Raw genomic sequence first — 57671 nt, 5'->3', positions numbered from 1 at the left:
GACAATCTGCGCTCGATGCGCACGGTGGAACGCGCCAAGGCCATCCTGATGGCGACGCGGCAGATGCCGGAAACCGAAGCCTATGGCTTCATCAGACGACAGGCGATGGATCGTCGCGTGTCGGCAAGCGCGGTCGCCGCGGCGATTGTTGACTCGTTCGAACTGCTTGGCTACGATCATCAATAGTAAGCCCCAATAGCGGGGCCGGCGGCGACAGCGCCGCCTTCGACACAACCGGCAACAAAGCCCTCCCAATGCTCGCGTAAGCGCGCATCGGGAGGGCTTTTTGTTTTTTCAGTCCTGAAGGGAGCTTAAGGATGAGCATTTCACGGCGGACTTTGCTGAGGAATACCGCGGCGCTTGGTGCATTTGCCGGCGCCGGACTGCCGCATATCTGGATCAAGAACGCCGACCTCGCGTACGCCGCGGGCGGCGAGATCAAGGTCGGCGTGCTGTTCTCGCTGACGGGAACGACCGCGATCATCGAGGAATCGCTCAACAAGGCGACGCTGCTTGCGATCGAGGAGATCAACGCCGCCGGCGGCATCAAGGGCAGCAAGATCGTGCCGATCGTCGAGGATCCCGCGTCGGATCCGGCGACATTCTCGGAGAAGGCCCGCAAGCTCGTCGTCGGCGACAAATGCGTCAGCGTGTTCGGTTCCTACACGTCGGCGAGCCGCAAGGCGGTGCTCCCGGTCTTCGAGCGGCAGAACAACCTCTATTGGTATCCGACGCTCTATGAGGGCCGCGAGTGCTCGAAGAACGTCATCTACACCGGCGCGGTGCCGAACCAGCAGCAGGACGAGTTCGTGCCCTGGCTGGTCAAGAAGTTCGGCAAGAAGTTCTATCTGATCGGCTCCAACTACATCTATCCGAAGGAAGAGAACAACTATTGCAAGAAGCTGCTCGAGAAGCTCGGCGGCGAGGTCGTGGCGGAAGAATATGTGCCGCTTGGCCATTCCGAATTCTCTTCCGTCATCAACAAGATCCGCTCGACGCAGCCGAACGTGATCTTCTCCACCGTGGTCGGCGATTCCGTGGTCGCACTGCATCGTCAGTACAAGGCGGCCGGCCTCGATCCCGAGAAGATGCCGATGGCGAGCCTGACGACCTCCGAAAACGAGGTCGCGGCGATGGGCGGAGAAGCTGCCGCCGGTCACTTCACCTCGGCGCCGTACTTCATGGTGCACAAGTCGCCTGAGAACGAAAAATTCGTCGAGGCCTACAAGAAGCGCTGGGGCGCCGACAAGGTGACGCATTTCGTCTCCGAGGCCTGCTACTTCCAGACCTATCTGTTCAAGCAGGCGGTCGAGAAGCTCGCGACCAGCGACCTCACGCCGCCGAACATCCGCGACGCGGTCAAGGGCCAGGAAGTGATCGCGCCGCAGGGCAAGGTCCGGATCGAGCCGGAGAACCTGCACACCTGGCTGTGGCCCAAGATCGCGCAGGCGAAATCGAACGGCCAGTTCGAGATTCTCGTCGAGGCCAAGGATTGGCTGAAGCCGGTGCCCTACGCGGCCTATCCCGGGCAGTCCTGCACCGAAAAGGGCCTGGTCGAGAAGAGCTGACGGGGGCTGACGACGGCCGTCGGCGTGCGGCGCCGGCGGTCGGCTTCCGGCAACGAAAGCGGCCTCTCGCACACATGCGAGGGCCGCGCAGGTCGCCCAAACCAACATCGAAAGCGGATCCCGACGTGGACCAACTCATCGAACAAATTGTCACAGGCCTCAGCATCGGGTCGATTCTGCTGCTGGTCGCGCTGGGCCTGTCGATCATCTACGGCTCGATGGGCATCATCAATCTCGCCCACGGCGAGTTCGTGATGCTCGGCGCTTACGCCGCCTGGGTGTTCCACACCTATCTCGGGCTCGGCCTGCTCGCGAGCCTCGTTCCGATCTTCCTGGTGGTTGCTGCGTTCGGCTGGGTCATCGAACGCTACGTCCTGAGCCTGCTCAACAACCGGCCGCTCGACACGATCCTCGCCACCTGGGGTGTCGGCATCATGCTGCAACAGGCCGTGCGGCTGATGGTCGGCAGCGAACTCCGCTATGTGCAGCTGCCGCCGGCGCTGGCCGACAGCATGGACGTGTTCGGCATCCCGATATCGTCGTATCGGGTGTTCCTGTTCGTCGTGTCGATCGCGCTGTTCGGGGCGACCTGGTTGCTCATGAACCGCACCCCGGTCGGGATGAAGCTGCGGGCCATCATCCAGGACCGCTCGGTCGCCGCCTCGTTCGGCATCAACGCCAAGCGGGTCTATGCGCTGACCTTCGCCTACGGCGCGGGGCTTGCCGGACTTGCCGGCGCGCTGGTGTCGCCGCTCAAGAGCGTGTCGCCCGATATGGGCACCGGCTACGTGGTCGACGCCTTCATGGTGGTGGTGCTCGGCGGCGTGCAGAGCCTCGCAGGCACCGTGGCGAGTGCCTTCATCCTCGGCGAGCTCTCCGGCGGCATCGCCTTCCTGCAGAACGACACGGTGGCCAAGGCGATCGTGCTGCTCGCCATCGTCGTGCTCATCCGTTTCCGCCCCGAGGGGCTTTTCACCGCACGCGTGCGGGCCTGAGACAGATCGCTCATCTATGCCGTCGAATATTTCCAACTCCAGCGGATTGCAGCGCCTGATCGCGCAACTTGCCCCGTTGCTCATCGTTTCGGCGCTGGTGTTCGCGCTCCCGGTGCTGCTCAACAATGATTTCCTGCTCAACAAGGTCGCGCGTTATCTCGTGCTGGGCATCCTCACGATATCGCTTGGGCTGTCCTGGGGCTTCGGCGGCATCCTGAATCTCGGCCAGGCGATGAGCTTCGGGCTCGGCTCCTACGCCATGGCGATGGCGTTGAAGCTCAAGACCGTGCCGGTGCATACGGGGGCCAGCGGGCTGCCGGACTTCATGGTCTGGAACAACGTCCAGCATTTGCCATGGTTCTGGGAGCCGTTCCGGTCGCTCGGCTTCGCCATCGCCGCGGGCCTGCTCGTGCCGGCGCTGGTTGCGGCGGCGCTCGGCTGGTTCATGTTCCGGGGACGGGTCACCGGCGTCTACGTTTCGATCATCACGCTTGCCACCATGGTGGTGATCAATCTCGTGATCATCGACCAGCAGAGCTTCACCGGCGGCTTCAACGGCATCACCGATCTCGCCCAGCTCGAGCTGTTCGGCGTCGCGTTCGATGCCTATGGCCGCGCGACCTACTACCTCGTCGCCGGATGCGTGCTGCTCAGCCTGCTGGTTGCCTTTGCCTTCACCAAGTCCAGGGCCGGCCTGATCGTGCAGGCGATCCGCGACCACGAGAGCCGGGTCCGCTACTTTGGCTACGACGTCGCGCTCTACCAGATCTTCGTGTTCGCGCTGTCGGCTGCGATCGCAGGCCTTGCCGGCATGCTCTACACGGTCGTGATGGAGTTTGCCTCGCCGACCTTCCTCGGCGTGCAGCTCTCGCTCTCGGTGGTGGTGTGGTGCGCCGTCGGCGGCAGGCAAAGCCTGGTCGGCGCGTTCCTCGGCGCAGTGCTGGTCGCAGGCATGCAGGGCGCGCTGTCGGAATCCGCGGCGTTCCTGGAAACCTGGACGCTGGTGATGGGCGCGCTGTTCGTGCTCGTGGTGCTGTTCCTGCCCAAGGGGCTCGCCGGCCTCGCGCAGGCCATTTGGCGCTGGGTTGCCCAGCGCAGACAGGCCGCCAGCGGCGCCGTCGCACGCGGCGTCAGCCAGACGGAGGGCAGCACATGAGCTCGCATCTCGATCTCCGCGACGTCTCGGTCAGCTTCAACGGCTTCAAGGCGCTCAATTCGCTCAACATGAGCGTCGGCAAGGGCGAGCTGCGCTGCCTGATCGGGCCGAACGGCGCCGGCAAGACCACGGCGCTGGACATCATCTGCGGCAAGGTGAAGCCCAGCGCCGGCACCGTCAGCTTTGACGGCACCGCGCTGCAGGATCTCGAGGAATACGAGATCGCCCGCGCCGGTGTCGGTCGCAAGTTCCAGGTGCCGAGCGTCTTCCGCGAGCTCTCGGTCAGCGACAATCTCGAAGTCGCGCGGGCGCGCCGCACCTCCGTGTTCGGCAATCTGCGCTGGAATATCGGCAATGCCGGCCGCGACGACATCGAACGTCTTGCCGAACTGGTCGGGCTCACCGAACAGCTCGACCGGCCGGCCGCCTATCTGTCGCACGGCCAGACCCAGTGGCTGGAGATCGGCATGCTGGTCGCCCAGGACGCCGAGCTGATCCTGATGGACGAGCCGACCGCGGGCATGACGGCGCAGGAAACCCGCAAGACCGCCGAACTGTTCGCCCGGCTGAAGGGCAAGCACACGCTGATTGTGGTCGAGCACGACATGGGCTTCGTCAAGGCGATCGGCGACATCATCTCGGTGATGCATATGGGCCAGATGCTGGCCGAGGGCACCGCAGCGGAGGTGGAGGCGCATCCCGAAGTTCGGCGCGCCTATCTCGGATCGGGAGGCATCAGCCATGCTTGAGCTGACCGACGTCGACGCCTTCTATGGCAACAGCCGCGCCCTGCAGGGTATCAACCTGATGGTGGGCAACGGTGAATTCCTGTCGGTGCTCGGCCGCAACGGCGTCGGCAAGACCACGCTGATGCGCAGCATCCTCGGCCTGATGGACCGGTGCACCGGGCGCCTGACGCTCGACGGCGCCGACATCTCGCCGTTGCGGACCCATCAGCGCGCCAAGGCGGGCATCGCCTATGTGCCGCAGGGCCGCGGCATCCTGCCGCGCTTCACCGTGCGGGAGAACCTGACGCTCGGAACCTTCGCGGCGAAATCGGCCAACGGCATCGAGGAATGGGTGCTCGAGCTGTTTCCGGTGCTCAAGGATTTTCTCTATCGCTACGGCGGCAATCTGTCCGGCGGTCAGCAGCAGCAACTTGCGATCGCACGCGCGCTGCTTGCCCAGCCCAAGGTCATCCTGCTGGACGAGCCGACCGAGGGCATTCAGCCGAACATCGTCGAGCAGATCGAGGACGTGATCGTCAAGCTCAATCGCGAGCGCGGCATCACGGTGGTGCTGGTCGAACAGAATGTCGCGTTCGCGCGGCGCGCGTCCCACCGCTTCGCGTTGCTCGAAAAGGGACGCGTCGTCGCCAAGGGCGCGATCGGTGAGCTCACCGATGATCTCATCCAGCTCCACATGGCCGTGTAGCGGGAATTATCGTTCAGAAAGGGAGTCGAGACATGTTGCATGGAGATATATCGAGCAGCAAGGACACGGTCGGCGTTGCCGTGGTCAATTACAAGATGCCGCGTCTGCACACCAAGGCCGAGGTGCTGGATAACGCGCGCAACATCGCCAAGATGGTCGAGGGCATGAAGCTCGGTCTGCCGGGCATGGATCTCGTGATCTTTCCGGAATACTCGACCCACGGCATCATGTACGACTCCAAGGAGATGTACGAGACGGCTTCGTCAGTGCCCGGCGAGGAAACCCGCATATTCGCCGACGCCTGCCGCAAGGCGAAGGTCTGGGGCGTGTTCTCGCTGACCGGCGAACGCCATGAGGAGCATCCCAACAAGGCGCCGTACAACACGCTGATCCTGATGAACGACAAGGGCGAGATCGTCCAGAAGTATCGCAAGATCATGCCGTGGGTGCCGATCGAAGGCTGGTATCCCGGCGATTGCACCTACGTCTCGGAAGGGCCGAAGGGCCTGAAGATCAGCCTGATCATTTGCGACGACGGCAACTATCCGGAGATCTGGCGGGACTGCGCGATGCGCGGCGCCGAGCTGATCGTGCGCTGCCAGGGCTACATGTATCCGGCCAAGGAGCAGCAGATCCAGATTTCGAAATCGATGGCCTGGGCCAACAACTGCTACGTCGCGGTCGCCAACGCCTCCGGATTCGACGGCGTGTATTCCTACTTCGGCCATTCCGCGATCATCGGCTTCGACGGCCGGACGCTCGGCGAGTGCGGCACCGAGGAGAACGGCATCCAGTACGCCCAGCTCTCGGTGTCGCTGATCCGCGACGCCCGCCGCAACATGCAGTCGCAGAACCATCTCTTCAAGCTGATGCACCGCGGCTATACCGGCCTGATCAACTCCGGAGAGGGCGACCGCGGCCACGCGGTCTGTCCGTACACCTTCTACAAGAACTGGATCACGGACCCCGAAGGTACGCGGGAAATGGTTGAAGCCATGACGCGTCCGACCGTCGGGACCGACGAGTGTCCGATCGAGGGCATTCCGAACCAGAAGGTCGCACATCGCTAGGCGATAGCGACGACCGGCGCCGGCGCGAGCTTTCGCGCCGGCCGTGCCATCGATCGGGCCGAGCGGCTGCGAGCCGGCATATCAGGAACATGCCAAGGGAATATCAATGAGCGTCGACTATCAGATCCATGATCTCGGCAATCTGGCCTTGCAGCGCGGCGCGACCATCCGCGACTGCAAGCTCGCCTACAAGACGTTTGGCCAGCTCAACGCGGCCAAGGACAACGTGATCGTCTACCCGACCTGGTACTCCGGCCAGCACACCGACAATGAATGGCTGATCGGGCCGGGCATGGCGCTCGATCCGGCGAAGTACTTCATCATCATTCCCAATATGCTGGGCAACGGCCTGTCGTCGTCGCCGAGCAACACGCCGGAGCCGTATAACGGGCCGCGTTTTCCGCAGGTGACGGCCTATGACAATGTCCGCGCCCAGCACCGGCTGGTGACCGAGAAATTCGGCATCAAGCACATCCGTCTGGTCGTCGGCTGGTCGATGGGTGCGTTGCAGACGTTCCATTGGGGTGCGCTCTATCCCGATATGATGGATCTGCTGGCGCCATTCTGCGGCTCGGCCAAATGCTCGCGCCACAATTATGTGTTCTTGGAAGGTGTGAAGGCCGCACTCACGGCGGATGCGGCGTGGAAGGAGGGCTGGTACACCGACAAGCCGGCCCGCGGTCTGCGCGCCGCCGCGCGGGTCTATGCCGGTTGGGGCTTCTCGCAGGCGTTCTATCGCGAGCAGCTCGACATCGAGACGATGGGCTATTCGTCGCTGGAGGATTTCCTGGTGGCATTCTGGGAGGGTTTCTTCCTGCCGAAGGAACCCAACAACCTGCTCGCCATGCTGTGGACCTGGCAGAATGGCGACATCAGCGCCAACGAGATCTACAACGGCGACTTCAAGGCTGCGCTGAAGGCGATCAAGGCCAAGGCCTACGTCATGCCGGGGCAGACCGATCTCTACTTCCCGCCTGAGGACAGCGAGAACGAGGTCGCGAACATGCCGAACGCCAGGTTCGTGCCGGTGCCGTCGATCTGGGGCCACTTCGCGGGCGGGCCGGGGACCAATCCGGTCGATGTCGCCTTCATCGACACCAAGCTCAAGGAATTGCTCGCATCGTGAGTTCAATCGGCTGCGAACGGCTGCCTGCGCGATCATGGGAGGCGTGAGCTTGTCCAATCCCGCTTTGCTGCTCGACCAGTACCGCATCCGCCAGGAGCCGTATTACCGGCCGCTCAAGGATGAGGTCGAACTGTTCGGCGCAGCCTATGCGAACCGCATGCCGGTGATGCTGAAAGGCCCCACCGGTTGCGGCAAGACCCGCTTCATCGAATACATGGCCTGGCGGCTCGGCCGTCCGCTGATCACGGTCGCCTGTCACGAGGACATGACGGCGGCGGATCTGGTGGGACGCTGGCTGCTCGATGCGGAGGGTACCGTGTGGAGCGACGGACCGCTGACGACGGCCGTGCGTCTTGGCGCGATCTGCTATCTCGACGAGATCGTCGAGGCGCGTCAGGACACGACGGTCGTGATCCATCCCCTGACCGACGATCGGCGTGTGCTGCCGCTGGAAAAGCGTGGCGAGCTGATCCACGCCCATTCCGATTTCCAGCTCGTGATCTCCTACAATCCGGGCTACCAGAGCGCGATCAAGGACCTCAAAGAGTCCACCAAGCAGCGTTTCGCGGCGCTGGATTTCGGTTACCCCGACCGGTCGGCGGAAACCGAGGTGGTGTCGCGCGAGGCCGGCATCGAGCCCAATCTCGCCGATCTCCTGGTGAAGATCGCCCAGCACAGCCGCAATCTGAAGGGCCAGGGGCTCAACGAAGGCGCCTCGACCCGGATGCTGGTCAATGCCGGCCGCTTGATCGGATGCGGCATCAGCCTCGAAAAGGCCTGCGAGACCACGATCGTCGTTCCATTGACCGATGACGCGGACACCAGGAATACGTTGCGTGACGTGATTTCGGCCTCTGCGTAAACGGAAACTCGGCAGTGGCGGTCGCGCAAATCAGTTCGCTCGAAGGCTTCCGGGCCGGGCGCCGGCTCGCGGCGCTCCTGCGCGGCCACGATGACATTGCCGTGGCGGTGCAGGCGGCGCGAACCACCTTGCACCGGATGGGATCGTTCGATCGTATGGCGGCCTGGGACGAGGCGGTGCACGACCTGTTCGAGGCCAACCTCGGCCAGGCCGTGGTTCTGGGCTTTCTAAAGCTATCGGAGCAATGGCCGGCGCTGCGGTCGACCGATGACCTGATCGCGATCGGGCGCGCCGCAGGGGATATCGGCCGCAGTGCCGGAAGCCGCACGGCCCATGGGTTGCTGACCGAATTGTCCAAGGTGCTGCCGCGGCTTGCGGGTGCTGGAGAACTCACCGCGGTTCTTGCGGCGCTAGGCCAACTCGCAGATGCAGGCCCGGAATCGGTCGGCCTTGCGATCGGCCGGCTGGAGCCGCTGCTCGCGCATGCCGGATCTGACGACTTTTCCGCCTGGGTTTCCGCCGGCTTGCGCGCAAGCGGCGGCCGCGCATCGCGCCGGCGCGCCTATTTCGCGCTCGACGATCCGCTCTCGCTGCGGCTGTTCGCGGTCGGCCGGACCGGCGATGATTTTGCACGCCTGGAAGAGCGCCTCGCCGCAACCACGATCGCGCTGTGGAACAGGAAGCCGCGTTTCCGCAAGCTGGCCGTGGCACCGACGCCGGTGCCGCGGCGTGCCTCGCTTGCTGCCGGCCTGATCGGGCTCCCGGAGACCTTTCCCGGCTTCGCGGGCGAGACGGCAGACACCATCTATCTCGCCGCGGTCGCGCATGCCGGAGCGCATTTCGTGCACTCCACCGTCCGCTTTCCCGTGGGGCGACTGAAGGCACTTCAGATCGCGCTGGTTTCGCTGATCGAGGATGCCAGGGTCGAGACGCTGGCGCTTCGCGAGATGCCCGGGCTGCGCCGGCTCTGGTTGCCGTTTCACAGTGCGACGCCAACCGGCCACGCAACTGCCGCCGGACTGATGATGCGGCTCGCGCGGGCGCTGATCGATCCGGACTATCAGGATCCGGATGCGTGGGTGACCAAGGGGCGGACGCTGTTTGCCGAAGCCGCCGACCGCTGGATTGATCCTGCCATCAGCCGCGAGATCGGCGGGCTGCTCGGCAACGACATCGGGCAGATGCGGCTGCAGTTCAACGCCAGGAGCTACGTCGTCGAGCCGGCCTATCGCGATGACAATCTGGCGCTGTGGGATTTTGGCGATCAGCCGGACAGCCCGGCCGAGACGATCGAACTTGCGGTCGATTCCGTACGAATGGAGCGTCGCGACGACGTCGACGCACGATCCACCGACGACAACGCAAAGCCCGACGAGACGCAGCGCGCGAAGGCCGCAGCGGTCACCCTGGCAGACGGATTTCCGGTCGCGACCTACCCGGAATGGGACTATGCCACGCGCACCGAGCGCGCGGACTGGACCACGATCCTGGAGGCTGACGCAGCGGTCTCCGCGCAGCCGTTCGCCCCTTCGACGGATGCGGAGGCGTTGCGCTGGATCACCGAGTTGACCCGCGACGCCTCGATCGGCCGCCGCATCAGACACAAGGGCCAGCGCGACGGCGACGCGCTCGACATCGACGCAGCGATCGCACTGACGATCGAGCGCCGTGCCGGCAGCATCAGCGAGCCCAGGATCTATCAGCGTGACGCGCCGGGACCGCGTGATCTTGCCGTCCTGCTGCTGCTCGACCTGTCGCAATCGACCGCCGACCGTGATCGTCGCGGCCGGACGGTTCTCGACGTCGAGCGCAAGGCCGCCGCGATCATGGCGACGGCGGTCGAGGCCGCCAATGACGCGATCGCGGTGCACGGCTTCAGCTCCGACGGCCGCGAGCGCGTGCGCTATCTCCGCATCAAGGGCTTCGAGGAGCCGATGGACGCCGTCGTGCGTTCGCGTCTCGCGGGCCTTGGCAGCAGCCATTCCACTCGGCTCGGTGCCGCGTTGCGCCACGCCGGGGGCTACCTCGCGGGACGACGCGCATTCCGCAAGGTGTTGCTGGTTCTGACCGACGGCGAACCATCCGACGTCGATGTGCCAGATCCGCAATATCTGGTGGAGGACGCGCGCCGTGCCGCTCAGCAGCTGCGGCGGCGCGGCACCGATATTTTTGCCTTCGGCATCGGTGAGGACAGATTTCCCCAGCTCGATCGCATTTTCGGCGAGCGCCATGCGCTCCGGGTGCCCCGTATCGAGGTTTTGCCGCAACGGGTGATGCAGCTTTATGCGGAGCTGAAGAAGTAGTCGGTGGAGCTAGAGTCTAGCCGGTCGCCCGAGGTAGGGAGCCGTTTGCGGTGATCTCCGCAGAAATTTCCTCGATGGTCTTGCGCTGCTCCATGGCGGCGCGCCGGATCAGCGCAAAGGCGGCCGGCTCAGCCAGTGCATGCGTGTGCATGACCTGAAGGACGGCGGCGAGCACGACGCGGCGGGATCGAAGGCGCTGTTCGAGCTTCAGCACCTGCTGCTTGAGCTCGTTGGTGCGCTCGCTTCGTTCGAAGGCGAGGACGAGGGCGGCATAGATGCCGGCCGAGCGCAGCGGCTTGACCAGGAACGAGGCCGGATCGAGGTCGAGCACCAGCTTGAGGCGGCTCGGCGTCTCGGTGCCGAGCAGGGCGATGACCGGGCTTCGCCCCAGCGACGCGCGCTGCGCCGGTGAGGTGAGCGGCAGGAACTCGTCGTCGATCAACGTCACGTCCGGCCGGCAGTCGATATTGGCGCCGCCGTCCCATGTGACGATGTCGATCCCGAGACGCTCGAACTGGCGCCTGACGATCGTGGCGTCGCGCTCATCCTTGATGGCAATGAGCGCCTTGCGTCCGCGCAGCGAAAATGACGACGCTTTGCTCATTTCACAACCCGCAAATGAGGCGCATTCGGCAACGTTCCATCCCTTGCGGGGCTGGCGGCGATGTCGAGCTGCGTCAGATAGGGATCCGGCTTAACCGGAGCTTCAGCTTCCCAGAAGATGTCAAACTGTCCTTCGGCATTGGACACGGCGAGCCGCGGCGTCAGGACGCAGTGGTTGTTGCTGCCGTCGATCCAGACCGGGCCTTGCGGCGAATTGTAGCGATGGCCGGCCGCGGCGCGTCGTACCTCGCCGATATCGGACGTGCCGGCGCGCTGCAGCGCACGGGCCAGCAGATAGACCGCGACATAGGCGGATTGCCCGTCCACCGACGGGCTGCTGTGCTCGCCGTGACGCGCCTTCCAGCGCGCGACGAAGGCCTGGTTCTCGGGCAGCCGGATGCTTTCGAAATAGGCCGACGACGTGATGCAGCCGGCCGATGCGGGACCTGCGATCTTGAGCTCGGGCTCGCACAGGCTGCAGCTCAGCATCGGGATATCGAGACCCGCCGCGGTGGTCGCGGCATGAAACGCGCGGATGAAATCATAGCTTGAACTGCCGACCAGCGTGTTGAAGACAGCCGGCGGCCGGCGCCGCACGATTTCGTCGACGATATGCGTGACCGCGCTTTCACCGAGCTCGAGCAGGCGTTCCGCGAGAATCCGTCCTCGCGCCGCCGTCACCAGCTCGCGAGTGACGCGGTTGGTTTCCCAGGTCCAGACATAGTTGGAGCCGACGCAGAAAATCTCGCGCGACAGATTGTCGAGCACGTAGCGCACCAGCGGCAGCACGTTGTGATTGGGCGAGGCACCGACATAGATGACGTTGTCGGAGCATTCGAATCCCTCGTAGCGCGCCGGATACCACAGCAGGCGGTCGGTGCGCTCGACGATCGGGAGCACCTGCTTGCGCGAAGCCGAGGTGTAGCAGCCGATGATGTGCTCGACGCCGACATTGCGGATGAGGTCGTCGCAGACCGTATGGTATTCCGCAACGATGCCGCGGGGATCGCGGACATGCGCCGATATCGCGAAGTCGAACTCGTCCTGCTCGTTGATCTCGTCGACCGCCATCATGGCGCTCTTCAGGATCTCGCGCCCCATGGCCTGATAGGGCCCGTGCTGCGAGCAGATAATGCCAACGGGAATGGACGGCTTTGTCATCGACGGCTTTCAGTGCAACGCATGCAGGGAACCATCTTCGCAGAGGCCGGCGCAAGTGGTCATGCCGATTTGCTGCGCAGCACCTCGCGAAATTTGTGCAGCCAGCCTCGTTGACAACGCGCTGCACACCTCCTTAGAATTTTCTCCTACAGGGCTTCCTGTCGAACCTTGCGTGCGTCGATTTGGCCGATGACGTCCCGATCGCCGCGCAGAGTGCTCCGTTCGATCCCGGACCCACGCGATAGTTCATAGCCGCGGCACTTGGGCCATTCGTCACCTTCGTTTGGAGGGGCGGGTGGCTTTTTGCTTTTGCCGCCAAACAAATTGGCGACACATCCGTGTCGCCAAGCCGGAAGCGCATGCGCGGTGATGGGCAGTGCCTGCGCTTGCGTCGTGCCAAATGCAGGCCAAGTGCGGGGATGAGAAACGATGCCGACGACGGATCTTCACTATCTCGGGCTCATTGAGGTCGGGCAGCAAATCCAGGCCAAAAAGCTCTCGCCGGTCGAGGTGACGAGGGCGATGCTCGGGCGGATCGAGCAGCTCGACGGCAAGCTGAAGAGCTACGCTTATGTGATGGCCGACGCAGCGCTCACCGAAGCCGCGGCAGCCGAAGAGGAGATCGCGTCCGGCAAGATCAAGGGGCCGCTGCACGGCGTGCCGATCGCCGTCAAGGATTTGTGCTGGGTCAAGGGTGCGCCGGCCGCGCACGGCATGACCATTCATCGCGACTTCCGCCCGAGCGAGGATGCCACCGTGGTCGCGCGGCTGAAGGATGCCGGCGCTGTTATCCTCGGCAAGCTGCAGCAGACCGAGGGTGCTTATGCCGATCATCACCCGAAGATCGATCCGCCGAAGAACCCGTGGAACGCCGATCTGTGGTCCGGCGCATCGTCGAGCGGGTCCGGCGTCGCCACCGCCGCGGGGCTTTGCTTCGGTTCGCTGGGAACCGATACCGGCGGGTCGATCCGCTTTCCCTCGGCCGCCAATGGCATCACCGGGTTGAAGCCGACCTGGGGACGCGTCAGCCGTTACGGCGCTTTCGAACTCGCCGCAACGCTGGATCACATCGGTCCGATGGCGCGCAGCGCGGCCGATTGCGGCGCGATCTTGGCCGTGATCGCGGGCCAGGATCCCAAGGACACCACGTCCGTGCCGCTATCCGTGCCGGACTATCTCGCTGGTTTGTTCGGAGACTTGCGCGGCGTGACGATCGGGGTCGATCGGCGCTGGACCAGCGAGGGCACCGATGAGGCTGCCGGCAAGGTGCTCAGCGAAGGTCTGCGGGTTGCCGCCGATCTGGGCGCGAAGATCAAGGAGATCATCTTCCCCGATCCGAAGGCGGTCATCGAGGACTGGTTCCCGCTGTGCGGCATCGAAGTGGCGGTCGCGCATGAGGAGACTTATCCGGCACGCAAGGACGAATATGGTCCGGCGCTCGCCGGCCTGCTCGATCTCGGCCGCGCGCAATCCGGCATGGATTATCAGAAGATCGTGCTGCGGCGCGAGGCGTTTCGCGGCGCCGTGCGGCTGCTGTTCGAGACGGTCGATCTCATCGCGGTCCCCGCCCAGGCGTTCGCTGCGCCGACATTGGCCAAGATGGCGGCACTCGGCGAGGACCCGTCGCTGATTACCGGGCTGCTGCGCTTCACCTGTCCGTTCGACATGACCGGCAGCCCGACCGTGACGCTTCCCGGCGGCTTCGCGCCGAACGGCGGTCCGGTCGCCTTCCAGTTTGTCGGCCGTCATTTCGACGAGGCAAGTCTCGTCCGCGCAGGCGATGCCTTCCAGCGCGTCACCGACTGGCACAAGCGCCATCCCGCGATCTGAGTTGAGGAGCCGTTCGCATGACCGAAGACTGGTTGAAGAGTTCCATCATGGCCAAGCGGGCCGTCGCCAAGGGCGCGACGGGCACGACCCATAGTTTGACGATCGAACAGCAAGGCAGCTTCCATTACGTCTATGGACCTTATGCCAAGCCGACGCTGTCGATCGATCCGGGCGGGGTCGTCATCGTCGAGACTGAGGATGCCTTCGGCGGCGTGCTCACCAGCGAAAGCGACAGCCCGACGGCGAAGCTGAACTTCCCCTATCTCAACCCGCAATGCGGGCCGATCGCGGTGAAGGGCGCCAGGAAGGGCGATTGCCTCGCCGTCTATATCCGCGACGTCGAGACCCGCGGCGCGCAGCCGGCAGGCACCACCTGCATCATCCCGGAGTTCGGCGGCCTGGTCGGGACCGCATCCACGGCGCTGCTCAATCCGCCGCTGCCGGAGCGCGTCAAGAAGCTGCATGTCGATCGCAACGGCGTGCGCTGGAACGACAGGATCACGCTGCCCTATGAGCCGTTCATCGGAACGATCGGCGTGTCGCCCGAAATCGAGGCGATCTCCTCGCTGCAGCCCGACTATCACGGCGGCAACATGGATTTGCCCGACGTCGCACCTGGCTCGATCATCTATTTTCCGGTGCATACCGAAGGCGGCCTGCTCTATGTCGGCGACTGCCACGCCACGCAAGGCGATGGCGAACTCTCGGGCGTCGCGCTCGAGCAGCGCGCCACCGTCACACTGCAGATCGATCTGATCAAGAACTGGAGCTTCGCCTGGCCGCGGCTCGAGACGCGCGACTTCATCATGACGATCGGCAGTGCGCGGCCGCTCGAAGACGCCGCGCGGATCGCCTATCGCGAGCTCGTGCGGTGGATGAGCGCGGACTACGGCTTCGATGAGATCGACGCCTACATGCTGCTCAGCCAGGCCGGCCGCATGCGGCTCGGCAACATGGTCGACCCCAAATACACGATGGGGGCGTCGATCCTGAAGAATTACCTCAAGGCGTGACTTCCACATCATTCAACGACAAGGAACATCGCGATGAATTCGGGGCGTATAGTCGGAATGGCTTTGCTTGGCGCCGTGCTCGGGACGGCAGTCATTGGTGCTGCTCAGGCGGCCGACCCGCCATTGAAGGTCGGCTTGCTGGAGGACGTTTCCGGCGATCTGGCCTTCATGGGCATGCCGAAGCTGCACGGTTCGCAGCTCGCGGTCGAGGAGATCAACAAGAGCGGCGGCATTCTCGGCCGCCAGATCGAGCTGATTCACCTCGATCCCCAAGGTGACAATGCCCGCTATCAGGAGTTCGGCCGAAGGCTGCTCAACCGCGACAAGGTCGACGTGCTGATCGGCGGCATCACCTCGGCGTCGCGCGAGGCGTTGCGTCCGATCGTCGATCGCACCACCACGCCGTACTTCTATACGAACCAGTATGAGGGCGGCGTGTGCGATGCCTCCATGGTCAGCATGGGCGCGGTGCCGGAGCAGCAATTCTCGACCCTGATCCCCTGGATGGTCCAGAAGTTCGGCAAGAAGGTCTACGTCATCGCGGCAGACTATAATTTCGGCCAGATCTCGGCGGAGTGGAACCGCAAGATCATGAAGGACCTCGGCGGCGAGGTCGTGGGCGAGGAGTTCATCCCGCTCGGCGTCTCGCAATTCGCGCAGACCATCCAGAACATCCAGAAGGCGAAGCCGGACTGGCTGCTGACGATCAATGTCGGCGCCGCGCAGGACTCCTTCTTCGAGCAGGCCGCGGCTGCCAACCTCAACTTGCCGATGGGGTCTTCGATCAAGATCATGCTCGGCTTCGAGCACAAGCGGTTCAAGCCGCCCGCGCTCAACAATATGCATGCGACCGCGAACTGGTTCGAGGAGATCGATACGCCCGAAGCCAACGACTTCAAGAAGCGCTGGCACGCCAAGTTCCCTGACGAGCTCTACATCAACGACATGGGCTACAATGCCTACAACGCGCTCTACATGTACAAGACGCTGGTCGAGAAGGCGAAGTCGACCAAGCTCGAGGACATGCGCAAGGTGATCGCGACCGGTGATGCCTGCATCGACGCACCCGAGGGCAAGGTCTGCATCGATCCGAAGAGCCAGCATACGTCGCACCGCATGCGCCTGATCTCGGTCGGACCCAAGCATGAGGTGACCGTTGAGAAGGACTACGGGACGATCCAGCCATACTGGCTCGGCGAGATCGGCTGCGACCTCACCAAGAAGAATGACAAGGATCAGTACACGCCGAGTCATCTTCCCAGCAAATCGTGATGCAAGCGGGCACGAATCTTGCTCGTGCTTTGCATCGCGACTTTGAAGCGAGCCGGCGCCGCAATGATGCGGCGCCGTGATCACGGAGAGCGGAATGTCGGCTGAACTCTTCTCGGTATTCTATCAGTTCGCCGACGTCTTCGCGTTCCTGATCCTGTCGGCCGCGGGCCTTGCCATCGTGTTCGGCATGATGGGCGTCATCAACATGGCGCATGGCGAGTTCATCATGTGCGGAGCCTATGTGACGGTCGGGCTCGTGAATCTCGGCGTGCCGCTCCCGATCGCGCAGATCCTGGCCGCGCTGACCGCGGGGATCGTCGGCATGATCGGCGAGTATCTCGTCGTGCGGCGCTTCTACAAGCGTCCGCTCGACTCGCTGCTCGCCACCTGGGGCCTCAGCCTGATCGTGACGCAGTCGATGCTGCTGATCGTAGGCTCGGCGGTGCGGGGCATCGGCACGCCGGAAGGAAGCTTTGCGATCGGCGGCTACACGTTCTCGACCTATCGCCTCGTGCTGTTCGGCTGTGCGGTGGCGGTGCTGGCCGGGCTCTACATCGTCTTCATGAAGACGCGCTTTGGCGTGATCGCGCGCGCAACGATGCAGAATGCGGCCATGGCGAAGGCGCTCGGCGCGCGCACGGGGCGCATCTATTCCATCAGCTTCGGGATCGGCACGGCGCTCGCAGGGCTCTGCGGCGCGCTCTACGCGCCGACCATGACGCTGATCCCGACCATGGGCGCGACCTTCGTGGTCGAGAGCTTTGTCACCGTGGTGATCGGCGGCGCCAATGTCCTGCTCGGAACCGCGCCGGCCGCAGTGTTCCTGGCGATGATCCGGATGGCGCTCAATGCGAGCTACGGCCAGATCATCGGGCAGATCGGCATGCTGTTTGCTGTGATCCTGATCATACGGGTGCTGCCTGAAGGGCTATCCAGCGTGCTGGTTCGTCGTGGGCGCTAGACGGGAATTTCTGATGTTGAAGCTGCTCGACGGTCCGCAGACGCTCGGACGCGGAAAGATCTTCTGGTCCTGCTTTGTTGCCGTGCTGGCGGGCGCGTTGATCTATCCGTTGTTCGCCGACTCTTATGATGTCGGCAACTTTGCCTACTTCTTGATCTGGATCTTCATGGCGCTCGGGCTCTGCCTGATGTGGGGCTACGGCGGCATGCTGTCGTTCGGCCAGACCTTCTTCTTCGGCATCGCCGGCTACGGCTATGGCGTGCTCGCCATCAACATGGGCGGGGGAACGGCCACCATCGCCGCACTCGTGCTCTCGGTTGTCATCGCGATGATGGCGGCGGGGGTCCTCGGCTATTTTATGATCTGGGGTGGGATTAGCGGGATCTTCTTCGGCATCGTGACGCTGTCGGCAACGCTTGTGCTGGCCTTCTTCCTCGGGCAGACGGCCGGGCCGGAATGGCATATCGGTCCGGCCCGGCTGAACGGCTTCAACGGCATGAAGGGAATGGACCCGCTCACCGTCGGCAGCTTCGATATCGAGGGATCGGCGCTCTATTACCTCATGATCGCGCTGATCGTGATCGTCTACATCGCGCTGCGCATGCTGGTGAACTCGAGCATCGGCAACGTGATCGTGGCGACGCGCGAAAATCCGCAGCGTGCCGAGATGCTCGGCTACGACGTCCGCAAGTATCAGCTCCTGACCTTCGTGATCGGCAGCGGCCTCGCGGGCCTCAGCGGCGCGCTGTACACGTCCTGGGGCCAGTTCATCACGCCGTCCAGCATCGGCCTGCCGGCGGCGGCGATGCCGATCGTGTGGGTGGCGTTCTCCGGACGCAACGATCTCACCGCAACCCTGGTCGGGTCGTTCCTGCTGCTGTTCGGCTTCCAGACCATCACCGTCTATAGCCAGCAGGCGGCGCTGGTGCTGATGGGCGTGCTTCTGCTCGCCACCGTGATGCTGGCGCCCCAGGGCTTTGTGCTCGGTATCGGCAAGCTCGTCGTCGATTGGTGGACCAGGCGCCGGCGGCGCGACGAGGCTCCCGCGCTGGCGGACGCCAGCCGTCTGCAATCGGATGAGACCTGATCCATGGCGCTGGTCGATGTAAAGGCTGTCTCCAAGCGCTTCGGCGGATTGACCGCCGTCTCCGACGTCGACCTGACGGTCAATGCCGGCGAAGTCCACTGCCTGATCGGGCCCAACGGGGCCGGGAAGAGCACGCTGTTCAAGCTGATCGTCGGCCTCTATCCGCCGACCACCGGCAGCATCTTCTTCGACTCCGTCGATATCACCGCGGAGCGTCCCTACGCGCGGGTGCAGCGCGGCATGAGCATCAAGATGCAGGCGCCGAGCGTCTTCAAGGAATTGCCGGTGCGGCAGAACATCCAGATCGCGCTGCAGGAGCGGCTTTTGGGCGCGGAATGCCGGGTTGAGGAGGAACGGCTGCTGGCGCTGCTCAATCTGGCTGATGACCGCGACAAGCTCGCCGGTGCGCTGTCGCATGGCCAGCAGCAATGGCTGGAGATCGGGATGGCGCTGGCATTGCAGCCGCAGCTCTTGCTGCTGGACGAGCCGACCGCCGGGATGTCGCCGGAAGAGACCTACAAGACGGGCGAACTGATCAAGTCGTTCAATGCCGAGGGCATGACGGTTCTTGTCGTCGAGCACGACATGGCGTTCGTGCGTCAGGTCGCCCAGCGCGTCACCGTTCTTCATCTTGGCAAGATCTTCGCGCGCGGCAGCTTGGAGGCGATCCTGGAAGACGAGAAGGTCGCGGAAATCTATTTGGGTAAGACCCATGCCCACTGATCGCATCCTGGACGTGTCGGGGCTTTGGGCGGGCTACGGCGCGACGCCGATCCTGCAGGGCGTCAGCATGCAGGTTGCGCGTGGCGAGATCGTCGGCGTGATCGGCCGCAATGGCGTCGGCAAGTCGACCCTGATGCGGTGCCTGATCGGGCTGCTGCAGTCCTGGCGCGGTACCATCACCTTCATGGATCAGGATGTCACGCAGCTCGAGGCCGATGCGCGCGCGCGTGCCGGCTTCGGCTACATCCCGCAGGGCCGCGATGTCTTTCCGCAGATGAGCGTCGAGGAGAACCTGCAGGTCGGCGAGCTGATCGGCGGCCCCGACGGAAAGAAGCTGCCGGAGCTCGTCTATGAATATTTCCCGCGGCTGAAGGAGCGCCGGCGGCAGATCGCCGGCACCATGTCGGGCGGCGAGCAGCAGCAGCTTGCGATCGGCCGCGCGCTGATCGGTAATCCCTCGTTGATGATCCTCGACGAGCCGTCCGAAGGCATCCAGCCCTCGATCGTGCAACACATCTGCGAGGCGTTGCAATCGTTCCGCACCGAGCTCGGGACCACGATCATCTTCGTCGAGCAGAACCTCGACACCATCCTGGCGATCGCCCAGCGCTGCTACATCATGGAAAAGGGCAAGATCACGCGATCGCTGGCTGGCGAGGAGGTCAAAGCGGACAATGTTCGCGCGCAGCTGCTGCTTTGATCGGCCGCGCCATGTGATGAGGAAATGCGCGTTTCATAATCGATTACAACGGAGGGAATGGAGATGGATCTGGGACTCAAGGGCGCAAAGGTTCTCGTGACCGGCAGCACCAAGGGAATCGGCAGGGCGATCGCCGACACATTCGCGGCCGAAGGTGCCAATATCGGCATCTGCGCGCGCAATCAGGCGGATGTCGACACCGCGGTCGCCGCGATCAAGGCCAAGGGCGTTGCCGCGTTCGGCGGTGCCGTCGACGTCTCGAACGGACCGGCGCTGAAGGCCTGGGTCGCCGACATGGCCGGAAAGCTCGGCGGCATCGATGTCGTGGTCGCCAATGTCAGCGCGCTGTCGATCGGGCAGGACGAGGAGAGCTGGGAGAAGGAATTCTCCACCGACATGATGGGGACGGTGCGCCTCGTCAACGCGGCGATGCCCTATCTCGAGAAAAGCGCGGCGGCCGCGATCGTCACCATCTCCAGCGTGTCGGGGCGCGAGGTCGATTTTGCCAGCGGTCCTTACGGGACGTTCAAGGCCGCGATCATCCACTATACGCAGGGGCTGGCCTACCAGCTCGCGGCCAAGGGCATCCGGGCCAATTCGGTGTCGCCGGGCAACACCTATTTCGAGGGCGGTGTCTGGAACATGATCAAGGACGGCAATCCCGAACTCTACAAGACCGCGCTGGCGCTCAACCCGACCGGCCGGATGGGCACGCCGCAGGAGATGGCGAATGCCGCCGTGTTCCTGGCGAGCAAGGCGGCAAGCTTCATCACGGGAACCAACCTCGTGGTGGACGGCGCGTTGACGCGCGGCGTCCAGTTCTAGCTGGGGCGACAACGACATGTCAGCGGATCCATTGCACTACAAGTCCATCACCGAGATCTCCGGGCTCATTCGCCGTGGCGAGGCGCAGGCCTCGGAGATCACGGAGGCGCTGCTCGGCCGGATCGCGAAGCTCGATGGGCAGTTTCACGGCTACGCGCTCGTCCTGGCGGAGCGGGCCATGGCGCAGGCGAAGCAGCGCGACGCGGAGATTGCCAAGGGCATCTGGCGCGGCCCGCTGCATGGCGTTCCGATCGGGCTGAAGGACCTCTGCTACACGACGTTTGCACCGACCGCCGGCGGCACGACAATCCATACGAAGTTCGTGCCGTCCTTCAATGCCACTATCGTGGATCGGCTCGAAGTCGCCGGTGCGGTGACGCTCGGCAAGCTCAAGATGACGGAGGGCGCTTATACCAGCCATCATCCGGCGGACCAGGCCCCGCTCAATCCGTGGAACGTGAACTACTGGGTCGGCTCATCGTCGACCGGGTCGGGCGTCGCGACGTCGGCGGGGCTCTGCTACGGCTCGATCGGCAGCGACACCGGCGGCTCGATCAGGTTTCCGTCGGCGACCTGCGGCTTGACCGGCATCAAGCCGACCTGGGGCCGTGTCAGCCGCCACGGCATCTTCCCGCTGGCGGACTCGCTCGATCACGTCGGACCGATGTGCCGCAGCGCTGCCGACGCCGGAGCAATGCTCGGCGTCATCGCCGGCGCGGATGCCAACGATCCGACCGCCTTGCGCGCCCCGGTGCCGAACTATCTGGCCGGCACAGGCGAGAGCATCCGGGGCTTGAGGATCGGCGTCGATCGCAGGTATTCCCAGGAGGGAATCGATCGGCAGGTCGTCGCCGCTTTGGCACAAGCCGAACGCACGCTGGCCGATCTCGGCGCCGACATCCGCGAGGTGCATTTTCCGCCCTATCAGAAGCTCGCCAGCCAGTGGATTGCGATGTGCTCGGTGGAGACGGCGGAGGCGCATCTGGACACCTATCCGTCGCGGAAGTCGGAATATGGTCCGGACCTCGCCCAGCTGATCGAGCAGGGCAGGGCGATGAGCGGTGTCGACATCGCGGCGATCCATCACGAGCGCCTGAAGTTCGGCGGCAGCCTCGCTGCGATGTTCGAGGATATCGATCTCTTGCTGATCCCGACGATGCCGGTGCCGATCCCGACGCTCACCAAGATGAGCGAATACGGCGCCGACCCCAGCGTCCTCCTGAACATTCTGCGCTTCACGGCGGTGTTCGACTTCTCGGGCAGCCCGACCATCACGCTGCCGATGGGCATGGCGTCGGACCAGATGCCGCTCAGCATGCAACTGGTCGGCCCGCATCTGTCCGAGGACGTGCTGGTCCGCGCCGGCACCGCATTCCAGTCGGTGACGGACTGGCATACGCGGCGGCCGCCGATCGAATAGCGCGTCGTCGTTGACTCCCCGCGTCGCGCCCCGTCAGGCCTTGCCGGCAAGCCGGGCCGCGATCGCGCGATAGCCGCGCATCCACATGTGATCGAGATCGAGGTCCATCGGCAGCGGCTGCGAGGAGACGCGGGCGATCACGGTCTCGTTGGCTGGATCGATGTAGATCCACTGGCCATGGATGCCGACCGCGGCGAACGGGGTTTCGTTGCGATCGATCGTGTACCACTTGTTGCGGTAGTTGCCGTTCGGAAACACCTTGGTCAGGTCGCCGCGCGACCAGGCCTCGGCATTGCCGTTTTGCCTGATGTCGTCGACCCACCAGCCCGGGACCACCTGCCGTCCGTTGCTGATGCCGTGGTTGCGCATCATCTCGCCGAAGCGGGCGAGATCGCGCAGTGTCGCGCAGATGCCGCCGGCGACGCGGGCCGCGCCGCGCGAGTCGACGGCGATGTAGGCGTCGTGCTCGGCGCCCATCGGCTGCCACAGATACTGCGCGAGGATCTTCGCGTAGGACATGCCGCAGGCGCGCTCATAGACCCAGCCGAGCACGTCGGTGTTGGTCGAGACGTAGTGGAAGGTTTGCCCATGCGGTGTACCGTTCGGCCGCAGGGTGCGCAGATAGTCGCGTAGGTTGGTCGGCGGCACGGTCGGGTCCGGCGGCTCCCAGCCGGTGGAGCGCCGGTAGTTCATGACGTCGCCGTCGCGCGCCATGTAGTCCTCGTCGAAGCGGATGCCGACGCTCATGTCGAGCAGGTGGCGCACCGTACAGCTGCCGCCATAGACCGATCCCTCCATCTCCGGGATGTAGCGCGTCACCGGCGTGTCGGGATCGAGCTTGCCGTGATCGGCCAGGATGCCGCCGAGCGTTCCGGCGACCGACTTGCTGACCGAAAAAATCAGATGCGGGGTGTCCGGAGCCAGGCCGTGGGCATACCATTCGAATGCGACCTGTCCGCGGTGCGACACGACGATGCCGTCGGTGTGGCTTGCGCGCAGGGCCTGGCCGACGCCGACCGTCTCGCCGCGCGGGTTAGCGAAGCTGACGTCGTCGAGATAGCGCGGCGCAAAGGACAGCGGGGCCGGCGTCGAGGCGCGGGCGATGTTGGCGGTGGGCAGCAGCTCGCGGACATTGCGGAATGCCCACTCGCTGAAGGGATGCTGGCGCCAGTTGGCGAGCGTGACTTGTTCGTCGGCCGCCGACGGGAAGGCGGCCATGATGCGACGCGAATTCATTGTTGATCCAATAGTGATACCGAGGACGAAAGTTCCGTATAGCTCGCGCCGCTCGCAATCAACCGGATGGTGGAGGTCATGGCCGGGTTACTCCGGCGTAACCGTTTCCGGGATGTGCGCTTGGCCCGCAATTTGCTTGACTATGCCCGGCGTCTGTCTCAGCGTGCCGGCGATGCGACGCGCAGACGTTCGCCATCGGGAAACATCGATCGGGAGGTAGGTCATGATCGCGCTTCTGGGCCGACCGGATCCGGCAACCACACAGGCCATCCAGTTCGCGCGCGGGATTCTCGAAGGCTCGGCGACCGCGTTCTACGAGGTCGACGGCAACCTGACCCTCAACCGCTTCGTGCTCAGCAGCAACGTTCCGCCGAGCTTCCACGACCAGTATCTCGCTGGCATGAACCGGCTCGATCCGTTGCATCCGCGCTCCGCGAGCAACCGGCCGATCGCCCGGCTGAGCATCGCGCTCGACCAATGCGCGTCGCAGGAGGCGGCGACCTATCGTGCGTTTGCCGGCCAATGCGGCGTCGCCGACATGATCGAGTTCTTCTTCCGCCGCAACGACCGGATCGTGGCCGGAATGAGCGTGCTCTGGGCACCGGGCTGCACGATTCCCGACGGCAGCATGCACATTGCCGAGAAGATCCACGATTACCTCGAGTTCAACCTGACCAGCCGCCTGTCCCCGAATCCCGACGAGCCGGCGCGCTACGGACTGACCTCGCGCGAGATGGAAGTGGTCGAGCTGTTGTGCTGCGGCCGCACCAACCGCGAGATCGGCGAGTGCCTGAGCATCGGTCTCGCAACGGTGAAGACGCATCTGATCCATATCTTCGAGAAACTCGGCGTCGAGACCCGCTCCGCCGTCGTCGCGCTGATGTCCCGGCCGCATTGAGGTGCGGCTCTTTCCTCCCGTCGTCCCGGCCTTCGCCGGGACGACGTTTGTTGCGCGGCCTGTGGGTCAAGCATCCGCGCTCTCGCAACAAGTTTTGTCCGAGCTTCGTTATTCGCTTCACTCTCGCGTCCACCCGATCCACCGTTAGGTGGATTGCTGCCTGTCGGGCTGCCGATCGAGAGTCCGCCGAGGACCGGTGTCGTTTTCGACAATGTTGGCGAGCGGCTGCCGCTCGCAGCATTGAAGGAAGCGACATGCGTGATTTCATGGCCATCGGCCGCTCGGTGGCGGTTGCGGAGCGTGGCATGGCCGCAACCTCGCACCCGCAGGCGACGCTTGCCGCGGTCGAGATGTTGAAGGCCGGCGGCAATGCCGTCGATGCCGCGGTGGCGGCGGTGGCGGTTCAGGGCGTCGTCGAGCCGCAGATGACCGGGATCGGCGGCGACTGCTTTGCGCTGTATTCACCCAAGGCCGGGGAGCCGATCGCGCTGAACGGCTCGGGCCGTACGCCCGCCGGCACCGATACTGAAAAATATGCCGGCGGCGGCGCGCGCGACATTCCGCCGACCGCGCCTGAGGCCGTGACGGTGCCGGGCGCCGTCGACGCGTGGTGCAGGCTGGTCGCCGATCACGGCAGCAGGTCGCTGGAGGAAATCTTCCGACCGGCGATCGCGGCGGCCGAGCAGGGCTTTTGCGTGACGCCGCGCGTCGCGGAAGACTGGCGCCGCTTCCGGGCGCGGATCGAGATCGACGCCAATGCCGCCGCGCAGTTCCTTCCCGGGGGCAAGGCGCCTGAGGTCGGCGACATCCGAACGCAACCTGCGCTTGGCCGGACCTTGCGGCGGATCGCGCAGCATGGGCGCGAGGCGTTCTACGCGGGCGAGGCCGCCGACGAGATGGCCGGCATCTTGCGCGGATTGGGCGGTGCCCACAGCACTGGGGATTTCGCCGGGCAGACCTCGGACTACGTGCGCCCGATCTCGGCAAGCTACCGTGACCACGACGTGCTCGAGTGTCCGCCGAACGGGCAGGGCCTCGCGGCGCTGATGATCCTGCGCACGCTCGCCGGCTTCGATGTCGGCGCGATGGCGCAGGCCGATCGCATCCATCTGCTCGCCGAAGCGACCAAGGCCGCCTACCGCGCGCGCGACGCCTTCTTCTGCGATCCCGCCGCCGGCAAGGTCGATCCGGCCGCATTCCTTGCCGACGATTATATCGGGAGGATCCGCCGCAAGATCGACATGCGCCGCGCCTCCGCGCCCGCGGCCTGGGACGATATCGAGCACCGCGACACCGTCTATGTCACGGTGGTCGACCGCGACCTCAACGCGGTCTCGCTGATCAACTCGCTGTTCTATCCGTTCGGCAGCGGCATCTACGCGCCGAGATCGGGCATCCTGCTGCATAACCGCGGCTGGAGCTTTCGCGCGAGGCCCGGACACCTCAATTCGCTCGGGCCGCGCAAGCGCCCGATGCACACCATCATCCCGGGCTTGCTGCGCAAGGACGGCAAGACCGTGATGTCGTTCGGCGTGATGGGCGGGCACTACCAGGCCGCCGGCCATGCCAATCTGCTGTCGAACATCTTCGACATGAAGATGGATATCCAGGCGGCAGCCGAGGCACCGCGCTCCTTTGCCTTCGACGGCGCGCTGTCGCTGGAGACGACGATATCACCGACGATCCGCGACGAGCTGCGCGCCCGCGGCCACGATGCCCGCTTCTCCGAGGAGCCGATCGGCGGCTGCCAGGCAATCCGCATCGACCATGCCCGCGGCGTTCTGCTCGGCGCCTCCGACCACCGCAAGGACGGGCTGGCGTTGGGCTTTTGAGGGGGCCGCCTGCCCGCACTGCGGGGGCAGGCGGAGCATCCACCGGACGGTGGATTGTTCCAAATGCCGACATGTCGAACGTTTGGCCGATCATGCCGGCGCCGTGCACGGTTTCGCCGCTGTGCACTGCACGGCTAAGGCTGATCGTTCCGACTTTCCCAATCGAGAAGTTGATCCGTATGAATAGGACATTCGCCGACACGGTCTTCCGCAACGGCCGGATCTACACCTCGAACCGGGCGCAGCCTTGGGCGGCGTGCGCAGCCGTGAAGGCCGGCCGCTTCATCGCCGTGGGCGAGGAACGCGACGTCGCGTCGCTCATCGGCGAGGGGACCAAGACCGTCGATCTCGGTGGACGAATGGCGATGCCGGGCATCGTCGACATCCACAATCACATCATGATGGGCGGGCAGGCCGACCTCTACGAGCTGCGCTTCTCCAACGCCGACAGCGTGCCGAGGATCGCCGAGACCTTGCACAAGGCCGCCTCGGTGGCTGCGCCCGGCGCCTGGATCGTCGGCGGGCAGTTCGGCAACAATCTCCTGAACGAGATGAACACCGCGGAGTCCTGCGCGCTGCTGGATGCGGCGTGCCTCGGACATCCCGTCGTGTTGCGCGACGACACCTATCACAATCGCTGGGCGAGCTCGGCGGCGCTGCGGCTGGCCGGCGTGCAGGCCGAGACGCCCGATCCAACCGACGGCGAGATCGGCCGCGACCTCAAGACCGGGACGCTGACCGGCATCATGATCGAGGCCGCCTCCGGCCTGGTCGAGCGGGCGCTCGCGGCCTCCGGTCACTACACGGCGGAGATGGACCGCGCGGCGGTGGCGCGTTCGATTTCGGTGCTGAACGCCTATGGCGTCACCGCCTTCATCGACGCCGCCAGCATGCAGCCGATCATGGCGGCGCTGAAGGGACTCGACGATCGCGGCGAGCTGACCGCCTGGGCGGTCTGCGCGATGCCGGTGGTTGAGCCGGGCTTCATGTTCGGCAAGGCCGGCGAGGAGCTGTTTGCGCTGCGCGAGCAGTATCGCGGCGCGCATGTGAAGCCGGACTATGTGAAGGTGTTCCTCGACGGCGTGCCCGGCGCCAAGACCGCAGCGTTCCACGAGCCTTATGTGGCCGATCCGGTGCGCGGCTGCTGCTTCCGCGGATCGACCATGCTGACGGTACCGGACCTGATCCGCTGGCTCGGGCGTTGCGAGAAGCTCGGCCTTGCGGCGAAGATTCATTGCGCGGGAGACGCCGCGGTGACGCAGGCGCTCGACGCGATCGATGTGGTGCGCAGCTTCAACGGCCCGACCCACCTGATTCACCAGATCGCGCATGCGAGCTACATCGCACCCGACGACATCAAGCGCTTCGCCGAGCTCGGCGTCGCGGCCGATCTGTCGCCGATCATCTGGTATCCGACCATCTTCCTCGAGGCGCACAAGGCCGCGATGGGCGAGGAGCGGGCGCAGCGCTTCTGGCCGAACAAGGACCTGAAGGAAGCCGGCGCACTGATGGCCGGCGGCTCGGACTGGCCGGTGATCCCGATTCCCGATCCCTGGCAGGGCATCGAGGGCATGGTGACCCGGCAAAATCCCACCGGGGATTTTCCCGGCAAGTCGTTGTGGGCCGAGCAGACGCTCGATCTCGCCACCGTGATCGACATCTACACCATCGATGCCGCGCGGGCGGCCGGCCTCGGCCAATCGATCGGCTCGATCGAGGTGGGCAAGTCGGCCGACATCATCGTGCTCGACCAGATGATCTTCGACATCCCGCCGGACCAGCTTGCCGACACGCGGGTCGAGATGACCTTCTTCGAAGGCCGCAAGGTCTACGAGCGGGGCGCGTGATGGGCAGGGTGAATCAGATCTCGGTCACGGTGCTGACCGGCTTCCTCGGCAGCGGCAAGACCACGGTGCTGAACCATCTGCTGCGCCAGCCGGAGCTTGGTGGCGTCGTCGCCATCATCAACGAGTTCGGCGAGGTGGCGCTGGATCACCTCCTGGTCGAGAGCAGCGAGGATCGTCTCGCGCTGCTCGACAATGGCTGTATCTGCTGCTCGGTGCGCGAGGATCTGATCGAGACGCTGGCCGATCTCGCCGCCCGCCGCGCCACTGGGGCGATCCCGCCGTTCCACCGTGTGCTGGTCGAGACCACCGGGCTCGCCGATCCGGTGCCGGTGCTGCACACGCTGATGACGGCGCCCGATGTCGTTGGCCGCTACCGGATCGACGGCGTGGTTGCGACCGTCGATGCCGTCAACGGCGCGCGCACCCTCGAGGCGCACGTTGAAGCCGTCAGGCAGATCGCGGTCGCCGACCGGCTGCTGGTGACCAAGACCGACCTGGCTAGCGAAGATGCACTCGCGCAGCTCGCCGCGCGGCTCGCCGCGATCAACCCGGTCGCGACGCGCTCGCATGTGCGGAACGGGATGGTCGATCCGGCAAAGGTTCTCGATGCCGGGCTGTTCGATCCGTCGGCCCGCTCGGCCGATGTGGTGCGCTGGTTCGATCTGGCGTCGCAGGCGGCGAATGCGCCGCATCATCACGCCGATCACGATTGCGATGGCGCAGATTGCGGTCATCACAGCCACCACGCGCACGATGCCGGCGTATCCTCCTACAGCCTGATCATCGACGAGCCGATCCAGCCTGACGCGTTCGCGCGCTGGCTCGACTATGTCGCGGCGCTCAAGGGCGAGGACTTGCTGCGCTTCAAGGCGATCGTGCATGTCGCCGAACAGCCCGATGCGCCGGTCGTGGTGCATGGCGTGCAGCATGTGTTCCATCCGCCGATCACGCTTGCCAGCTGGCCGTCGGCGGACCGGCGCTCGCGGCTGGTCTTCATCGTGCGCGGCATCCCGCGCCGGATCATCGAGAACACCTTGTGCAAATTTGCCGCGGTGAGCCGTGGAGCGATCCAACGATCTGCGGCTTAGGCGGCAGTTACATCAGGCAATTGTTGAGGGGAGAGGGACATGACTGAGAATTCAAAGACGATATCGTCCGGCCGGCTCAACCGGCGCACGCTGCTGAAGGCGGCCGGTGCGACCGGCCTCGCATCGGCGATGAATGTGCCATTGGTCAACGTCGCGCGGGCCGCCGGCAACACCATCAAGATCGGTTGGGTCGGTTGCCTCTCCGGCGTCCGGGCGCCGTTTGCCGAACCCGACACCTGGATTCATGAACGCATCAAGGCCCGCCTCAAGGATGGCCTCAAGATCGGCGGCAAGACCTGGCAGGTCGAGTTTGTCTTCAAGGACAATCAGTCCGACCCGAACCGCTCGTCGGTGGTCGCGAGCGAACTGGTGCTGCGCGAGAAATGCGACTTGATCCTGATCGAGGATGGCGACGCGCAGGCTCCGGTGCAGGAGCTCGCCGACGCCCGTGGCATTCCGTCGATTTCGACCATGGTGCCGTGGCAGGGCTGGATGTTTCCGCGCAAGTCGACGCCCGACAAGGGCTTCCCCTACAGCTATCACTTCTTCTGGGGCGCCGATGATGTCGTGAAGAACTTCCTCGGCATGTGGCAGTCGGTCGAGACCAACAAGAAGGTCGGCACGCTCTATATCGACAATCCCGCCGGTCAGGCGTTCTCCGACCCGAAGGTCGGCTTGCCCGGCGGCATTACGCAGGCGGGCTATCAGGAATTCTCCGCCGGAAAATTCCAGATTGCGACCGACGACTTCACCAACCAGGTGTCGTCGTTCAAGGGCAACGGCGTCGACATCATCTCCGGCTTCACTTACGGCAATCACTGGGTGACGCTGTGGAATCAGGCGGCCCAGGCCGGCTTCAAGCCGCAGATCTGCACGGTGGCGGCGGCGTTCCTGTTTCCAAGTGCGGTGAATGCGCTCGGCGATCGTGGTGACGGCATGTCCACCGAAGTGTGGTGGACACCGGCCTATCCGTTCAAGTCGTCGCTGACCGGCCAGACCGCCGCCGAACTCGCCGCGGAATGGGAGAAGACGACGGGCAAGCAATGGACCCAGCCGATCGGCTACGCTCATGCCTTGTGGGAGGTTGCGCTCGCTGCTTTGCAGAACAGCGATCCGAAGGACAGGAATTCGCTGCGCGATGCCATCGCGGGCCTCGACATGGAGACGGTGGTCGGACCGGTGAAGTTCAAGGGAACGCCGATCAAGAACGTCGCGGTGACCTCGCTGTCGGGCGGGCAATGGCGCAAGACCAAGGGCGGCAAGGCGAAATACGAGCTCTTGATCGTGCACAACGGGACGGCGCCGTTCATCCCGAAGCAGGCCGATCTCGCATTGCTTTCGAAGCTCGCCTGAGATGTCACCTCTTCTGCGCGTCAGCGGGCTCTCGAAGCGTTTCGGCGAGATCGTTGTCGCCGACAATGTCGGCTTCGAGCTGGCTCGCGGCGAGTGCCTCGGCGTGATCGGCCCGAACGGCGCCGGCAAGAGCTCGCTGCTCAACCTGATCGTCGGCCTGCTCACGGCCGACGGCGGTTCGATCATGCTCGACGACAGGGAGATCTCAGGCCTGCCGCCGCATCGCCGGGCGCGGCTTGGGCTCGGGCGCGCGTTCCAGATCCCGCAGCCGTTCCCGCATCTGTCGGTTTACGAGAACGCGCTGGTCGCGGCGTCCTACGGCGCGGGCCTGTATGGCGAGGCGGCGTCGAACTGGACGATGGAGGTGCTGCAGCGCACCGAGCTCGACGCCAAGGCGGACAAGCTCGCGGGCGCCTTGCCGCTGATCGACCGTAAGCGGCTGGAATTCGCCAAGGCGCTGGCCTCGAAACCCAAGTTGATCCTGCTCGACGAGATCGCCGCCGGGCTGACCGAGCCGGAGGTCGAGCGCCTCGTTGCCATCATCAAGTCGGTGAAGGCAGATCACGCCATGATCTGGATCGAGCACATTCCGCACGCCTTGCGCGCGGTGTCGGATCGCATTCTGGTGCTCGATTTCGGCCGCAAGGTGCTGGAGGGGCCGCCGGCCGAGGTGATGGACAGCGCCGTGGTGCGCGAGATCTACATGGGATTGAAGGCCGATGGCGTTGCTTGATGTGAACGGCCTGCAGATCTTCTATGGCGATCTCCAGGCCGTGTTCGACATGAATTTCACGGTCGCCGACGGCGAGGCGGTGGCGCTGGTCGGCGCCAACGGCGCCGGCAAGTCCACGTTCCTGAAGGCGCTGGTCGGGCTGAACGAGGAGCGGCGCGGGGCGGTGCATTTCGACGGCATCGACATCTCGCAGATGCCGGCGGAAGAGGTGTCGCAGCTCGGTCTCATCATGGTGCCCGAAGGTCGGCTGCTGTTCGATTCGCTGACCATCGAGGAGAACCTGCTGATGGGCAGCGTTAACCGTCGCAAGGGCAGCTGGACGCTGCGGCGGGTGTTCGACCTGTTCCCGATCCTGGAAGAGCGGCGGCGGATGTTTCCGGGCCAGCTCTCCGGCGGCCAGCAGCAGATGGCGGCGATCGGCCGCGCGCTGATGTCGAACCCGCGGCTGTTGCTGTGCGACGAGATATCGCTCGGGCTCGCGCCCGTCGTGGTCGAGCAGATCTATCGCTCCTTTGCCGACATTCGCCGCGAGGGCACCGCTGTGGTTCTAGTCGAGCAGGACGTCAAGCGCGCGCTCGCGACGGAGCGGATCTACTGCCTGTTGAAGGGACGAGTGTCGCTGACCGGCCCGGCGCAAGGGTTGCAGCCGGAGCAGCTGACGCACGCCTATTTCGGTAACTAGCCAGGATTGGCACGATATGATCTGGGTTGAGACATTGATCAACGGAGCCCTGCTGGGCGGGCTCTACGGCCTGCTCGGCATCGGGCTCGCCCTGGTGTTCGGCGTGATGCGCGTCGTCAACATCGCGCACGGCGAGTTCATGGTGCTGAGCGCGTTCTGCGCCGTGCTGCTTGCCAATTTGTTTCCGCAGGTCTCGCCGCTGCTGATGCTGGTCCCGGTGATCGCGCTGTCCTTTGCGGTCGGCTGGCTCTATCAGGCGGCCATCGTCAACCGGGTCGTGACGTCGCCCGATCCGCTGTCGCCGCTGCTGCTGACCTTCGGCGTCTCGGTGATCCTGCGCAACGTCATGGTAGAAATATTCGGCGCCGACGTGCGCAGCCTGCAGGTCGGCGAGCTGTCGCGCGCCAGCCTCGAGATCGCCGGCCTCAACATCGGCATCATGCCGCTGCTCACGCTGGTGCTGGCCGCACTGCTGTTCATGGCGCTGCAGCTCGTGCTGCGCCATACCGAGTTCGGGCGGATCGTGCGCGCCACCGCCGACCGCCGCGACATCGTCCGGCTGTCCGGCGTCAAGCCGGACAGGGTCTACAACTATGTCATGGGCCTGTCGCTCGCGCTTGGCGCGATCGGCGGCGTGCTGCTCGCGGTGCGGTCGAGCTTCACGCCGTTCTCGGGCGCCGAGCGGCTGCTGATCGCCTTCGAGGTCGTGGTGCTCGGCGGGCTCGGCTCGTTCTGGGGCGCATTGCTCGGCGGCATCGCGCTCGGCATGGCGCAATTGATCGGGCTGAAGATCGATCCGAATGCGGGGCTGCTCTACGCGCATCTCTTGTTCTTCATCATGCTGTTGATCCGCCCGTCGGGTCTCGTGTCGAGCAGGGTATGACGCAGATGCCGACACGGACAATTCTCCTGGCCTGCGCCATCGTGCTGGTCGCGATCATCGGCGGCGCACCCTTCGTGCTGAACGAGGGTATCCTGCGGCTCGCGACCGAATGCCTGCTGCTGCTGACGATGGCGCAGATGTGGAACCTGCTGGCGGGTTACGCCGGGCTGGTGTCGCTCGGCCATCAGGTCTTCATCGCCTTCGGCGCCTATGCGCTGTTCCTGACCTCGGGCTGGCTCGAGGTGACCCCGATCTGGGTGCTGCCGGTGGCGCCGCTGGTGGCCGCGGCCGTCGCGGCGATGATCGCGTTCCCGCTGTTTCGCTTGCGCGACGCCTATTTCTCGATCGCGATGTGGGTGTTCGCCGAGATCATCGGCGCCTTCACGATGAAGTCGCAGGCCGTTGGCGGCACCTCCGGCGTGCCGCTCGCCACCAGCAAGCTGATCGATTTCGACTGGTTCGAGCCGACCATGTTCTGGCTCGCGGGCGGCCTGACGCTCGTCACCATCGCGGCGCTGTACAAGATGATGACCTCGAGCTTCGGGCTCGGGCTGATGAGCGTGCGCGACAATGACCTCGCCGCGATGAGCGTCGGGGTCGACGTCCGGCACAATCGCTTCATCGCCTTCGTGCTGTCGGCGGCGGGATGCGGGCTTGCGGGTGCGTTGAGCTTCATGGGCAATCTGTTCATCGCGCCGCTGGCGGCCTTCGACGTCAACTGGTCCGTCTACATGATGTTCATCGTGATCATCGGCGGTATTGGCACGCTGGAGGGCCCGATCCTCGGCGTCATCATCTTCTTCGGCCTGCGCGAATTGATGACCGGGCCGCTCGGCCTGTCCGGCGGCTGGTATCTGGTCGGCCTCGGCATCATTGCCGTGGTCGTGATGATCGTGGCGCCGCGCGGCATCTGGCCGGCCTTGCGCGATCGCCTCGGCGTGCGGCTGCTCGATGTCCACCGTGCCGCGCCACGACCGGCCGCGGCCGCGATCCTGCCAGCCGCATCGGAACGGGTCGCCGGATGAGGCAGGCCTTCACGCGGTCACCATTGCTTGTATTCTGACGGTTCTGGCTTTGCGTGGAGGGTGTGATGGCTCTGATATTCCGGGGATGCGGATCGGCATTGGCCGGCCTGGTTGCGATGACGATGGCGGCGCCGCTGCCGGCGCAGGCCGAGCGCAGGATGTGGCCGCAGGCGGCGGCCACGCACCCGATGGACGGGCTGACAACGGACGAAATCCGTTCGGTCTCCGAGATTCTCCGCGGCGCCGGCAAGCTCGACGATGCGGCGCGGGTCGTTTCCATGACGGTCGACGAGGACCCCAAGGACGAGGTGCGGGCGTGGAAGCCCGGACACCCCTTCGCACGGCGGGCGAGCGCGACGCTGCTGAGCGGCGGGCACCTCTACGAAGCGCATATCGATCTCGCCGCACGCAGCCTGGTCGGCTGGGATGAGATCAGGGATCATGAGGCCGCGCTGACCATCGACGAGTTGGTGTCGGCCGGCGATCTGCCGAAGCAGGACCCGCGCTGGATCGCCGCGATGGCCAAGCGCGGCATCACCGACTTCCACAATGTGTTGTGCCTGCCGCTGACGGTCGGTCCGGTGAGCGACCCGGCCCTGAAGGGCCGCCGCCTGCTCAACGTTCCCTGCGTCGACACCACCGGCGCCACCAACAATCTCTGGGGCAAGCCGATCGAGAACCTGGTCGCCCAGGTCGATCTCAAGAGCAGGACGGTGCTGTCGGTGACCGATCTCGGCGTGCTGCCGCCGCCAGCGCAGACGCCCTCGCATGCCTATGCCGACTCCGGAAAATACCGCAAGCCGCCGAAGCCGATCGAGATCACTGCGCCCGAGGGCAGCAACGTGAAGGTGGAGGGCGGCCAGGTCCGCTGGGACAACTGGTCGTTCCATGTCCGTCTTGAGCCGCGCGTCGGCGCGGTACTGTCGTTGATCCGCTACGACGACCACGGCACGCTCCGCGACATCGCCTATCAGATCTCGGCGAGCGAGATGTTCGTGCCCTACATGGATCCGGCGCCGACCTGGTCGTTCCGCGCCTATATGGATATCGGCGAATACGGCTTTGGCGTGCTCTCCAGCGAATTGCAGCGCGGCATCGATTGCCCCGAAGGCGCGCATTTCCTCGATCTGACGATCTCGGACACCAAGGGCAATCCGGTTGTCTCCAAGGGCGCGGTCTGCATCTTCGAGCGCCCGACCGGCGATCCGATCTGGCGCCACAGCGAACTGCTCAACAATACCGCCGAGGTGCGGCCGAACAATGAGCTGGTGGTGCGGATGGCGCCGGTGGTCGGCAATTACGACTATCTGGTGGACTACGTGTTCGACCGTGCCGGCAATATCGACGTGCGGCTCGGCGCCTACGGGATCGATGCGACCAAGGGGGTGGCGAGCCGGACCTTGAGCGATCCGACGGCGAAGCAGGATACCGCCTACGGGACGCTGGTCGACGAGCGGCTGCTGGCCGTCAATCACGATCACTACATGACGTTCCGGATCGATATGGACGTCGACGGCACCGCGAACCGGCTGGTCGAGGACCGCTTCAGCGTCCGCCGGCTGGATGAGGGCCAGCGCAAGAGCCTCTGGCAGGTCGACACCAGGCCGGTCGCGACCGAAGGACCGATCACGACGCCGCTGAGCGCGGCGCAGTTCAGGATCGAAAGTACGGGAAAGACCAACAAGCAGGGCTATCGCACCAGCTATCAGCTGGTGCCCGGACATTCCGACGTTTCGCTGCTCGCCAAGGACGATCCGATCCAGTTGCGTGCGGGCTTCAGCGCCTACACGCTATGGACCTCGGCCTACGCCAGGGACGAGAGATATGCCGCAGGCATGTACCCGAACGAGAGTCCTGAGGTCGATGGCTTGCCGAAATGGACCGCCGCGAAGCGGCCGATCGAGGATCGCGACCTCGTGCTGTGGTACACGGTCGGCTTCCGCCACGTGCCGCGCGCCGAGGATTGGCCGGTCATGCCGGGCCTTTGGCACGGCTTCCGGCTCCGCCCGTTCAACTTCTTCGATCGCAATCCCGCGCTCGACGTGCCGCCGATGGTGAATGCCAGGGACACCAAATGAGTGGCCGCGTGCATCGCACGGGAGCGGTGGCCGGCGCGCTGCTGGCGTTGTTGACGGCGCAGCCGGTCGCGTGGGGCGTGACGGCCGAAAACAGCGCTGACGGTGCGTCCTTGCTCTATTTGAGCAGCGGTGACTGGGAGCGCCAATCCACGCCGCACAAGGTCGCGCTCGCGGCCGACTTCATGCGGATCTTCTGCACCGACCAGCGCATGTCGGCGGCATCGCTCGCCGATTGCCTCGACCGCGACAAGGCGGATGGCGCGCCGTTCGAGCGTGCTATCGCTTGCGTTGGCGCACGATAACTTTGGTGTAGTCCTATCCCTGTCATTGCGAGCGAAGCGAAGCAATCCATCGCGCAGCGTGTGGAGGTATGGATTGCTTCGTCGCTGTCGCTCCTCGCAATGACGAAGAGGCCTTACAACGTCTTAGCCGGCCGCTGAGAGGCCGGCGTCGATCCCTTCGGCGATCGCCTTCACATCCGATGAGGTGAGGATCAGGGGCGGGGACAGAATGAGGTTGTTGCCGGAGACGCGCAGCATCACGCCGGCCTCGTAGGCGCTATCTGCCACCTTCGCCATCGTCTTCTTGTCGGCGGGCTTCTTGCTGTCGCGATCGGCGACGAGCTCGAGCGCGGCCATCAGGCCCTTGCCCCTGACGTCGCCGACCAGCGGATGCTTCGCCTTGAGCACGGCCAGCGCCTGCGCGAGGTCCTTGCCGCGGGCGGCGGCGGCATTCTCGTCGAGCTTGAGGCGGCGGGTCTCGGCGAGCGCCGCAAGGCCCGCGGCGCAGCCGACCGGATGGCCTGAATACGTGTAGCCATGGCCGATCGAGCCGAACGTGGTGGTGTCAGTCTCGAAGGTTTCCGCGACCTGCTCGCCGATCAGCGTCGCGCCGAGCGGGAAATAGCCCGAGGTGATCGCCTTGGCCATCGTCATCATGTCGGGCTTGACGCCCCACAGACGCGAACCCGACCACGCGCCGGTGCGTCCGAACCCGGTGACGACCTCGTCGGCGATCATCAGGATGCCGTGCTGGTCGCAGATCTCGCGCGTCAGCTTCATGAAGCTGTCCGGCGGCACGATCACGCCGCCGGCGCCGAGCACCGGCTCCATGATGAAGGCCGCGATGGTATCGGCGCCCTGGAACGCGATCTCCTCCTCCATCGCCGCCGCGCAAAGCTGCGCGAGCCTGGCGGGATCGGCTTCGTTGAAGGGATTGCGATATGTCGACGGCGCCGGCATATGGAAGACGCCAGGCAGCATCGGCTCATAGTTGCGGCGGAAATTGGCGTTGCCGTTGACGGAGGCGCCGCCGAAATGGGTGCCGTGATAGCCCTTTTTCAGCGCCAGGAACTTGGTGCGGTCGGCCTGGCCCTTGATCTTCCAGTATTGCCGCGCAAGCCGCAGCGCGGTCTCGACCGAGTCCGATCCGCCCGACGTGAAGAAGGCGCGAACCATGCCTTCCGGCTTGAACCATTCGGTGAGCTCGTAGGCGAGCTCGATCGAGGGACCGCTCGAGGTGCCGCGGAAGCCCGAATAGTACGGCAGGGCGCCGAGCTGGTCCGCGATCGCCTGCTTGATCGGATCGCAGCTGTAGCCGAGGTTGACGTTCCACAGGCCGCCGACCGCATCGATCACGGTGTTGCCGTCGATGTCGGTGACGTGGACGCCTTGGCCCTTCATCACAATCCGCGGCGGCTGCGCCCGCATCTCGGCGGGATGAGCCATCGGGTGCCAGATCGGCTTGGCGTTGTTCTCAACCAGGAAGTTTCTGTCGCGCATGATCGCTCTCTGTCCGGCTGGAGCCTTTTCCGTTCCGATGGAATCGGAACGGGGCTCCAGATTCTAGTTTTGACGCGTTTTCTTCACGCGAACCGGTACCCACTTCGCTCGAAAACGCTTTAGTCGAATTGCAGCCCGAAGTGCCGAAGGGCCTCGCTGTAGGACGCGGCAGGATCGCGCACGTCAAACAACACCGTGCGCATGTTGCACGCCGCTGCGCCCGCGATGTTGCGACGCTGGTCGTCGACGAAGACGCAATCTTCTGCTTCCAGCGCCAATTCGTCCAGCACGCTTTGATAGGCGCGCGGATCGGGTTTCAGGATCCCGGTATGGGTCGCGTCGACGATGGTGTCGAATTGCTTGAGGATGGAGAGGCGGGTGCGGAACTCCGCACCGTAGAACAGGTCGAGCTCGTTCGAGAGGATCGCAAGCCGGAAACCGGCGTCGGCGGCGAGGGCGATCGCGCGCACCGCCTCGGGGCGGATCACAGTGTCGGGATCGGCGCCGCGCGCACGCTTCACGAAGGTTTCCATGTCGCGCCAGTCTTCGCCGACCAGGCGCCCGACCTCGCGGCTGCGAGTCAGCCAGTAATCGCGTTCTGAAATCTCGCCGCGCTGCATCGCAGCCCAGAGCGGATCGCTGTCGGGGGCAAATGGTCCGAGCCATTTCAGCGTGCACGGCGCGAGTCCGAGCGCGCGCTCGGTCAGATCATGGGTCTCGAACAGGGTCTTCGAGATGACACCGCCGAAGTCGAGCACCAGCGCCTGGGCGAGCGGCCGCGTCATGCGGCAGCCGTCGCGCGGCCGGGGCGGACAATGCCGGCCGCGACCCATCGGTCGAAGATACCGAGCACCGTTTCGTTGAACGCTGCGCTGTTGATGTGGTCCTTGATCTCGTACAGTTCGACCGGCGGCTGGACCGCCGATCGCATCGCGTCGACAAAGGCGGCGAGGGCGTCGGGGTCGTGCAGGGCTTCGCCTTCGCGGTCCCATTGCTGGATGCCGCCGGCTGGGAGCACAAAGGCGACGGGCGCGCTGGCGCCGGCGAGCTTCTCCGCAATCGCGTGGGCGATCCGGCGGCGATCGGCGGCTCCCGAAGTCGCCGACGCGAGCAGCCGGTTGTGCGCGTGGAACGGCCGATCCGAGAGCTCGTTCGGAACCCCAAGCCAGGCCGGGAAGTCGACCATGTCGACAGCCCCGGGGGCGACGATCTGCGGAATGCCGGCTCTGCCCGCATTCTCGAGCCGGTCGGCGCCTGAATTGACCACCGAGCCGGTGAGCTGATTGGCGACCTCCTGCAGGCTGAGGTCCAGCACCGCGGCAAAGCCGCCCTGGGCGGCGATCGACTCCATCGCACGGCCACCCATGCCTGTGGTGTGGAAGACGACCACTTCATAGCCGCGCTGCTCGAGCTGCGGCTTGAGCTCCACCATGTAGCGCAGGCAGCTCTTGCCGAGCGAGGTGATCGCAACGACCGGCCGGTCCCGGCTCGGCTTGATTGCGCTTTTCGCCGCACCGACGATCGCGCCGCAGGCTTGCGACAGCACGGCGGTGCAGGTGCCGTTGAGGCCATAGAGGCCGCCGGCCCACAGGATCATCATCAGATCGGCGGCGACGCGCTCGGGCGGAATCAGATGCGAGAATGCGACGGTCGAGACGATCAGCTTCGGCAGGCCGAGCGGCAGCGCCTGCGCGACGTCGAGCGCAAGGTCGGTTCCCATCGTGCCACCGATCGCGATCACGCCGTCGATAGCGTCTTGTGCCGCGAGCTCGCGCGCCAGATTTGCGGCGCCGATCGCCATCAGGGACATCGCGGAGTTTTCGTCGCCGCTGGATGCGATCGCCGCGATCGTGGTCTGCGCAGCCGATGCCACCGCGTGCTTGTCATGCGCGGGCTGGTACGGTGGATCGCCGAGCACGCTGATGTCCATCATGATCGTGCTGCCGCCGGCGCGGGCGATGGACGCGCTCATGAACAGCAGTTCGTCGGCCTTGGTGTCTCCAGTGCCGATCAGAAGAATGCGGGGCTGCGTGATCTCGGGCATGACCTTCGGCTCGCCGGCGGCGTGAGGGATGTGAACGAGTTGGTTTGCACCCAGCGGGCAGGGCGTTCGGCCATCGTGCGATCACGCTAAGAGGGCGCTGGCCGCGGCGACATCCACCTATCGGTTGATTGCTGCCAAAGCCTTGATTTGGCGAGGATTGCGCCATGCCAGCGGTCCCCGGTCGGGAGCCGCTTTTGTCACCGTCATGATGATCGCGCATGCAGCAAGCCCAGATCGATCTGTTACGCTCGGCCGCAATTCCGGCCCAGCAGCTCTTCATCGGCGGCCGGCCGGTGCAGGCGATTGCCGAGGCTCGGCTCGATGTGGTGTCGCCGATCGACGGCGAGGTGCTGACGACGATTGCAGACGGCGATGCGGCCGATGTCGACCTTGCGGTGAAGGGGGCACGACAGGCCTTCGAGCAGGGAAGCTGGTCGCGCGCGGCGCCGGCGCAGCGCAAGAAGGTGCTGTTGCGGTTCGCCGATCTGATCGAGCAGCACGCGCTCGAGATCGCGGTGCTCGGCGTGCGCGACAACGGCACCGAGATCGGTATGGCCTACAAGGCCGAGCCGCTGTCGGCGGCCGGCACCGTCAGGTACTACGCCGAGGCGATCGACAAGGTGTATGGCGAGATCGCGCCGACCTCGGGTGATGTGCTCGGGCTCGTGCATCGCGAGCCGCTCGGTGTCGTCGGCGTCATCGTGCCTTGGAATTTCCCGCTGATGATCGGGGCGTGGAAGATCGGTCCCGCACTCGCCGCCGGAAACTCGGTCGTGGTCAAGCCGCCGGAGCTGGCATCGCTGACCCTGCTGCGCCTTGCCGAGCTTGCGACCGAGGCTGGCCTGCCGGACGGCGTGCTCAACGTCGTCACCGGCCGCGGCGCATCGGCCGGCGAGGCACTCGCGCTGCATATGGATGTCGATGTGCTGGCCTTCACCGGCTCGGGCGCGGTCGGCCGACGGCTGCTGGAATGCTCGGCGCGGTCGAACCTGAAGCGGGTCCATCTCGAGCTTGGCGGCAAGTCGCCCAACATCGTCTTCGCCGATGTGCCCGACATCAAGCATGCAGCCAAGGTCTCGGCCAACGGCGTCTTCCGTAATTCGGGCCAGGTCTGCGTCGCCGGCTCGCGGCTGCTGGTGCAGTCCGCGATCTATGATCGCTTCATGGATGCGCTGCTCGACGTCACCGCAAAGCTCAGGGTCGGCGATCCCCTCGATCTGACGTCGGATATCGGCGCGATCACGAGCCGAGTGCAGTTGCGCAAGAACCTGGATGCGGTTGCCCGCGCCGAAGCGCAGGGCGCGAGGCGGCTGGTTGGCGGCGAGCAGATCCGCGTCGAGAGCGGCGGCAACTTCATGACGCCTGCGATCCTCACCGAGGTGACGCCATCGATGGAGGTCTGGCGCGAGGAGGTGTTCGGCCCGGTGCTGGCGGTCACGCGGTTCGACGGCGAGGAAGATGCTGTCACGCTCGCCAATTCGACCCCTTATGGACTTGCATCGGCGGTATGGACCGGAAGTCTGTCGACGGCGCATCGCATGGTGCGCGCCATCAAGGCCGGCGTCGTGCACGTCAACGCCTATGGCGGCGCCGATATCACGGTGCCGCTCGGCGGTTTCAAGCAATCCGGCTTCGGACGCGACAAGTCGCTCCACGCCCTCGACGCCTATACCGACCTCAAGACCGCCTGGATCGCGCTATGACATCAGCATCTGCCGAACGCGCCGGCGTTCTGAACCGGTTGCTCGATGCCGAGCAGGAGCGCTTCCGGGCAGTTCATCCGCGCTCGGCGGCGGCCTGGCAGCAAGGGAGGCAGCACTACCTTTATGGCGGTCCGTCGCACTGGATGCGGCGCTGGGCCGGCGGCTTCCCGGTCTATGTCGAGGAGGCGCAGGGCGCACATATCAGGGACATCGACGGTCGCGACTATATCGATTTCTGCCTCGGCGACACCGGCGGCATGTGCGGCCACGCGCCCGAGGCGGTGACGGAAGCCGCGCTGCATCAGCTCAAGCGTGGCGCGACTATGATGCTGCCGACGGAGGACAGCCTCTGGGTCGGTGCCGAACTGTCGCGCCGCTTCGGTCCGAAATACTGGACACTGACGACGTCGGCGACCGACGCCAACCGCGCCGCGATCCGTATCTCGCGCATGATCACCGGTCGGCGCAAGGTGCTGGTGTTCTCCGGCTGCTATCATGGTGGCGTCGAGGAGGCGCATGTCGAGATCCGCGACGGCCGCGTCGGCTTGCGCAACATGATCCATCCCAACGGCATCGATCATGAAGCCATGAGCCGGGTGGTCGAATTCAACGATGTCACCGCGCTCGAGGCGGCGCTGGCGCAGGGCGATACCGCCTGTGTGCTGACCGAGCCGCTGATGACGAACTTCGGCATGATCCCGGTCGACCCTGGTTTCCACCAGGCCCTGCGTGATCTGACCCGCCGCGCCGGCACCGTGCTCATCATCGACGAGACCCATACGCTGTCGTGCGGACCGGGCGGCTACACGGAGGGCCACGGGCTCGAGCCCGACATCTTCGTCGCCGGCAAGGCGATCGCGGGCGGCATCCCTGCCGGCGTGTTCGGTCTGAGCGAGGAGATTGCCGAGCGGCTCTGGAAACTCGTTCCCCACGTCAATCCGCGCGAGCGGCAGTCGGCGCATCTCGGCTTCGGCGGCACGCTTGCCGGCAACGCGCTGACCGTCGCGACCATGCGCGCGGTGCTGGAGAAGGTCCTGACATCAGCGAATTACGAACGGATGATCGAAACCGCGACCTGGCTCGCGCAGGAGGCGCGTCGGCTGATCGAGGCGGCCGGGCTGCCCTGGCACGTCACCCAGATCGGCGCGCGTGCCGAGATCATGTTCATGCCACGGCCGCCGCGCAGCGGCGCCGACGTCATTGCCGGCCGGCAACCCGATCTCGAGACCCTGCTGCATGCGTTCTACATGAACGAGGGCATTCTGGTGACGCCGTTCCACACCATGCTGCTGATGTGTCCGGCGACGTCGAGGCGGGACGTCGACAGGCACACCGCGGTGTTTGCGCAGTTCATCGATTTGCTGCGCGGGGCGGGAGCAATCTGATGCCGGCGCTTCCGTTCAATCTCGACGGCCGGGTCGCCATCGTCACCGGCGGCGGCCGCGGGATCGGTGCGGCTGTTGTCAGGCGCCTCGCGCAAGCCGGTGCGACCGTGGTGATCGCCAACCGGACGCTCGACGTGGCCGAGGCGCTGGCGCGCGAGCTCGCAAACGATGGACGGGCCGCGCATTGCGTTCCGTTCGACCGGCTCGATCGCAGCGGCTTGCGTACGATGATTGACGATATCACCGCCAAGTTCGGCCGGCTCGATATTGTCGTGCACAATGCCGGTGGTTGTCCGTGGGCCTCGCTTGACGAACTCGACGAAGCCAAGCTTGACGATACGCTGGCGCTGAACCTCAACGCCAGCATCTGGCTCGCACAGGCTGCGATTCCGTATATGCGTGCCATCAGCTTCGGACGCATTCTGGTGACATCCTCGGTCTCGGCACGCGTCGCGATGGGCGGCGGCGCGCATTACTCGGCGGCGAAGGCCGGCGTCAACGCGTTTATCCGCGGCGCCGCCTTCGAGCTCGCGCGCGACGGCATCACGGTCAATGGCGTCGAAGCCGGCTTCATCGAGAAGCCCGGCCGGGGCACCATGAGCGCGCCGGAGAACAAGGCGAAGCTCGAGCGCTTCATCCCGATGGGGCATATGGGGAGCGCGGACGACATCGCCTGCGCGATGCTCTATCTCGCCTCCACTGAGGCCAAATATGTCACCGGGCAGACCATCGTCGTCGACGGCGGCTCGACGCTACCGGAGACCGGATTTGCCGTCGAACGGCAGTGGGGGCTCTAGATGAGCATGATCCTTTCGGAACACCGGTTTCCACTCTTCCGGATCATGCTCTGATGCCGCGGCTCGACGGAAAGACCGCGCTGGTCGCCGGCGCGGCCACAGGGATCGGCCGGGCCACGGCTTCACTGCTGGCATTGAGCGGTGCGCGCGTCGTGCTGTTCGGGCTCGGCGACGCCGAGCTTCAGGCCGTCGCGGCGGAGTGCGGCGGGCAGGCGGTCCATGGCGACGTCACGCGTGCGGACGACATTGCCAATGCTGTCGCCGCCTGCGGCGCCTGGCTCGACATCGTCGTCAACGCCGCCGGCTTGATCGTGCCGGATCAGCCTGCAAGCGTCTCCGATGAGGTCTGGGCCAGGACGCTTGATGTCAACCTCACGGGGACCATGCGGGTCTGCCGGGCATCCCTGCCGCTGCTCCGGCAGCGCGGCGGCGCGATCGTCAACATCGCCTCGGTTGCCGCGTTCAATGCCAGTCCGGACAGCACAAGCTACGCCGCCAGCAAGGCGGCCGTCGTCGCCTATACGCGTTCGCTGGCCTACGCCCACGGCGCCGACGGCATTCGCGCCAATGCCGTCGCGCCCGGCTGGGTGCGGACGCCGATGAGCGCTTATGAAATGCAGTTGCTCGCGGACCAGAATGGCACCACCGCCGAGACCGAATTTCGCGGCGTCGAGCGACGGATCGCATTGGGACGGATGGCCGAGCCCGCCGAGATCGCGGCATGCTGCCTATTCCTCGCTTCCGACGAGGCGTCCTTCGTGACCGGTGCGGTGCTGGTCGCCGACGGCGGTGGCCGCTCGCCGACGCAAAACCGCGCCGTGTAGACGGCCGGTTGGCGTCGCGGCGCGGGCGGCCGGCACCTTGATAAGGATCGGCGGATTTGGCACTCTCGCGTCGTCACGTCATTCGATCGAGGGGCGTTATGGACAAGTCATTTTCTGTGATCATTGCCGCGGCCGCTTCGATCGTCGTTCTGTCATCGACGGCGGCGCGATGCGGCGACTATCCGTTTGGTGATCCGCCGTACCGGCTGGACTACGTGCAGGAGCCTCAGATCGAATCGGGCTGCTGGAAATGGAATTGGCAGCAATATCAGTGGCAGGACTACTGCCCGGTCTACGTCTATCCGAAGGCGTATATGTTTTCGCGCGCGTCGCGCGTCGTGCTCCGCACCAAGGGGTGAGGGGCGGCCGGCTTCATGACTTGCTTCGTGTCACCCCAGTCGGTGTGGCGCGGAGCGCGCAGTAGACCGGGCCGAATTGCTGTCGCGCTTGACCGTCTTGTTTGGCACGCGCTCCGCGCAAGCGCGGAGCGCTTGTCGCGAGGGAAGGCCGCTTCGCGGTTTTCCGGATCAGGCTTTGATCAGTGCGCGATGGCGCAGGCCACCTGGTGGTGCTTGCCGAAGTTGAGGAGCGCGTTTTCGCGGAAGCCGTCCAGCCAGATGCCGTGACCGGCATAGCGATATCCGACTCCCATTGGCACCAGCCGCACACGCACGCCGCCGGAATGACCGGTCAGCAGCGAGGCGGTGACCACTTCGCCCTCGACCGACACGGCGCGCGGGCACAGCGGATACTGATGGCCATTCTCGCAGGTGAAGACGATCTCGGTGCAGGTGCCGGCCGGTGCTTTCGTGATCAGGCCGAGGTCCGCGGCCGCCGCCGGCCGGGAAGCGCCTGATAACGTTGCGCCCAAGGCCAGCATGCCCGCGACCATGTAGCAAATCCGAATACGCATCAGTGCCCCCTCGTCCAACGATAGGCAAAGTAATTGAGCAAAAAATATCTCGCGCTAAATGAGCAAAAAAAACCTCCAAGGTCAAACCGCTCCACCCGGTGCAGCGCGGCGTATCGCGTCAATCACTTGGGGATTCGGCATTAGGTGTTGCGCGTTTGCTTCAGTGGAACGGAATTCAGTCGAAGACTGTCCGGCTGCGGCAACGTGTCTTTACTGGCCACAATTGGCCTGCAAGTGGTGAAGGGTATTTGCGTCGTTTCGCGGCGACATCGGGGGTAGGAATGAACTTCCGTGGTGCCATTGCAGGTTCGCTACTGACCTTGATGATCGTCCCTGCGGCTCACGCGCAGACGCCATCTCCTCAACCGGTGAGCGGCCGGGCGGCGGCGGCTCAGCCTGCTCAGGGCGATCAATCGTTCTCCGGCCCGAGCTTTCGCAAGGGCTTGTGGCGCTTCATCCGGACGCTCGACGTCGTCAAAAGCGCGAACAAGAATTTCAAGTACCGGGTGGTCAACGCGGAAACGACGCGCTGCGTCGACCCGACCTTCGCCATGAAGGCTACCTTCTCACCAGAACCGGTCGGAAGCTGCGTCTCGGACAAGCCTGAAAAGGTCGGCAATCAGTACACCTTCGGGCACCGATGCGATTACATGGGCGCGGTCAGCACCGTGATCACGGTGCGCAGCGACGAGGCCTATACCGAGCTGAACGAGGTCAGCACCGGCGAGCATCCCAGGACCGACACGGTGGTCGCGACGCGGATCGGCGACTGCGACGATGGCGGCGTTGCCAACACCGCGAAATCCTCCGCTGCGGCGCGATTGCAGCAATAGCGCTTGATCAGCCAAGGCAGCTTGCCAGCATCAGGCTCCTCGGAGGCTGCGGCCCAGGCCCGGTTCCCGCCGGCGGCCGGACCCTTTTTTTCGGAGAGGGTCTTCCGCAGCCGGCCTTGATCGTGCTTCGCGCCGGGTCGAGTCTTGACTGCGCAGAACTCCAACCAAAAGGACGAGTGTTTACTCGACCTTAACGCGAAGTGTTCTGGAATGAAGTGAGGTGGGGCGTGCTTCAAGTGAAGTCACGCGATGCGCATCGTGCAGCCGATAAGGATTCAACGAATGACTTCGCGTGAGGGCTTCGGGCAGTCGAAGGTCTTCGCATGCACGCTTGGCGTCGTGGCAGCCCTTGCCGTGTCCTTGCTCGCTTCCCGCGGCGCGGCGGCTGAGGAGAGCTTCAGCGGGCCGACCTTCCGAAAGGGGATGTGGCGATTCACGCGGACGCTGGAAATGGTCTCGCCCTCGAACGTCCGGCAAAAGCTGCTCGAGCGCGAAATGACGCGCTGCGTCGACCCGACCCAGGCGATGAAGGCGACGTTTTCATCGCCATCGATCGGAAATTGCCATTCTTCAAGGCCTGAGAAGATCAGCAACAGGTACGTCTTCTCCAACCGGTGCGACTACATGGGGCCGGTCAGCACCGTCATCACGGTGCTGAGCGACGAGGCCTATACCGAGGTCAACGAAGTCCACGGCCAGGCGCCGCGGATGGACCGAGTGGTCGCCCGCCGGATCAGTGATTGCCACGAGGACCGGGCATCGCTTGGCCAGCCTGCCGGTGCACCGAGCGAGGTCTCGCACGACGTCGAGCAGGAAACGGCTGAAGGCGAGCCGCTCTAAGTCGGTGCTCAGGCCCCGCAACGCCTGGCTGCCGATGCGGATCCTGGAAGGGCGGGCAATCAAGAGCGCTGGCGGCGCCGTCAGATCTTTTGCTGGTTGCCTGGCCCGCTCACCTTGACGGTGATCTTCTGAATCTCGGTGCGGCCGCCCTGATACTTGACCTCGATGGTCAAGGCGTCGTCGCCGAGGAATTCGGGCGGCGCCTTGTAGAAGGCGACATAGGCGGGCACCTCGAGCGCCAGGCAGGCCTTGTAATTGGTGGCCTTGGCCTTCGCTGACTTCACCACGACCTTTCCGGCAGTGGGTGGACTGACCAGACGGATGGTTGGCAGGGGCCCCGACGTGCAGTCAGGCAGCACATTGAGATAAATGCCGATTTGGGTGTCCCGGTTGGCCAGCGTCCGAACCTGGCGTTCGACGGTGGTCTCCGGCGGGACCGGCGCTGGCGTCGGGGTTTGTGCTGATGCCGCGTCGATCGCACTCCAAAGGAGAACCGCGGCGCATCCCTGACGAATCACCCGCATCGACCACTCCAAATCACCGGCAACGTGCAACTCGCCCGCGCGGACAGACCGCCTTTCGGCCGAGCTGAAACAACTAAGCTGTTGTTCTTGCGGCTGCGACCTGTTCGATCTTTACCACACTCGCAGGGAAAGCATTGATTAACCAAATACATTTCTTGACCGGAGGGAGGGTTAACAATAGCCTAAAATTAGATTTTTCTACAATTTTTCCTCTAATCGCATTTTGCGGGGCTGATAATGCAGGGTTCGTTTCAGGTCGCTCAGGCTACCGGCACCGGCAATTCCACCAATTCGGCTCCCGTACGAATTTACAAGCTGACGAAGCCACTGACCGATCAGGCAGTGGTCGTCAGTCTTGGATACGACCAGAAAGCGAAGGTCGACTTCTCGTCGATCGCGAACGAGAAGATCACGCTGGTTCATATCGGCGAAAAGCTGATCATCCTGTTCGACAACCAGTCGACCGTCACGGTTGAGCCGTTCTTCGACTCTCGCGCGGATGGACAGAGCAACGTCACAATCGAGATGGCGCCCGGTCGCGACGTCTCGGTGCAAGAGTTTGCAAGCCTGTTTCCGATCAGCACGGACTCCTCCGTGTTGCCGGCGGCCGACAATGGCGGCAACTCGAACGGCAACGCGCAGGCGAGCGGTGCGAATTTCAATCCATTCGTGGTCGATCCGCTGGACCCGGTGCCCACCAACGTACTGGCTGGGCCGGAGGGACTGCCGGATATCACGACGCCGGGGCCGACAGGCACCACTCTCCCACAGGCAACTACGCCTGCCGCACCCACTGTTTCCCTCGGCACCGCGCCAGACCTGGCGGTGGACGAGAGCTTCCTGACCGTTGCGACCAACGGTATCGCCGGCTCGGGACTGGGACCCGCGGGATCGACCGTGGCGACGGGACTGATGCCGTTCTCGATCACCGTGCCCGGTGGTGAGAAGTCGCTGACCTTTGCGCTGTCGATCAGCGCGCAAGGCGTCGACTCCGGTCTGATCGATTCACAGACCGGCAATCACGTGTTCCTGTTCATCGAGAACGGACAGGTCGTTGGCAGGGAAGGAGGTCAGAACGGCCTCGCTGACTTCACGATCTCCGTGGACGCAACTGGCCATATCACACTTACCGATCTGCGCTCGATGCACGAGGGGACCGGCGAGGCGGGCGGTGACATCAACGAAGGCGTGCATCTGCCGTCCGGGATGGTCACGCTGACTGCGACGGTGACCGATAACCTCAACCAGACGGGAACCGCGACCGCCGATGTCGGTCCGCACCTGACGTTCCTGGACGACGGCCCGGCGATCGCGCTGAGCGGGACGATTGCTTCGCTGAACACGTACGAGGCCTATCTGTCGGCGGCGACCAATGCCGGCATCAACGGCTCGACCCCGGATGCGTCGCCGACGCAAGGCCATGCGCTGGACAAGGAGAGCTTCGCCGGCGCGTTCACGGTAGTGACCGGCGCCGATGGCGCGACCACGGCCTACGCGCTGAGCATCGCAGCCAACGGCACCGCGACCAATTTGGTCGACAGCGCCTCCGGCCTTGCCGTGGTGCTCGACCAGAGCGGCAATACGGTGTCGGGTTATGTGACCGGCCATGAGGGCCAGGCTGCGTGGCTGGTGTTCACGCTGACGGTCAACACCGCGACCGGCGACGTGACGCTGACGCAGGACCGTGCGGTGCACGAGAACACCGCGTCGAGCCCGGACACCGGCGAAGGCATCAGCCTGACCGGCGGTCTGGTGACGCTGACGGCGACGGTGACCGACAGGGACGGTGACAGCGCCAGCCAGAAGCTCGACCTCAGCACCCATGTCACCTTCCACGACGACGGGCCGTCGATCGCGCTGAGCGGGACGGTCAACTCATTGAACAGCTACGAGGCCTATCTGTCGGCGGCGACCAATGCCGGCATCAACGGCTCGACCCCGGATGCGGCGCCGACCCAGGGCCATGCGCTGGACACCGAGAGCTTTGCCGGCGCGTTCACGGTGGTGACCGGCGCCGACAATGCAACCACGGCCTATGCGCTGAGCATCGCGGCCAACGGCACCGCGACCAATTTGGTCGACAGCGCCTCCGGCCTTGCCGTGGTGCTCGACCAGAGCGGCAATACGGTGTCGGGTTATGTGACCGGCCATGAGGGCCAGGCTGCGTGGCTGGTGTTCACGCTGACGGTCAACACCGCGACCGGCGACGTGACGCTGACGCAGGATCGTGCGGTGCACGAGAACACCGCGTCGAGCCCGGACACCGGCGAAGGCATCAGCCTGACCAGCGGTCTGGTGACGCTGACGGCGACGGTGACCGACAAGGACGGTGACAGCGCCAGCCAGAAGCTCGACCTCAGCACCCACGTCACGTTCCACGACGACGGGCCGTCGATCGCGCTGAGCGGAACGGTCAACTCATTGAACAGCTACGAGGCCTATCTGTCGGCGGCGACCAATGCCGGCATCAACGGCTCGACCCCGGATGCGCTGCCGACCCAGGGCCATGCGCTCGACAAGGAGAGCTTCGCCGGCGCGTTCACGGTCGTGACCGGTGCCGATGGCGCAACCACGGCCTATGCGCTGAGCATTGCCGCCAATGGCACCGCGACCAACCTGATCGACAGCGCCTCCGGTCTTGCCGTGGTGCTCGACCAGAGCGGCAACACGGTGTCGGGCTATGTGACCGGCCATGAAGGTGACGCGGCCTGGCTGGTGTTCACGCTGTCGGTCAACACCGCGACCGGCGATGTGACGCTGATGCAGGATCGTGCGGTGCACGAGAACACCGCCTCGAGCCCCGACACCGGCGAAGGCATCAGCCTGACCGGCGGTCTGGTGACGCTGACGGCGACGGTGACCGACAAGGACGGTGACAGCGCCAGCCAGAAGCTCGACCTCAGCACCCATGTCACCTTCCACGACGACGGGCCGTCGATCGCGCTGAGCGGAACGGTCAACTCATTGAACAGCTACGAGGCCTATCTGTCGGCGGCGACCAACGCCGGCATCAACGGCTCGACCCCGGATGCGCTGCCGACCCAGGGCCATGCGCTCGACAAGGAGAGCTTCGCCGGCGCGTTCACGGTCGTGACCGGTGCCGATGGCGCAACCACGGCCTATGCGCTGAGCATTGCCGCCAATGGCACCGCGACCAACCTGATCGACAGCGCCTCCGGTCTTGCCGTGGTGCTGGACCAGAGCGGCAATACGGTGTCGGGTTATGTGACCGGCCATGAGGGCCAGGCTGCGTGGCTGGTGTTCACGCTGACGGTCAACACCGCGACCGGCGACGTGACGCTGACGCAGGACCGTGCGGTGCACGAGAACACCGCGTCGAGCCCGGACACCGGCGAAGGCATCAGCCTGACCGGCGGTCTGGTGACGCTGACGGCGACGGTGACCGACAGGGACGGTGACAGCGCCAGCCAGAAGCTCGACCTCAGCACCCATGTCACCTTCCACGACGACGGGCCGTCGATCGCGCTGAGCGGGACGGTCAACTCATTGAACACCTACGAGGCCTATCTGTCGGCTTCGACCAACGCCGGCATCAACGGCTCGACCCCGGATGCGGTACCGACCCAGGGCCATGCGCTGGACAAGGAGAGCTTCGCCGGCGCGTTCACGGTGGTGACCGGCGCCGATGGCGCGACCACGGCCTATGCGCTGAGCATCGCAGCCAATGGCACCGCGACCAATTTGGTCGACAGCGCCTCCGGTCTTGCCGTGGTGCTCGACCAGAGCGGCAATACGGTGTCGGGTTATGTGACCGGCCATGAGGGCCAGGCTGCGTGGCTGGTGTTCACGCTGACGGTCAACACCGCGACCGGCGACGTGACGCTGACGCAGGACCGTGCGGTGCACGAGAACACCGCGTCGAGCCCGGACACCGGCGAAGGCATCAGCCTGACCGGCGGTCTGGTGACGCTGACGGCGACGGTGACCGACAGGGACGGTGACAGCGCCAGCCAGAAGCTCGACCTCAGCACCCATGTCACCTTCCACGACGACGGGCCGTCGATCGCGCTGAGCGGGACGGTCAACTCATTGAACAGCTACGAGGCCTATCTGTCGGCGGCGACCAATGCCGGCATCAACGGCTCGACCCCGGATGCGGTGCCGACCCAGGGCCATGCGCTGGACACCGAGAGCTTTGCCGGCGCGTTCACGGTGGTGACCGGCGCCGACAATGCAACCACGGCCTATGCGCTGAGCATCGCGGCCAACGGCACCGCGACCAATTTGGTCGACAGCGCCTCCGGCCTTGCCGTGGTGCTCGACCAGAGCGGCAATACGGTGTCGGGTTATGTGACCGGCCATGAGGGCCAGGCTGCGTGGCTGGTGTTCACGCTGTCGGTCAACACCGCGACCGGCGACGTGACGCTGACGCAGGATCGTGCGGTGCACGAGAACACCGCGTCGAGCCCGGACACCGGCGAAGGCATCAGCCTGACCAGCGGTCTGGTGACGCTGACGGCGACGGTGACCGACAAGGACGGTGACAGCGCCAGCCAGAAGCTCGACCTCAGCACCCACGTCACGTTCCACGACGACGGGCCGTCGATCGCGCTGAGCGGGACGGTCAACTCATTGAACAGCTACGAGGCCTATCTGTCGGCGGCGACCAATGCCGGCATCAACGGCTCGACACCGGATGCGGTGCCGACCCAGGGCCATGCGCTCGACAAGGAGAGCTTCGCCGGCGCGTTCACGGTGGTGACCGGCGCCGATGGCGCGACCACGGCCTACGCGCTGAGCATCGCAGCCAACGGCACCGCGACCAATTTGGTCGACAGCGCCTCCGGCCTTGGCGTGGTGCTCGACCAGAGCGGCAACACGGTGTCGGGTTACGTGACCGGCCATGAAGGGGACGCGGCCTGGCTGGTGTTCACGCTGTCGGTCAACACCGCGACCGGCGACGTGACCCTGACGCAGGACCGTGCGGTGCACGAGAACACGGCGTCGAGCCCCGACACTGGTGAAGGCATCAGCCTGACCGGCGGTCTGGTGACGCTGACGGCGACGGTGACCGACAGGGACGGCGACAGCGCCAGCCAGAAACTCGACCTCAGCACCCATGTCACCTTCCACGACGACGGTCCGGCCTGGGCGTCGGCAGAGCATGGAGTGATTGCCAATGTGGCGGGCATCAGCGTAATTGGAGATCTGCAATTCACAACTGGCGCAGATGGCTTGGGATCACTCTATTTCACGGGCGTATCCCTGGATCCGCTACACCCTACTGCAACGACGATCCAAGCGGGTGGATATGCGGTCTCGGAATATGTGGATGCAGGTGGCGTCCTCCACGGTGTTGCCAATGGGGCGGACGTCTTCAAGGTGGCGCTTGACCCGACAACATCGACTTACTCGTTCTACCTGCTCCATACGCTGGATTCATATTCAACACAGTCCATCAATACCTCTGGTGCCGTACATGGTGCTGGTCCGGCTACTTATGCGGTCTTGTCGGACACGAGCGGCAATGCTGTAGTCACATTGACGGGCTACCACACGACCGGATCGTTTAATGCGGCGAGCTGGTTTGGCGAAACGCACGATACGCTGACGAGCGCGAAGCTCACCCAGGACACCATCAACGCGAGTTCGTCGGGCTTGGGCGTCCACAACAACAACTTCAATCAAGGCGATTTCATGCGCTTTGATCTTGGGGCGGTAGGCGATAACAGCAATGGCGATACCTGGACGTACGGCCACGCGCCCGGCGCATCGGCCGTAGGGACCGGGAATCAGATTTCATTCACGGTCAGGGCCATCGGCGGTTCGACAATCATCGACTATGTCGTGCACAGTGACGACGGCACGGTGACCTCCCACGTCTACAATTCGGCCACCGATGGGAACACTCTTACGGCGACCGGGCATGGGAATATCGACTACGTCGAACTGTACGATGTCTCCGGCAAATCCAAGATACTGCTGGCCGGGATAACCGAACTCGTCAACAACGGCGCAACCGACGTCCCCTTCACTGTGGGCGTCAAGGACGGCGACGGAGATGTCGCTACCGGCTCATTCGATGTAAATGTGAACGGCGGGACGACTCTTTCGGGGACCGCCTGCAATGATGTCATTGTTGCCGGGGTGACCAATGAAACGCTCACTGGTAATGGTGGGGACGACAAGTTCGTTCTCAATCTTGCAGCCCACTTTACCATTAGTGATTTCAACAGCGGTGACTTGGTCCTTCTCGACGTGGCCGGTCTAAGTCTCCCAGCGGGCACTTCAAATCCTCTTACGGCGAACCAGTTTACGTCATCGGCAGTCACGGGGGGGACTGAGAATAACGCGAGCGCCTGGAATGAAAGTGGAAGCACGAACAAGTTCTTCTTCAACAATGCGACGCATGAGCTCTGGTACTCCGCAAATGGCGCCGGATCCGACAAGGTGGACCTAGCGCATCTGAGCACCGGCGTTCCGGCGGCCGCGAACATTCATATTTTCTAGGCAACGCTCGCAGCAAAAACGAAATCCGCGGAGACCACTCCGCGGACTTTGTCTTTTGGATTGTCACTTGATTGAATTTTGCGTTGCTTGCGCGCCATCACATCAGCATGGGCAAGAAACCGGTGAGGGGGCTTGCCGCGTCAAGCGCTCCAACACCGGTCCATTCGGCGTCCGCCGCATTGGCGGCCGCCGGCGCCGCGTCGAGTTCGTCGCCAAACGGAAGCCGCTTGGCGTAGGGCGCCGCAAACAGCTGGACGCCGTGCTCGTTGATCGCAAACATCGGCGTGAAGTTGTCGAGTTCGCCGTCGTCGATCAGCTCGGAGCGGCGGCTGTCCAGGATCAGCCAATGGCCATCCAGCCGCGCCGCCAGCACGGCATGATCCTGGCGGATGGCGCGATCGCGGCCGAGCACCAGGCGCAGCTCCTCGCGCGGGAAGCCGGCTTCGCTGAGCGCGATGTATTTTGCGATCGCGTAGTCCTCGCAATCGCCCTTGCCGGTCGCGAAGGTGGCGAGCGGAGCAGTCCAGCGGTCGGGCTCGCCGTGCTGGGCGAAGTCGCTGACATAGCGGATCGCCTGGTTGACGGCGCGGTTGGCCTCGTCCAACCGGTCGCGTCCGGATCTGGATTTGACCGCATTGATCAGGCGAAGGAATTGCGCGGCATTGGGCGGGCAACCGGCGGCGTTCTCCCGGCAATGCTCGAGGACGGTCTGCTCCCTTGCGAGATCGGATTCGAGGCCGCGCCATTTGCGCCACAGGCCGTTTTCCGGTGCACGGAACGTGAACAGGCCGAACGGCTCGGCGCCAACGGGCGGGAGCGGCTTCGCCGCGGGAAGTGCGTCGGTCGCCGTATTCAGCGGCGCGAGCGCGGCGGTGCGAATGGCGTTCGGACCACGGCCGCGCTGCCGGTCGAGCTTGGCGAGCATGTCGGTGATGGTGAAGAAGGTGGCAGGCGGGCGGTTCGATGCGGCATCCGAAGTCGGCGCGAGCTGGCCGGCGGGATCGCCGAGAGAAAGTTCGTCCGCGGCAAACGCGGATGACACGGCGCAAAGACTTATTGAAAATGCAGCCACGGCGATGACCGCCGACGAAGCAATCTTCAGCGACTTCATATGACGTCCCCAATGTCGGGGACCGTCAACGTCTGTGCGTCGATCTGCGTCCCCGCTGTTATCGGGACGCAGACTGCCGCCTTGGCCGCTTAAGCAGAGTTAAGTGGAGGGGGCTGCTCCTGGATTGTCGGAAAGGCGGTCAATCCAGGGTTTGCCGGTTCGTTCGAAATTGAACGACCGCAGGTCATGATCGGTTAACCACGCACTCCGCAGCCCCGATCAGCGTTCGCGCAGGGCCTCGTCGCGCAGCAGGCGAGCGGGCTTCACGATGTAGTCCAGCACGGACTTCTCGCCGGTCAGGACCTCGACCGTGGTTACCATTCCCGGGATGATCGGCAGCGGATGCTGCTCGCTGCCGAGGTGGTTCTTATCGGTGCGCACCATGACCCGGTAGAAGGTCTCCTGACGTTCGGTCTTCTCCGCCTTGTCGTCGACGATCGTATCGGCGCTGATGCGCTCGACCTTGCCCTTCAGCGATCCATAGACCGAGGAATCATAGGCGCTGATCTTCACCACCGCGTCCTGGTCGGGACGGATAAAGGCGATGTCCTGGGGACGAATCCGGCCTTCGACCAGCAGGGTGTCGTCCAGAGGCACGATATCCATCAGGTTAGCGCCGGGCGCCACGACGGCGCCGATGGTGCTGACGTTCAGTTTGTTGACGATGCCGTGGACCGGCGCCTTCAGGTCGGTGCGGCGCACTCGGTCCTGGGCGGACTTGATGTTCTCGTCGAGGACGGCGAGGTCGCCACGCGATTTAGCGAGGTCCTCATCGGCCTGCGAGCGGAAGGACATCGTGATGTTCGCGATCTTCGATTGCGCCTCCGCCAGCTGTCCTTTCATGTCGGTGGCCTGCCGGTCAAGCCGCAGCATCTCGATCTCGGGCACGACCTTCTGATCATAGAGCCTGCGCGTCAGGGTCTGCTCGCGTTCCAGGAGCTTGAGGGAGCCGGTGAGGCGAGTGACCTGCTGATTGAGGACGTCGATGTCCTGCGCGACCTTCTGACCTCGCATCTTGAACACGCTGGCCTCGGTCGCGACGGCGGCGGGAACCACCTTGTCGACCTCATCCGGAAACGTGATCTCGCTTCGTCCCCGCGCCTCGGCCTCGAGGCGGGCCACCCGCGCCGCCATCGCCGCGCGGCGCTCGCGGATTTCGCCGAACTCGGAGGCGAATTTCGTGTCGTCGATGCGCATCAGGGACTGGCCCTGCTGAACGATGTCGCCTTCTCGGACGAGGATGTCGCCAACGATTCCCCCCTCGAGCGACTGAACCACCTGCATCTGCCGCGACGGCACGACGCGCCCGCTGCCGCGCTTGACCTCGTCGAGCACGGCAAAGTGCGCCCAGGTCACGAACGTCGCGAGCAGCGCGCAGGACGTCCACAGCAGCATGCGAGAGGTGCGGGGTGTGCGCAGCAGCGCCGCGGACCGGATGTCATTTGCAAATGCAAAGTCGGAAGACGCCATAATATTTTCTCGTTATGCAGATTTCGGCTGGATCGTATTCTCGGGCGCCGGAGCCGTGGACGCGGGTTTTCCCTGCAGCAGGGCGAGCACCTTGTCGCGCGGGCCGTCGGCAACTAGGCGGCCGTTGTCGAACAGCAGCAGGCGATCGACCATGTTCAGCAATGACAGGCGATGGGTCGAAATGATGATGGTCATGCGCTCGTCACGGAGTCCCTTGAGGCGTTCAAGGAACTCCTGCTCGCTGCGAATATCGAAGTGCGCGGTCGGCTCATCGAGGAAGAGCACGCGCGGCTTGCGGATCAAAACGCGGGCGAGCCCGATCGCCTGCTTCTGGCCGCCCGACAGGCTGCGGCCGCCTTCCGAGATGGGCATGTCATAGCCCATCGGGTGGCCGGCGATGAAGCTCTCGACGCCCGAGAGCCGTGCGGCAAGCAGGACCTCTTCGTCAGTTGCTTCCGGTTTGCCAAGCGCGATGTTGTCGCGCAGCTTGCCGAAGAACAGGTCGGTATCCTGCATCGCAAAGCCGATGCCGGCGCGCAGGTCCGAAGGATCGTATTGGCGCGAGTCCACGCCATCGACCATGATACGGCCTTCCTTCGGCTCGTAAAATCCGAGCAGCAGCCTGCCGACCGTGGTCTTGCCGGATCCGACCCGGCCGATGATGCCGACTTTTTCTCCGCCCTCGATCTTGAAGCTGACCTTTTCGAGCGCGTTGCCCGGCGCGTTGGGGTAGGCGAACGACACGTTCTCGAAGGCGACCTTGCCATCGTCGATCCGCCTTGCGACATAGGATCGGGTCGGTGATCGTTCCCGCTCCATCGACATGATGCGGTCGATCGCCTTGAGGGCCGTTAGCGTCTGGGTTCCCTTGGTGATCACGGAGGCGATGCCGGCGATCGGCGCCAGAATGCGGCCGGCGAGCATGTTTGCGGCGACCAGCGCGCCGACGCTCAGCTTGCCGTCGAGGATCAGGAAAATGCCGACGATGACGAGGAGCAGGCTGGTGATCTGCTGGGCCGTGCTCGCGCTCGTCAACGACATCGACGACCAGAAATGAACGTCCTCACCCGAGCGGGCGGTCGCTGCGACCGAACGTTCCCACAAGGTCTGCATGCGGGCCTCGGCGCCGGTCGCGCGGACGGTTTCCAGACTGGACAGGGATTCGACCAGCACGCCGTGCCGGGCCGCGGATTCGGCCTGCAGGCGCTTCA

General features: G+C 64.8%; 49 protein-coding genes (2 of these 49 only partly in view). 38 read left to right on the top strand and 11 right to left on the bottom strand.

The annotated features are described in order from the left end of the window. From ACVW1C_RS05420 to ACVW1C_RS05375, 10 genes are all read left to right on the top strand, one after another. On the top strand, nucleotides 1-186 hold the final stretch of the coding sequence (locus ACVW1C_RS05420) for an ANTAR domain-containing response regulator (protein ID WP_456757518.1). The gene continues 453 nt to the left of window position 1, outside the view; the window shows 186 of its 639 coding nt (coding positions 454-639); its start codon lies beyond the left edge, outside the window; the stop codon is at nucleotides 184-186. 131 nt (nucleotides 187-317) lie between these two features. Next, nucleotides 318-1568: a transporter substrate-binding domain-containing protein gene (locus ACVW1C_RS05415; protein ID WP_173641995.1), complete on the top strand. Its 1251-nt coding sequence runs from the start codon at nucleotides 318-320 to the stop codon at nucleotides 1566-1568. A gap of 125 nt (nucleotides 1569-1693) precedes the next feature. Next, nucleotides 1694-2563: an urea ABC transporter permease subunit UrtB gene (gene urtB / locus ACVW1C_RS05410; RefSeq protein ID WP_456757517.1), complete on the top strand. Its 870-nt coding sequence runs from the start codon at nucleotides 1694-1696 to the stop codon at nucleotides 2561-2563. Nucleotides 2564-2579: 16 nt separating this feature from the next. Continuing rightward, entirely contained in the window at nucleotides 2580-3719 is a 1140-nt protein-coding gene (gene urtC / locus ACVW1C_RS05405; RefSeq protein ID WP_456757516.1) for an urea ABC transporter permease subunit UrtC, read from the top strand. Beyond that, nucleotides 3716-4468: an urea ABC transporter ATP-binding protein UrtD gene (gene urtD / locus ACVW1C_RS05400; RefSeq protein WP_456757515.1), complete on the top strand. Its 753-nt coding sequence runs from the start codon at nucleotides 3716-3718 to the stop codon at nucleotides 4466-4468. Before urtC ends, urtD begins: the two co-directional genes overlap by 4 nt. Beyond that, nucleotides 4461-5153 carry an urea ABC transporter ATP-binding subunit UrtE gene (gene urtE / locus ACVW1C_RS05395; RefSeq protein ID WP_456757514.1) on the top strand — a complete coding sequence of 231 codons (693 nt, stop codon included), beginning with the start codon at nucleotides 4461-4463 and terminating at the stop codon, nucleotides 5151-5153. Before urtD ends, urtE begins: the two co-directional genes overlap by 8 nt. A 32-nt stretch (nucleotides 5154-5185) precedes the next feature. After that, the gene (locus ACVW1C_RS05390) at nucleotides 5186-6223 is read left to right on the top strand and encodes an aliphatic amidase (RefSeq protein WP_229164625.1); all 1038 of its coding nucleotides are present in this window, start codon (nucleotides 5186-5188) and stop codon (nucleotides 6221-6223) included. 106 nt (nucleotides 6224-6329) lie between these two features. Further along, entirely contained in the window at nucleotides 6330-7349 is a 1020-nt protein-coding gene (locus ACVW1C_RS05385) for an alpha/beta fold hydrolase (RefSeq protein ID WP_456757513.1), read from the top strand. A 49-nt stretch (nucleotides 7350-7398) separates the two neighbouring features. Continuing rightward, nucleotides 7399-8211, top strand: coding sequence for an AAA family ATPase (locus tag ACVW1C_RS05380; RefSeq protein WP_456757512.1), 813 nt, complete (start codon nucleotides 7399-7401; stop codon nucleotides 8209-8211). A 14-nt stretch (nucleotides 8212-8225) separates the two neighbouring features. Then, nucleotides 8226-10514, top strand: coding sequence for a VWA domain-containing protein (locus tag ACVW1C_RS05375; protein ID WP_456757511.1), 2289 nt, complete (start codon nucleotides 8226-8228; stop codon nucleotides 10512-10514). Nucleotides 10515-10530: 16 nt separating this feature from the next. Here ACVW1C_RS05375 and ACVW1C_RS05370 read toward each other — a convergent pair whose 3' ends face one another. Next, nucleotides 10531-11118 carry an ANTAR domain-containing response regulator gene (locus tag ACVW1C_RS05370; RefSeq protein ID WP_456757510.1) on the bottom strand — a complete coding sequence of 196 codons (588 nt, stop codon included), beginning with the start codon at nucleotides 11116-11118 and terminating at the stop codon, nucleotides 10531-10533. Further along, on the bottom strand, nucleotides 11115-12278 hold the full coding sequence (locus ACVW1C_RS05365; protein ID WP_456757509.1) for a transporter substrate-binding domain-containing protein: 1164 nt from the start codon (nucleotides 12276-12278) through the stop codon (nucleotides 11115-11117). The genes ACVW1C_RS05370 and ACVW1C_RS05365 overlap by 4 nt, the downstream gene beginning before the upstream one ends. Before the next feature lie 429 nt (nucleotides 12279-12707). On the opposite strand from ACVW1C_RS05365, the gene ACVW1C_RS05360 reads away from it, so the two are divergent. The 9 genes from ACVW1C_RS05360 (at nucleotide 12708) to ACVW1C_RS05320 (ending at nucleotide 22109) form a co-directional block, all read left to right on the top strand. Next, complete coding sequence (locus tag ACVW1C_RS05360) at nucleotides 12708-14108, top strand: amidase (RefSeq protein WP_456757508.1); 1401 nt, start codon at nucleotides 12708-12710, stop codon at nucleotides 14106-14108. 17 nt (nucleotides 14109-14125) lie between these two features. Then, nucleotides 14126-15121, top strand: a complete 996-nt coding sequence (locus tag ACVW1C_RS05355) for an acetamidase/formamidase family protein (RefSeq protein WP_456757507.1) — start codon at nucleotides 14126-14128, stop codon at nucleotides 15119-15121. Nucleotides 15122-15178: 57 nt separating this feature from the next. After that, complete coding sequence (locus ACVW1C_RS05350; RefSeq protein WP_173642011.1) at nucleotides 15179-16393, top strand: urea ABC transporter substrate-binding protein; 1215 nt, start codon at nucleotides 15179-15181, stop codon at nucleotides 16391-16393. A gap of 94 nt (nucleotides 16394-16487) precedes the next feature. Next, nucleotides 16488-17354, top strand: coding sequence for an ABC transporter permease subunit (locus ACVW1C_RS05345; RefSeq protein ID WP_456757506.1), 867 nt, complete (start codon nucleotides 16488-16490; stop codon nucleotides 17352-17354). Between the two features lie 13 nt (nucleotides 17355-17367). Continuing rightward, nucleotides 17368-18441 (top strand): branched-chain amino acid ABC transporter permease, encoded by a 1074-nt coding sequence (locus ACVW1C_RS05340; RefSeq protein WP_456757505.1) that lies wholly within the window; start codon nucleotides 17368-17370, stop codon nucleotides 18439-18441. A gap of 3 nt (nucleotides 18442-18444) precedes the next feature. Next, on the top strand, nucleotides 18445-19164 hold the full coding sequence (locus ACVW1C_RS05335) for an ATP-binding cassette domain-containing protein (protein WP_456757504.1): 720 nt from the start codon (nucleotides 18445-18447) through the stop codon (nucleotides 19162-19164). Then, the gene (locus ACVW1C_RS05330; RefSeq protein WP_456757503.1) at nucleotides 19154-19864 is read left to right on the top strand and encodes an ABC transporter ATP-binding protein; all 711 of its coding nucleotides are present in this window, start codon (nucleotides 19154-19156) and stop codon (nucleotides 19862-19864) included. The genes ACVW1C_RS05335 and ACVW1C_RS05330 overlap by 11 nt, the downstream gene beginning before the upstream one ends. Before the next feature lie 63 nt (nucleotides 19865-19927). Then, nucleotides 19928-20689: an SDR family NAD(P)-dependent oxidoreductase gene (locus ACVW1C_RS05325; protein WP_456757502.1), complete on the top strand. Its 762-nt coding sequence runs from the start codon at nucleotides 19928-19930 to the stop codon at nucleotides 20687-20689. A gap of 16 nt (nucleotides 20690-20705) precedes the next feature. Further along, the gene (locus tag ACVW1C_RS05320) at nucleotides 20706-22109 is read left to right on the top strand and encodes an amidase (protein ID WP_456757501.1); all 1404 of its coding nucleotides are present in this window, start codon (nucleotides 20706-20708) and stop codon (nucleotides 22107-22109) included. A gap of 33 nt (nucleotides 22110-22142) precedes the next feature. On the opposite strand, the gene ACVW1C_RS05315 is transcribed toward ACVW1C_RS05320, so the two are convergent. Beyond that, nucleotides 22143-23345, bottom strand: a complete 1203-nt coding sequence (locus tag ACVW1C_RS05315) for a serine hydrolase domain-containing protein (protein ID WP_456757500.1) — start codon at nucleotides 23343-23345, stop codon at nucleotides 22143-22145. Nucleotides 23346-23568: 223 nt separating this feature from the next. On the opposite strand from ACVW1C_RS05315, the gene ACVW1C_RS05310 reads away from it, so the two are divergent. From ACVW1C_RS05310 to ACVW1C_RS05260, 11 genes are all read left to right on the top strand, one after another. Further along, on the top strand, nucleotides 23569-24243 hold the full coding sequence (locus ACVW1C_RS05310; protein ID WP_212310831.1) for a helix-turn-helix transcriptional regulator: 675 nt from the start codon (nucleotides 23569-23571) through the stop codon (nucleotides 24241-24243). A gap of 254 nt (nucleotides 24244-24497) precedes the next feature. Next, a complete protein-coding gene (locus tag ACVW1C_RS05305) occupies nucleotides 24498-26075 on the top strand; it encodes a gamma-glutamyltransferase family protein (RefSeq protein WP_456757499.1) in 1578 nt (525 codons plus the stop codon). A gap of 179 nt (nucleotides 26076-26254) precedes the next feature. Beyond that, nucleotides 26255-27922, top strand: coding sequence for an amidohydrolase (locus ACVW1C_RS05300; protein ID WP_456757498.1), 1668 nt, complete (start codon nucleotides 26255-26257; stop codon nucleotides 27920-27922). Then, nucleotides 27922-29010 (top strand): CobW family GTP-binding protein, encoded by a 1089-nt coding sequence (locus tag ACVW1C_RS05295; protein WP_456757497.1) that lies wholly within the window; start codon nucleotides 27922-27924, stop codon nucleotides 29008-29010. The genes ACVW1C_RS05300 and ACVW1C_RS05295 overlap by 1 nt, the downstream gene beginning before the upstream one ends. 39 nt (nucleotides 29011-29049) lie before the next feature. Next, nucleotides 29050-30363 carry an ABC transporter substrate-binding protein gene (locus tag ACVW1C_RS05290; protein WP_456757496.1) on the top strand — a complete coding sequence of 438 codons (1314 nt, stop codon included), beginning with the start codon at nucleotides 29050-29052 and terminating at the stop codon, nucleotides 30361-30363. A 1-nt stretch (nucleotide 30364) separates the two neighbouring features. Then, nucleotides 30365-31096: an ABC transporter ATP-binding protein gene (locus ACVW1C_RS05285; protein ID WP_456757495.1), complete on the top strand. Its 732-nt coding sequence runs from the start codon at nucleotides 30365-30367 to the stop codon at nucleotides 31094-31096. Further along, a complete protein-coding gene (locus ACVW1C_RS05280; RefSeq protein ID WP_456757494.1) occupies nucleotides 31083-31778 on the top strand; it encodes an ABC transporter ATP-binding protein in 696 nt (231 codons plus the stop codon). The genes ACVW1C_RS05285 and ACVW1C_RS05280 overlap by 14 nt, the downstream gene beginning before the upstream one ends. Nucleotides 31779-31794: 16 nt before the next feature. After that, nucleotides 31795-32661 (top strand): branched-chain amino acid ABC transporter permease, encoded by an 867-nt coding sequence (locus ACVW1C_RS05275; protein WP_456757493.1) that lies wholly within the window; start codon nucleotides 31795-31797, stop codon nucleotides 32659-32661. Then, nucleotides 32658-33686 carry a branched-chain amino acid ABC transporter permease gene (locus tag ACVW1C_RS05270; protein WP_456757492.1) on the top strand — a complete coding sequence of 343 codons (1029 nt, stop codon included), beginning with the start codon at nucleotides 32658-32660 and terminating at the stop codon, nucleotides 33684-33686. Before ACVW1C_RS05275 ends, ACVW1C_RS05270 begins: the two co-directional genes overlap by 4 nt. A gap of 65 nt (nucleotides 33687-33751) precedes the next feature. Next, nucleotides 33752-35764 (top strand): copper amine oxidase, encoded by a 2013-nt coding sequence (locus tag ACVW1C_RS05265; RefSeq protein WP_456757491.1) that lies wholly within the window; start codon nucleotides 33752-33754, stop codon nucleotides 35762-35764. 26 nt (nucleotides 35765-35790) lie between these two features. After that, nucleotides 35791-36066 (top strand): hypothetical protein, encoded by a 276-nt coding sequence (locus ACVW1C_RS05260; protein ID WP_456757490.1) that lies wholly within the window; start codon nucleotides 35791-35793, stop codon nucleotides 36064-36066. Between the two features lie 123 nt (nucleotides 36067-36189). Here the strand turns inward: ACVW1C_RS05260 and ACVW1C_RS05255 are convergent, their stop codons facing one another. The 3 genes from ACVW1C_RS05255 to ACVW1C_RS05245 form a co-directional block, all read right to left on the bottom strand. Further along, a complete protein-coding gene (locus ACVW1C_RS05255) occupies nucleotides 36190-37545 on the bottom strand; it encodes an aminotransferase class III-fold pyridoxal phosphate-dependent enzyme (RefSeq protein WP_456757489.1) in 1356 nt (451 codons plus the stop codon). A gap of 119 nt (nucleotides 37546-37664) precedes the next feature. Further along, nucleotides 37665-38330, bottom strand: coding sequence for an HAD family hydrolase (locus tag ACVW1C_RS05250; RefSeq protein WP_456757488.1), 666 nt, complete (start codon nucleotides 38328-38330; stop codon nucleotides 37665-37667). Continuing rightward, nucleotides 38327-39589, bottom strand: a complete 1263-nt coding sequence (locus ACVW1C_RS05245; RefSeq protein ID WP_456757487.1) for a Tm-1-like ATP-binding domain-containing protein — start codon at nucleotides 39587-39589, stop codon at nucleotides 38327-38329. Before ACVW1C_RS05245 ends, ACVW1C_RS05250 begins: the two co-directional genes overlap by 4 nt. Before the next feature lie 218 nt (nucleotides 39590-39807). Here ACVW1C_RS05245 and ACVW1C_RS05240 point away from each other — a divergent pair, with 218 nt between their 5' ends. From ACVW1C_RS05240 to ACVW1C_RS05220, 5 genes are all read left to right on the top strand, one after another. After that, complete coding sequence (locus ACVW1C_RS05240) at nucleotides 39808-41292, top strand: aldehyde dehydrogenase (RefSeq protein ID WP_456757486.1); 1485 nt, start codon at nucleotides 39808-39810, stop codon at nucleotides 41290-41292. After that, nucleotides 41289-42677, top strand: coding sequence for a transaminase (locus tag ACVW1C_RS05235; RefSeq protein WP_456757485.1), 1389 nt, complete (start codon nucleotides 41289-41291; stop codon nucleotides 42675-42677). The genes ACVW1C_RS05240 and ACVW1C_RS05235 overlap by 4 nt, the downstream gene beginning before the upstream one ends. Next, nucleotides 42677-43474: an SDR family NAD(P)-dependent oxidoreductase gene (locus ACVW1C_RS05230; RefSeq protein ID WP_456757484.1), complete on the top strand. Its 798-nt coding sequence runs from the start codon at nucleotides 42677-42679 to the stop codon at nucleotides 43472-43474. Before ACVW1C_RS05235 ends, ACVW1C_RS05230 begins: the two co-directional genes overlap by 1 nt. Nucleotides 43475-43527: 53 nt before the next feature. Continuing rightward, nucleotides 43528-44298 carry an SDR family NAD(P)-dependent oxidoreductase gene (locus ACVW1C_RS05225; protein ID WP_456757483.1) on the top strand — a complete coding sequence of 257 codons (771 nt, stop codon included), beginning with the start codon at nucleotides 43528-43530 and terminating at the stop codon, nucleotides 44296-44298. Nucleotides 44299-44396: 98 nt separating this feature from the next. Continuing rightward, nucleotides 44397-44657 (top strand): hypothetical protein, encoded by a 261-nt coding sequence (locus ACVW1C_RS05220; protein WP_456757482.1) that lies wholly within the window; start codon nucleotides 44397-44399, stop codon nucleotides 44655-44657. 179 nt (nucleotides 44658-44836) lie between these two features. Here the strand turns inward: ACVW1C_RS05220 and ACVW1C_RS05215 are convergent, their stop codons facing one another. Next, entirely contained in the window at nucleotides 44837-45211 is a 375-nt protein-coding gene (locus ACVW1C_RS05215) for a hypothetical protein (protein WP_456757481.1), read from the bottom strand. Between the two features lie 248 nt (nucleotides 45212-45459). Between ACVW1C_RS05215 and ACVW1C_RS05210 the strand changes: the two genes are divergently transcribed. Together ACVW1C_RS05210 and ACVW1C_RS05205 are read left to right on the top strand one after the other, a co-directional pair. Next, a complete protein-coding gene (locus tag ACVW1C_RS05210) occupies nucleotides 45460-46044 on the top strand; it encodes a hypothetical protein (RefSeq protein ID WP_456757480.1) in 585 nt (194 codons plus the stop codon). 282 nt (nucleotides 46045-46326) lie between these two features. After that, nucleotides 46327-46884 carry a DUF3617 domain-containing protein gene (locus ACVW1C_RS05205; RefSeq protein ID WP_456757479.1) on the top strand — a complete coding sequence of 186 codons (558 nt, stop codon included), beginning with the start codon at nucleotides 46327-46329 and terminating at the stop codon, nucleotides 46882-46884. A gap of 80 nt (nucleotides 46885-46964) precedes the next feature. On the opposite strand, the gene ACVW1C_RS05200 is transcribed toward ACVW1C_RS05205, so the two are convergent. After that, the gene (locus tag ACVW1C_RS05200; RefSeq protein ID WP_456757478.1) at nucleotides 46965-47408 is read right to left on the bottom strand and encodes a hypothetical protein; all 444 of its coding nucleotides are present in this window, start codon (nucleotides 47406-47408) and stop codon (nucleotides 46965-46967) included. 237 nt (nucleotides 47409-47645) lie between these two features. Here ACVW1C_RS05200 and ACVW1C_RS05195 point away from each other — a divergent pair, with 237 nt between their 5' ends. Then, on the top strand, nucleotides 47646-53879 hold the full coding sequence (locus tag ACVW1C_RS05195) for a DUF5801 repeats-in-toxin domain-containing protein (RefSeq protein ID WP_456757477.1): 6234 nt from the start codon (nucleotides 47646-47648) through the stop codon (nucleotides 53877-53879). 97 nt (nucleotides 53880-53976) lie between these two features. Here the strand turns inward: ACVW1C_RS05195 and ACVW1C_RS05190 are convergent, their stop codons facing one another. The 3 genes from ACVW1C_RS05190 to ACVW1C_RS05180 form a co-directional block, all read right to left on the bottom strand. Continuing rightward, a complete protein-coding gene (locus tag ACVW1C_RS05190) occupies nucleotides 53977-54990 on the bottom strand; it encodes a transglutaminase-like cysteine peptidase (protein WP_456757476.1) in 1014 nt (337 codons plus the stop codon). Between the two features lie 219 nt (nucleotides 54991-55209). Next, on the bottom strand, nucleotides 55210-56460 hold the full coding sequence (locus tag ACVW1C_RS05185) for an HlyD family type I secretion periplasmic adaptor subunit (protein WP_456757475.1): 1251 nt from the start codon (nucleotides 56458-56460) through the stop codon (nucleotides 55210-55212). 12 nt (nucleotides 56461-56472) lie between these two features. After that, on the bottom strand, nucleotides 56473-57671 hold the 3' portion of the coding sequence (locus ACVW1C_RS05180; protein WP_456757474.1) for a type I secretion system permease/ATPase. It continues 928 nt past the right edge of the window; the window shows 1199 of its 2127 coding nt (coding positions 929-2127); the start codon falls outside the window, past its right edge; its stop codon occupies nucleotides 56473-56475.

Source organism: Bradyrhizobium sp. USDA 4011 (assembly GCF_054063415.1).
The sequence above is the reverse complement of the archived record's forward strand: the minus strand, read 5'-3'. Positions and strand labels throughout refer to the sequence as shown.

Coding starts and splice junctions, on each gene's coding strand:
- ACVW1C_RS05310 (WP_212310831.1), top strand. CDS start 23,569: ATGATCGCGCTTCTGGGCCGACCGGATCCGGCAACCACACAGGCCATC.
- ACVW1C_RS05300 (WP_456757498.1), top strand. CDS start 26,255: ATGAATAGGACATTCGCCGACACGGTCTTCCGCAACGGCCGGATCTAC.
- ACVW1C_RS05305 (WP_456757499.1), top strand. CDS start 24,498: ATGCGTGATTTCATGGCCATCGGCCGCTCGGTGGCGGTTGCGGAGCGT.
- ACVW1C_RS05255 (WP_456757489.1), bottom strand. CDS start 37,545: ATGCGCGACAGAAACTTCCTGGTTGAGAACAACGCCAAGCCGATCTGG.
- urtD (WP_456757515.1), top strand. CDS start 3,716: ATGAGCTCGCATCTCGATCTCCGCGACGTCTCGGTCAGCTTCAACGGC.
- urtC (WP_456757516.1), top strand. CDS start 2,580: ATGCCGTCGAATATTTCCAACTCCAGCGGATTGCAGCGCCTGATCGCG.
- ACVW1C_RS05250 (WP_456757488.1), bottom strand. CDS start 38,330: ATGACGCGGCCGCTCGCCCAGGCGCTGGTGCTCGACTTCGGCGGTGTC.
- ACVW1C_RS05280 (WP_456757494.1), top strand. CDS start 31,083: ATGGCGTTGCTTGATGTGAACGGCCTGCAGATCTTCTATGGCGATCTC.
- ACVW1C_RS05415 (WP_173641995.1), top strand. CDS start 318: ATGAGCATTTCACGGCGGACTTTGCTGAGGAATACCGCGGCGCTTGGT.
- ACVW1C_RS05205 (WP_456757479.1), top strand. CDS start 46,327: ATGACTTCGCGTGAGGGCTTCGGGCAGTCGAAGGTCTTCGCATGCACG.
- ACVW1C_RS05235 (WP_456757485.1), top strand. CDS start 41,289: ATGACATCAGCATCTGCCGAACGCGCCGGCGTTCTGAACCGGTTGCTC.
- ACVW1C_RS05290 (WP_456757496.1), top strand. CDS start 29,050: ATGACTGAGAATTCAAAGACGATATCGTCCGGCCGGCTCAACCGGCGC.
- ACVW1C_RS05230 (WP_456757484.1), top strand. CDS start 42,677: ATGCCGGCGCTTCCGTTCAATCTCGACGGCCGGGTCGCCATCGTCACC.
- ACVW1C_RS05385 (WP_456757513.1), top strand. CDS start 6,330: ATGAGCGTCGACTATCAGATCCATGATCTCGGCAATCTGGCCTTGCAG.
- ACVW1C_RS05220 (WP_456757482.1), top strand. CDS start 44,397: ATGGACAAGTCATTTTCTGTGATCATTGCCGCGGCCGCTTCGATCGTC.
- ACVW1C_RS05315 (WP_456757500.1), bottom strand. CDS start 23,345: ATGAATTCGCGTCGCATCATGGCCGCCTTCCCGTCGGCGGCCGACGAA.
- ACVW1C_RS05360 (WP_456757508.1), top strand. CDS start 12,708: ATGCCGACGACGGATCTTCACTATCTCGGGCTCATTGAGGTCGGGCAG.
- ACVW1C_RS05340 (WP_456757505.1), top strand. CDS start 17,368: ATGTTGAAGCTGCTCGACGGTCCGCAGACGCTCGGACGCGGAAAGATC.
- ACVW1C_RS05335 (WP_456757504.1), top strand. CDS start 18,445: ATGGCGCTGGTCGATGTAAAGGCTGTCTCCAAGCGCTTCGGCGGATTG.
- ACVW1C_RS05325 (WP_456757502.1), top strand. CDS start 19,928: ATGGATCTGGGACTCAAGGGCGCAAAGGTTCTCGTGACCGGCAGCACC.
- ACVW1C_RS05275 (WP_456757493.1), top strand. CDS start 31,795: ATGATCTGGGTTGAGACATTGATCAACGGAGCCCTGCTGGGCGGGCTC.
- ACVW1C_RS05200 (WP_456757478.1), bottom strand. CDS start 47,408: ATGCGGGTGATTCGTCAGGGATGCGCCGCGGTTCTCCTTTGGAGTGCG.
- ACVW1C_RS05265 (WP_456757491.1), top strand. CDS start 33,752: ATGGCTCTGATATTCCGGGGATGCGGATCGGCATTGGCCGGCCTGGTT.
- ACVW1C_RS05270 (WP_456757492.1), top strand. CDS start 32,658: ATGACGCAGATGCCGACACGGACAATTCTCCTGGCCTGCGCCATCGTG.
- ACVW1C_RS05215 (WP_456757481.1), bottom strand. CDS start 45,211: ATGCGTATTCGGATTTGCTACATGGTCGCGGGCATGCTGGCCTTGGGC.
- ACVW1C_RS05345 (WP_456757506.1), top strand. CDS start 16,488: ATGTCGGCTGAACTCTTCTCGGTATTCTATCAGTTCGCCGACGTCTTC.
- ACVW1C_RS05320 (WP_456757501.1), top strand. CDS start 20,706: ATGTCAGCGGATCCATTGCACTACAAGTCCATCACCGAGATCTCCGGG.
- ACVW1C_RS05370 (WP_456757510.1), bottom strand. CDS start 11,118: ATGAGCAAAGCGTCGTCATTTTCGCTGCGCGGACGCAAGGCGCTCATT.
- ACVW1C_RS05190 (WP_456757476.1), bottom strand. CDS start 54,990: ATGAAGTCGCTGAAGATTGCTTCGTCGGCGGTCATCGCCGTGGCTGCA.
- ACVW1C_RS05285 (WP_456757495.1), top strand. CDS start 30,365: ATGTCACCTCTTCTGCGCGTCAGCGGGCTCTCGAAGCGTTTCGGCGAG.
- ACVW1C_RS05330 (WP_456757503.1), top strand. CDS start 19,154: ATGCCCACTGATCGCATCCTGGACGTGTCGGGGCTTTGGGCGGGCTAC.
- urtE (WP_456757514.1), top strand. CDS start 4,461: ATGCTTGAGCTGACCGACGTCGACGCCTTCTATGGCAACAGCCGCGCC.
- ACVW1C_RS05195 (WP_456757477.1), top strand. CDS start 47,646: ATGCAGGGTTCGTTTCAGGTCGCTCAGGCTACCGGCACCGGCAATTCC.
- ACVW1C_RS05355 (WP_456757507.1), top strand. CDS start 14,126: ATGACCGAAGACTGGTTGAAGAGTTCCATCATGGCCAAGCGGGCCGTC.
- ACVW1C_RS05295 (WP_456757497.1), top strand. CDS start 27,922: ATGGGCAGGGTGAATCAGATCTCGGTCACGGTGCTGACCGGCTTCCTC.
- ACVW1C_RS05350 (WP_173642011.1), top strand. CDS start 15,179: ATGGCTTTGCTTGGCGCCGTGCTCGGGACGGCAGTCATTGGTGCTGCT.
- ACVW1C_RS05240 (WP_456757486.1), top strand. CDS start 39,808: ATGCAGCAAGCCCAGATCGATCTGTTACGCTCGGCCGCAATTCCGGCC.
- ACVW1C_RS05390 (WP_229164625.1), top strand. CDS start 5,186: ATGTTGCATGGAGATATATCGAGCAGCAAGGACACGGTCGGCGTTGCC.
- ACVW1C_RS05365 (WP_456757509.1), bottom strand. CDS start 12,278: ATGACAAAGCCGTCCATTCCCGTTGGCATTATCTGCTCGCAGCACGGG.
- ACVW1C_RS05225 (WP_456757483.1), top strand. CDS start 43,528: ATGCCGCGGCTCGACGGAAAGACCGCGCTGGTCGCCGGCGCGGCCACA.
- ACVW1C_RS05245 (WP_456757487.1), bottom strand. CDS start 39,589: ATGCCCGAGATCACGCAGCCCCGCATTCTTCTGATCGGCACTGGAGAC.
- ACVW1C_RS05185 (WP_456757475.1), bottom strand. CDS start 56,460: ATGGCGTCTTCCGACTTTGCATTTGCAAATGACATCCGGTCCGCGGCG.